The sequence below is a fragment of the Paracidobacterium acidisoli genome (genome assembly GCF_003428625.2).
Taxonomy (GTDB): Bacteria; Acidobacteriota; Terriglobia; order Terriglobales; family Acidobacteriaceae; genus Paracidobacterium; species Paracidobacterium acidisoli.
Genome location: NZ_QVQT02000003.1, coordinates 545,878 through 602,151, shown reverse-complemented (window position 1 = coordinate 602,151; position 56,274 = coordinate 545,878). Strand labels below are relative to the sequence as shown.

The window sequence follows — 56,274 nt, the reverse complement described above, 5'->3', positions numbered from 1 at the left end:
CGCAATGACCTCGATCTCCACCAGCGCATCCTTGGGCAGCCGGGCCACCTCGACCGTCGACCGCGCCGGCGCAACCGCGCCCTCCGGTGCCAGATACTGCCCGTACACCGCATTCATCGCCGCAAAATCGCCGATATTCTTCAGAAACACCAGCGTCTTCACCACCCGGCCCAGATTCGATCCCGCCGCCTCCAGAATGGCCTTCAGGTTTTCGAGCACCTGCACCGTCTGCTCGGTAATCCCGCCTGTAACCATCTGGCCGCTCGCCGGGTCCAGCGCCACCTGGCCCGAAGTATAGAGAAGATTGCCGATACGCACCGCCTGCGAGTATGGACCGATCGCCGCAGGAGCCTTCGACGTGGAAACTGCCGTCTTCTGACTTTCGCTCATGCCGTTGATTGTGCAGGGACAAGGCTCGCCGTGCAACCGCCTTCCGGCGCCCATCCGGCACGGCCTGGGATGTACAATGAATCCGTTCCGATGAAAACCGCCTCTTCTCTGATGTCTTCAGCAGCCGCCTTTCTCGCGACTGCGCTCTTCTGCTCCCTGAGTTCTCCGGCCCTCGCAGCGCAGAACAGCTCCGCGGCACAGCAGCAGCCTGCCGCCGCACAGGCCCCGGCTCCTCAGACACCGGCCTCGCAGACCCCGTCCGCCCCGGTGCCCGGCCAGCTGCCCGCAGAGAATGCGCAGCAGGCGCCGGCCGACGACAGCCAGCTGACGATCAAAGCGAACGTCAACGAAGTCGACCTCGTCTTCACCGTCACCGACCGCCACGGCCGCTTCATCAAAGATCTGAAGGAGAGCGACTTCGCGCTGCTCGATAACCAGCGCGCCCCGGCTCAGGTCTACAGCTTCACGCAGGAGACGAACCTGCCCCTGCGCATCGGCATCCTCATCGACACCAGCACCTCCATCCGCCAGCGCTTCCAGTTCGAGCAGCAGGCCGCCATCGCCTTTCTCCTCGGAGTCATGCACCCCGCCACCGACAAAGCCTTCGTCGAAGGCTTCGACGTGACGCCCGACTACCGCCAGGGATGGACCAGTAATCTCGATTCGCTGACCACCGGCATCAATGCGCTCACTCCCGGCGGCGGCACCGCGCTCTATGACGCCATCTACAGCGGCTGCCGCGACAAGCTCCTCGACGCCGCCCGCGGTCAGGAGCCGGTGCGCAAAGTCATGGTCATCGTCTCCGACGGCGACGACAATCAGAGCCACGCCTATCTCGACGATGCTGTCAAAGAGTGCCAGCGCGCCGAGACCATCATCTATGCCATCAGCACCAACGTCAGCCCCAGCCGCGATCGCGGCGACGACATCCTGACCAAAATGGCCGAGGCCACCGGCGGCCGCGCCTTCTTCCCGAAGAGCATCGAAGACATGCCGGTCAGCTTCCAGCAGATTCAGGACGAGCTTCGCAGCCAGTACGCGCTCGTCTACAAACCGGCCGACTTCAAAGCCGACGGCTCCTTCCGAAGTATTTATCTCTTCTGTCTCGACCGGAAATATCTCGTCCGGGCCACCAAGGGATACTTCACCGCCAAATCGCAGTAACGGATCGCAGATGTCGGTGGAAAATTGCTGTATTTACAAAGATTTCCTCTAGACTTTCGCACCTCGAGCGGCAGATACCTCAGTAGCTTCATCCACGATCGCTGCTCGAAAATCATTTTCAGTGAGAATCCGAATAGGCTGGCCTCGAAGAATGAGTTCTTCCACCTTACGATGTTTGGCACTTTTTTCGTGCCCTGCTAGCCTGCGAACATCTTGGTCTCCCACCACCAGAAGGGTCGTATGTTTTGTGACTCCTTCAGCTACTACGCAACCGGCGCGTGCGGCAATGGAAGCAGCTTCATGTCGTGTCATCATCGACAGGGTACCAGTAAGAACCAAGACCTCTCCAAATAAAAGCCCGTCCGGTCGAGGCTCGTATTGAGATAACGAACCAGGTAAGCGAACCGGCTGAGCAGATCGAATCAACCACTGATCAGCACTGATCCCGGATTTACTGATCGCACGTAAAAGGATTTCACCGGCGCAGCGCGCATCTTCGAGGGCATTATGCGCTGCGTACTCGATATCTAAATACGCCGCAACATTTCTGAGGCCATATCCTGAATGGGTGAAACAATCCCACGTGCGCCGAACCACACGTGCCGAATCTAACCACTTACACTCAATTGGACTAAGTTCTTGCTTCCCGCACGCTCGGCGCAATGCTATACGGTCAAATGGTGTATGACTCACGACGATATTGCCACATAGAAGTGACATGATTTGCGGGTAAATTTCACCCAAAGTGGGTGAAGAGCAAACTTTCTCTTCATCAATTCCATGAATCGAGACGTTAACCGGATCAAAATAGTCTTCCGGATTAACGAGTGATTCCCATGATGAATAATGCTGACCTTGGGAAAATGATGCTATACCAACTTGGCAAATACTCGACAGGTCAGCATTGGCTGTTTCCAAATCAAGAACTACAAAATCCATCATCATGCTTCAAAGCAACCCCAGATATTAGTAATCGTCCATCTAATGCCTGAATAGAGCGAATTCATATGCTTTTTAATTAAGGTAATTACAGTTGCGTCTCCAGCATCGTCAGCAGCTCCGCCTCGTCGATCACCTTCACGTTCAGCTCCTTCGCCTTGTCCAGCTTCGATCCCGCCTCTTCTCCCGCAACCACATAACTGGTCTTTTTGCTCACTGAGCCGGAGACCTTCCCACCCGCCGCCTCGATCTTCGCCTTCGCCTCTTCCCGCGAAAGATTCGGCAGCGTCCCCGTCAGCACGAACGTCATCCCTTCAAGCTGCGAGGTCTTCTTCCTCTTCTCCGCCGTAAAGGTCAGCCCTGCTTCGCGCAGCCTCTCGATCAGCTCGCGATTCTTCTCAATCGCAAAAAACTCGCGAATCGCCTCCGACACGCGAGGGCCAACATCGTTGATGCGTTCCAGTTCTTCCTGCGAGGCCGCCATGAGGGCATCCATAGAGCCGAACTCTTCTGCGAGCGCTTGTGCCGTCCGCTCGCCCACAAACCGAATCCCCAGCCCATACAGCACCCGGTTCAGCGGAGCCTTCTTCGATTTTTCAATCTCGATCCACAAGTCTTTCCGCTCCTTGGGGCCGACCAGCGCCTGCATACGTGTCTTCTTTTCGCCGGTCTTCTTATCGCGGGTCTTCACTTCGTGCTGTAATTCTGCGAGCCGACTATCGGTCAGCGCATACAGATCGGCGATGCTCTTCACCATCCCCCGCTCCAGCAGCTGTGTCACCACCGCCTCGCCCAGCCCGTCGATATTCATCACTCCGCGCGAGGCAAAGTGCAGCAGGCTCTCGCGCAGCCGCGCCGGACAATCGATATTCACGCAGCGGTAATCCGCTTCGCCCTCCGTCCGCACAATCTCGCTGCCGCACTCCGGACACGTCTCCGGAAACTCAAATTTCCGATCGCCCCTCGGGTGCTCTTTATCCTCGACTACCTCGACCACCTTCGGAATCACATCGCCGCCGCGCTCCACCTTCACGTAATCGCCGATCAGCAGCCCCAGCCTCTCGATCTCGTCCGCGTTATGCAGCGTGGCCCGGCTCACCGTCGTGCCGCCGATCACCACCGGCGTCAGCACCGCCACCGGCGTCAGCCTGCCCGTGCGCCCCACCTGCACGCGAATGTCCTCCACCCTGGTCGTGCCCGCCCGCGCCGTAAACTTGTACGCCACCGCCCATCGCGGAGCGCGCCCCGTGTACCCCAGCCGCCGCTGCATCTCCGCCGAGTTGACCTTGATCACCACCCCGTCGATCTCATAGCCCAGATCGCCGCGCTGCTTCTCTGCCTTATCGATAAACGCCAGCAGCTTCTCGACTGTTTTAATCGCCTCGCGGTGCGGATTCACGCGAAATCCCGCCGCCGTCAGCGCATCCAGAGCCTCGCCCTGCTCCTGCAGCAGATCGCCGCCCTCCTCGTTCAGCAGAAAGTACGCATAGAAATCCAGCCGCCGCGACGCCACGATATTCGGTTCCAGCGTGCGAATGGTTCCCGCCGCAAAGTTGCGCGGGTTGGCCGCCGGAGCCAGCCCCTGCGCCTCGCGCTCCTCATTCATCTTCATGAACGTCTTCAGCGGCATCACCACTTCGCCGCGCACCTCAAATGTGGGCGGCAGCTTCGCCGTGTGCAGCCGCTCCTTCGAGATCGAAAGCGGCACCGAGCGGATCGTCCGCACATTGCCCGTCACATCCTCGCCCGTCGTGCCGTCGCCGCGCGTCAGCCCGCGCATCAGGTGCGACGACTCGCCCGCGCCCGGACCGTAATGCAGCGCCATCGAAAGCCCGTCCATCTTATACTCGCAGACGTACTCCACCTCCGCGCCTTCCCCCGCCAGCGCATGCACGCGCCGGTCCCAGTCGCGCAGCTCTTCTTCGTTGGTGATGTTGTCCAGCGACAGCATGGGCCGCGAATGCGCCACCTTCGCGAAGCCTTCCTTCGGCTTGCCGCCCACGCGCTGCGTCGGCGAATCCTGCGTCACCAGCTTCGGATGCTCGTCCTCCAGCTTTTTCAGCGCCCGCATCAGATCGTCGAACTCCCCATCGGAGATCGACGGCTCATCCATCACGTAATACAGATATTCGTGATGGCGGATTTTTTCGCGCAGATTCTCCATCTGCGCCTCAATGGCAGCCTGACTCATGTCTGGGATTAAAACGGAGTACCCGTCTCACCGGCAAGTGGACAGGCAATCTCCGGCCATCGCCGCATCTCCCCTCCGCATCGGCGCCGATAACTGAGATCGTGCAGCGAGCCCGATCCTATTTTGCTGCCGCCGCGCGGCTCGTATAGAGATCCACGTTGGTCTTATCCACCAGCGCCGTGCCCGTATCCACAAAAACCGGATACCGCGAAAACGTATCGAGGCTCCATCCATGATTCAGCATCGGCGGCGGATCATGGTGAATCTCATCCAGCGCCTTCAGCCCGATATAGCCCATCGTCCACGGCTTCTGCGCGATCGTCGCATCGATCACGCCCGACTTCACCAGGCTCAGCGTATCCGGGTCCACGTCCATCGCCACCAGCTCGCGGTCCGTCGCATTAGAGCGATGCAGCACTTCCCCCACATCCTTGCCGCCCGCCGCTTCAAGACACACGAAGGCATCCACCTTCTGCGCTCCCGTCTTCGCCATATCCTGCTGCGCCTGATCGAAGGCCTTGGTGGAATCGCCCTGCGTATCGAAGACATCTACAATTTTGATATCCGGATGCGTCGCAAAGGCGTCCCTGTAACCTTTCAGCCGCTCTTCCAGGTTTGGCTGCCCTGCGATCGTAAAGAACACGACATTCCCCTTGCCGTTCAGCTTCTGCGCCACGCGCTGTCCGCCCAGCCGCCCTGCCTCCAGGTTATTCGTGCCGATAAAGTACAGCCGGTGGCTCGACGGCGCGTCCGAATCCATCGTGATCACCGGAATGCCCGCATCGAGCGCCGCGTCGATCTGCGCGCCCTGCGCCACCGCATCCGTCACCGAAATCAGAATGCCCGCCGGTTTGGCCTGAATGGCCGCCTTCAGCGCGTCCAGCTCCGCCTGCGAATCGAAGTTGTCCGGCCCCTTCACCTGCGCCGTCACTCCATACTGCGCGGCCGCCTTGTTAAACCCCTCCACCGCCGACTGCCAGTAGGGCAGGCTCATATGGTTTGAGATGAGGTAGTAAACCTCTGAGCGCGCGTGGCGCTGGCCGCCGCATCCGGAAAGCATCGCCAGCATCGCTACCGCCGGAATCAACAGAACTTCTTCAACTCTGCGCATATCCACCTCCTCAGGATCGGCATCGGTGAAGGCTTACCCTTGTCCCGTGTCGTTATCGCAGCAATCCCGGAGGGGCCGAAGGACGGTCAGAAGATCAGGCTGTTCTGACGTTGCCTGCGCCTCCGCAATAGCCCGCTTTTAAAAACCAAACAGTCTGCGCCCGAAAAGCCTCCCGTGGCAACCTCTTTGCACCCGGAGAGTACTGCCCAAACGCAAATCCGGACAGCCAGCGCACAGACTGACTGCCCGGAGAGAATTAGGGCAACAAAGAGAAAACAGAAACCCGAAGGAAAAATCGCCTTAGCTCAGCGCCTGCGCCACCGCCTGCCCGTTCGGCGATCCCAGCCCCGTGCAGGCATCCCATCCCGGCCCCGCCGAGAACGAGCCGTTATTTCCCTGCGTGATATCCCGGAAGGCGCTCGTCGCCGCATAAAGCGCCGGATTCACGAATCCCGCAGTCGCCTCGCCCTTCTGCACCCTCTGCTGATTGATCAGCGTGATCAGCGCCGCCCATAGTGGCGCCACCGCGCTTGTTCCGCCCACCACCTCCGACTGCCCGTCGAAGTAGACGTTGTATCCCGTCTCCGGAGAAGCGTCTCCGGCCACATCCGGCACGCCGCGTCCGCCTCCGCTCTGCGCCGGAGCCGGCACACCGGCGCTGGCCTGCCACGATGGCAGCGCGAAGTAATTGCTCACACCGCCGCCCGATGCCCCGCCGCCGCTCGACTGGTCATCCCACACCACCTCCGACTGAATGCTGCTGCCGCTTGCAATCAGCTCCGTTCCGCCGCAGCCCAGCACATGGGGGCTCGACGCCGGAAAATCGACATGGTTCGCGCCGTCGCTCTCTCCGTCGCTCGATCCGCTGTCGCCCGAGGCCACCGTGATCGTCACCCCCAGCGCCGCCGCCGACTGGCAGGCGCCGTCCAGCGCCTCGGCCGCCGACTGCGCCCATCCATCCTCAGGACCACCCCAGCTGATCGAGATCGCCTTCGGATTGTTCGTCGTGTCATGCACCGCCGTCGTGATGGCGTCCATAAATCCCTGGTCGGTATTCGTCGTAAAGTACACCGCGATGGTCGCACCCGGCGCAATCGCTCCCACCACTTCGATATCCAGCGCCACCTCGCCGTCGGCTCCATTCGGATCGCCCGGCGAATTCGTCCCTCCGTCCACCGAGACCGCCACCACATGCGGCGGCGTAATGCCTATGCCGCTGAAGTAGCTCTCCAGATCGCTCGTGCTGTACCCGCCGCCCAGCTCGATAATCCCCACCGCCTGTCCCGCGCCGTTTCCGCTCGCCGGAAATCCATACAGCGCCGCCACCTGCTGCGGATTGAAGCTTTGCGCCTGCCCCTTTGCCGCATCGCGCGGTCTCACTCCGTCTCGTTTGCGAAAGTGGGGCCTCGCAACCGGACGCGCATCCAGACCCAGCACCGCTTCCACCAGTCCTGCATGCGTCTCCGGCAGCGTCACCGTCCCTTCAAAGCCGTGGAAGCTCCGTCCTGTCCGCTCGTCCTCGTAATCGTGCAGCTCCACGCCGAAGGCCTGTTCCATCGCCCGTGCCGGCCCGCGCAGCACGATCGTCCGCCGCGCCAGGCTCGACGCCGACTCGTCCACCGTCAGTCCATGCTGGTGCGCAAACCGGCGCAGCGCATCGAAGCTCGCCGGATCGGCGGCATACTTCTCCGCAAACTCTTCATGGCTCACATGCCGTCCGCCCAGAGCCTTCAGGTCCAGCGGATTCTTCCGTTTCACGATCACCGACACGCTGATGATCTTCTGTCCGTCCGTGCGGCCACCCCTGCTGGCATGCCGGGGAGCCTTCCGTTCGCTGCGGGCCAAAGTAATGCGCTTCGGGAGCGGAGAGTGCATAACGTCACCTCGATCGGGTTAGAGACTGTTTCCGGATAGATGCAAAAACGGATGCGAAAACTGTTGTGCAAATCGCTCGGGAAAGGAAACGCGGTCAGGCTTTTTTCACGCAGGAGTACGGTCTCCCTGACTCATCGGCGATGAGATTACCAGAAACCGGACCTCCGCGCCGGAAGCCGCGGGATTCTGCGCCTGATGCCTCTCGCCCGGTGCAATTTCGATGCCCTGCCCGGCCCCGAGCACATGAACGCGCCCTTCGAGCTCCAACGCCAGCTCGCCCTCGAGCACATAGAAGAACTGCCGCGCATGCGTGTGAAAATGCCGCTGCTCGGACGATCCCGGCGGCATCCGCTCCTCGATCACGCTCAGCCCCTGCGTATGCGCCAGCCGCCAGCCGTCACATACCTCGCCCCAGGTATAGTGATTCGCCTCCGCCCTCTGCACCGGCTCGCTCATCTCTTCCTTTTATTTCTGAACATGAATCGCCGGATCAGCGATCCTGCAGATCGAACAGTCTCTTCAGGCGGGAGTGCCCCGAAGAAGAAAAAGGATTAACAATGGTGACTCCGCGCCACACGAACCCATCCTGCATATCTTCGGAAAGCAACAGGGAACAGCCCGCCTCCGCAGCGACGGAAAGAATCACCGCATCCCACAAACTGAACCGGTGATCGACCACCAGATCGGCGGCCGCCGGCAGCACCGTTGCGGAGGTCTCCGCGACAGAAAAAGCCTCACTCCAGTCAAGAATCTTTCCTCGTGCATCGGCTGGAGAGTGGCCGCCCTTGCGTATCAGAATCTGAAAGAGCTCACCCAGCACCTGCACGGGCAACACAAAAAAGGAAGATGGAAGACGATCAATCAGATCCCTTGCGGCTGATCTTTTAGCCGCATCCGAAACACCGTTGACGCCTTCAGCATAGGCCAGAATATTTGTATCCAGCGCCGCTTTCACTTGTCATCCTCATACAGCTCATCGCGCGTCCACTTGCCAACTTCCACAGAGGGCTCACTGCGAAGCCTGGCAAGAAGCAATTCACGGGCTTTCTCTCTTCCCCGCTCTTCCTCCACCGGCGAAATTCTGGCAATCGGTTTGCCGTGGCTGGTGACGACATAGCTATGCCCCTGCCGCACCTCCTGCAAAAGGCGGGAAAAGCTCCGGTTCGCATCCGCCGCGGATACCAGCTCCTCTTTCATCGCAACCCTCCACAAAAGTAGTGATATTCACTACTTTACACCCGGCAAGAAGATCATCTCCGGAAATACAGACTTTTGCGCCGAAGGCGCGGGTGCCTGGACGGCCAGTCCTATAAAGGAATATTCCCGTGCTTCTTTGGCGGGTTCTTGTCCCGCTTCCCGTCCAGCATCTCCAGCGCCGAGATCAGCCGCCGCCGTGTCTCATGCGGAGGAATCACCGCATCCACATACCCGCGCTCCGCCGCAATCCAGGGATTCGCAAACTGCTCGCGAAACTCGTGCACCTTGCCCGCCCGCGCTTCTGCCAGCACCCCGGCCCGGCGCTCTTCAGACAGCGGCCCTTCGCGCTCCTCCGCCTGCGGCACGACCTGCGATAACTCCCGCCCGTATACGATATTCACCGCGCCCTCCGGACCCATCACCGCAATCTCCGCCGTCGGCCATGCCAGGTTCAGGTCGGTGCGGATGTGCTTCGAGCTCATCACGCAGTACGCTCCGCCATACGCCTTGCGTGTAATCACCGTCAGCTTCGGCACCGTCGCCTCGGCAAAGGCATAGAGCAGCTTGGCCCCGTGGCGAATGATCCCGCCATACTCCTGCTGCGTGCCCGGCAGAAACCCCGGAACATCCTCCAGCGTAATCAGTGGAATGTTGAACGCATCGCAGAAGCGCACAAAGCGCGCGCCCTTCACGCTCGCGTCGATATCCAGCACCCCCGCCAGATACGCCGGCTGATTCGCCACAATCCCCACCGGCCGCCCGTTCATGCGCGAAAAGCCGATCACGATATTCCGCGCAAAGTGCTCGTGGACCTCGAAGAAGTACCCATCGTCCACGATGCGCTCGATCACCAGCTTGATGTCGTACGGCTGATTCGACTCAGGCGGCACCAGCGTATCCAGCTCGCGATCGGCGCGGCCTGCCGGGTCCGTGCACGCCTTCCGCGGCGGATCGTCGATGTTATTCGACGGCAGAAAGCTGAGCAGCTCGCGAATCATCGCCAGGCACTCCGCATCGTCGTGCGCCATAAAATGTGCCACGCCGGAGATTTCGTTGTGCGTCGTCGCCCCGCCCAGCTGCTCCTTCGTCACCTCTTCGTGCGTGACGGTTTTGATCACATCCGGCCCGGTCACGAACATGTATGAGGTCTTGTCCACCATCAGTGTGAAATCGGTGATCGCCGGCGAGTACACCGCTCCGCCCGCGCACGGCCCCAGAATCGCCGAGATCTGCGGCACCACGCCGCTGGCCAGCGTATTGCGCAGAAAGATGTCCGCATACCCGGCCAGCGAAACCACGCCCTCCTGAATCCGCGCCCCGCCCGAATCGTTCAGCCCGATCACCGGCGCGCCCACCCGCATCGCCGTATCCATCAGCTTCACGATCTTGGCCGCATTCGCCTCCGACAGCGATCCGCCAAAGACTGTAAAGTCCTGCGCAAAGACGAACACCGTCCGTCCGTCGATCCGCCCATAGCCGGTCACAAAGCCGTCGCCCGGCACCCGCATCCGCTCCATCCCGAAATCGGAGCAGCGATGCGTCACCAGGCGGTCTGTCTCTTCAAAGGAGTCTTCATCGAGCAGCAGCAGAATCCGCTCGCGCGCCGACAGCTTTCCCTCGCGATGCTGCCGCTCGCGGCGCTCTTCGCCTCCGCCCTCTTCGGCCAGACGATTGCGCCGCTCCAGTTCACTCATTCCGCCATTCGGCTCGCTCATCGAAGGGATTATAGAGGAGCACACCGCAGCGCACAGGCGCGGCAAAAACGCGCGGCGGCCTTCATCTCACAAAGGAAAGGGGAACAACAGCTCGCGCCCACGGCCGGACGGCAGGGGCCGGGCGGCAGGGTCAGAAGACTTCCTTATGAAACAGGTCGTCTTTCTCTTCGCAGGGTGAGCAGATACAGCCCACCGCACATCCGATCAGCATGGCCACGCCAATGGTGATCAGGACAGCAGGCAAATACTCACTCAGGTGCGAAAAGTGGGACAACACATCGTGCATCCTGAGGAACCACATATTCCGCTCCACTCCGTTAGAACCCTGAACCGGCGTTCAGGTTTTCTTCATTTCCTGAGCGTGTTCCAATAATCGCAAATTCCCAGGCGATTTTGAATCAAAATCCCCGTCCGCCCATCCAATCCACCTAAAATTCATCCGGAACCGCCCGCCAACCCGCCCGGAGAACCACGCCACTCTTATCGGTGATTTCAGGTGGCCGCATGAGAGACGGAAAATGCCCCGGCACAGTTTCGCATTGCCCCAAAGCGAACAAAAGGGGAAAATAGAGCCGTGGCTCCCGCCTCCAGCCGCGACACCTCACCCAAAGGCCCTCTGGTCCGCTGGCTCTTCCTCGACCTCAACTCCTACTTCGCCTCCGTCGAGCAGGAGCTGCGCCCCCATCTGCGCAACCGCCCCGTCGCCGTCGTTCCCGTCATGGCCGACACCACCTGCTGCATCGCCGCCAGCTACGAAGCCAAAGCCTTCGGCGTCCGCACCGGCACCCAGGTCGGCGAGGCCAAACGCCTCTGCCCCGGCATCGAGCTGGTCGAAGGCCGCCACGAGCTCTACGTCGAGTACCACAACAAAATCGTCGAAGCCGTCGAGCGCTGCATCCCCGTCTCCGCCGTCATGTCCATCGATGAGATGGCCTGCAGCCTCATCGGCCGCGAGCAGTCGCTCCTGCGCGCCCTCGAGCTAGGCCGCGAGGTGAAGCAATCCATCCGCAAATATGCCGGAGCCACCCTGCGCTGCTCCGTCGGCCTCGCCCCCAACCGCTACCTCGCCAAAATCGCCTCCGATATGGAGAAACCCGACGGCCTCGTCGCTCTCACGCCCGACATCCTCGAAGCTGCCCTCAGCGGCCTCGTCCCGCGCGATCTCCCCGGCATCGGCGCGCGCATGGAAAAGCGCCTGCACGACGCCGGCATCACCACCATGCCGCAGATCCTCGCCCTCAGCCGCGAGCAGATGAACACCACCTGGGGCGGCATCGGCGGCGAAAAGCTCTGGTACTGGCTGCGCGGCGAAGACTTTCACGACGCCGAGCTCGAGCACCAGAAGTCCGTCAGCCAGAGCCACGTCCTCTCGCCTGAGTTCCGCACGCCGGACGGCTGCTACGCCATCCTCCACAAGCTCCTGCACAAGGCCGCCATGCGCCTGCGCATGGAGCGCCTCTGGACGACGCATCTCTCGCTCTTTGTCCGCTATGTGGTCCCGAAAAATGAAGCGAAGCGGCTGCACACCTCGGGCATTCCGCAATTGAGCTGGTCGCAGAGCACCCCACTGCTCGAATGCCAGGACAATCAGACCCTCATCGAGGCGCTGACAAAGCTCTGGGAGCTGCGTCCCACCGGCCCGCAGTATCAGAAGCCCTTCCAGGCCGGTGTCTGGCTCGGCAACCTCGTCCCCGAGCACCTGCACACCCTCAGCCTCTTCTCCAGCCTCGAAGAAGAGGCCCGCCGCACCCGCCTCACGTCCATCATGGATGCGCTGAACCTGAAGCACGGCACCAACACCCTCTTCTCCGGAAGCATGCTGCTGGCCCGCGCCGCCGCGCCCACCCGCATCGCCTTCACCAGCATTCCCGATCTGTTCTAAGAATCTGTCCGGAACTCCATGCCGAAACGCGAACCACAGGTTCCGCGTTCTTTCTCCGTGTCCTCTGTGCTCTCTGTGGTAAATCCCCTCTGCAGTCCAATAAGCATGCAATATCCGGGCTTCAGCCCCTGCGTTTCTACCTGTGTCAATCAGCCGCGCAGCACATAGCGGAAGCGCATATCTTCCCCGTACCACATCAGATAGTTCGTGCCCCACGCATTGTTGAACAGGCAGGAGTGCACGCCGTCCGACAAATCCGGCTGCGCTTTCGAGAAGTTCAGCGGAGACTTCCCGCCCACCGCAATCAGCGGAGCATCGACCGTCTCGACCTCGAGCGATTGCCCTCCGCCCGTGTGCCGGAAGCCCGTCGACACCGCATGCAGATGCCGTCCCCCCGCCACCACCACATCGAACGGCGAGACCTGCTCGCCCGACTTGTCCATCGTCCATCCATGCGGATCGTCCACATTCGGATGAAAGGTCAGCCACAGCGCCTCCGGCATGCGCGTCGCGGGCTTCTCGAACCAGCTGAAGTCAAGGTGCACCACCGGCTCCGCGGCCGGCAACAACAGCTCCAGATACATCCTCTTCGGAAACGCCGACCGGCCCGATCGCTGCGCCTCGGCATCGTCGATCTCCAGCCGTGCCGTCACGCGATAGCCGTCCTTCCCTCTCTGCACCTCGAGCGCCCTGAGCGCTGGCGTCCACTCCCGGCTCTCCGCACCGAACCGCTCGATATTCGGCTTGCCGAAATCCTTCTTCGCCCAGTCCGCCGTGCTGATCACGTAATTCGAGAAGAACCGCGAATAATCCTGCTGCGAAAGCGTCTGATACGAAAACAGCGCCAATGGATGATCGGGTGAAGCCCATTCTTTGCCCGATTTTTTGTTCCGCAAACGGACAATCGCTCCGGTCTTCGCGTCGATCTTCAGCACAAAGTGCGCCGTCTCGATCTCCTTCTCTGCCGAAGCCGAAGCAGACGCCATCGGCGGCTCCTTCACTGCCAGCGCGCTGACCGCCGCCTCTGCCTCTCCGCGCAGCGGCTCCGGCAAAGCGGCAATGCCGTCGAACAGGTCTTTGCGCTTCTCCTCCCAGCTGAACTCCACCACCTTGTAATTCTTCGTGTCCAGCATCGGAGCCAGATCCTGCGGCGTGTAATGGTCGAAGTCGAGCCACGTCTTCGTATCCGTTCCCCACGTGTGCTCCGCCTCCAGCAGAACGTGCCGCAGCAGTTGAACATCGACCGCATCGCCGGTCCGGAAGTTCCCCTGCGCAATCCACTTCTGCCGCAGCCGCGCCACCTCGCGATACCGCGCCACCTTCAGCGGATCGCTCGCGATGCCGTGAATCCAGCTGTCGCCGATCTCCTCCGTCACCACCGGCAGCGCAGCGCGATGCGGCGCAACCGCATTCGCAAACTCCGTCAGCCCGCATGCCTCGATCCGCGCCTGCGGAAAGCGCCTGCCGAGATCCCCATAAATCTGCGCAATCTCCTGCGGCGTATGCGGTCCGCTGTTGTCGTTGCGCACCACCACCGCCAGCGCCACATCGGAATCCGGCACCCGCGTCACGCCGCCATAGCCGTGGTGATACATCACCACCAGCCCCGCCCCGCCCGGCGACTTCCACAAAAACAGCGGAGGCACCTCCGCCGGCGTGCTCGCATCGTTCACGCCGATATCGAGAAACGTCACTCCCTGCGCGGCCAGCGGCGCAATAATGCCCCTCGTATGTCCCGGCACATCGGTCATCTTCGCGCCCGTCGTCGTGTGCCCAAAGCGCCGGTCGAGCGATTGCGACAGCGCCACGCTGCCCTCAATCATCGACGCATCGATCAGCTCCGTCTGCCAGTTGAACGGCAGCGCATGCCAGGCAATATCTCCCGCCGCAATCGCCTTCTCCATGCGGCTGCGCTCCGCCGCCGAAGCCTGCTCCAGATACTCATAGAGCAGCCACGATCCCGTCGTCCACACATAGCGGTGCCCGCCGCTCTCGCGCTGCTCGCTCGCCACGCGAACAGCCAGCGGAAAATACTCCGTGAAGTAGCGGTTCACCACATTTTTCTGCGTGTCGATAAACCCCGCGTCGAAGTGGCACTTGAACATCACCAGCACCCGCTTCACCTGCGGGTCCGGGGCCGCAGCCGCCTCCTCCTGCGCCAGTAAAAACCTCTTCGACGGACTCCACGCCATCGCACCGCCCAGCACAATCGCCGACTTCACAAATTCACGACGCCGCATACGCACCTGACCCCGAACCGGAATGGAAACGTTGTCATTCTACCCGCAGCGAGCCCGTTCCAGGCGGCCCCGCGCATGCAGTGCTCCCAGCCAGCTCGATGAGAAGTGCCTCCCCATTACACTGACCACGTGAACCCCTCGTATCGCGGACGCATCGCGCCCACCCCCACCGGGCTCCTCCACCTCGGCCACGCGCGAACGTTCTTTACCGCATTCTGCCGCGCCCGCGACGCCGGGGGCACACTCATCCTGCGCAACGAAGACCTCGACCCGCAGCGCTGCCGTCCCGAATTCACTGACGCCATGTACGAGGACCTCCGCTGGCTCGGCATCTCCTGGCAGGAAGGCCCTGACATCCATACAGACATCGGCGGACCCTTCGCGCCCTACACCCAGAGCCGGCGCCGCGGCCACTATCTTCGCGCCTGGCGCGCGCTCCGCGACCAGGGCGTCATCTATCCCTGCACCTGCTCCCGCAAAGATCTCAGCCGCATCGCCCAGGCCCCGCACGAAGGCGCAGGCGAGAGCGACGAAGGTCCCATGTATCCTGGAAGCTGCCGCCCCGCCGCCGGAACCGTCGCAGACGCGGCCCAATATCCCGAGCCCGCCGGCGTCAACTGGCGCTTTCAGGTTCCGGATGGTGAAAGCATCGGCTTTGAAGATGCGCACTTCGGCCCGCAGCGCTTCCTCGCCGGACGCGACTTCGGCGACTTCCTCGTCTGGCGGCGCGATGACGTTCCCGCCTACCAGCTCGCCGTCGTCGTGGACGATGCTGCGATGCAGATCACCGAAGTCGTGCGCGGAGCCGACCTGCTCCTCTCCACCGTCCGTCAGATTCTGCTGTATCGCGCCCTCGGCCTCGAGCCGCCGCTCTGGTATCACTGCCCCCTGCTGCGCGATCAAAGCGGTCAGCGTCTGGCCAAGCGCCACGACGCGCTCTCGATCCGTTCCCTGCGGGAGCAGGGCAAATCACCCCAGGAGCTGCTGGCGGAAGCCCGCTAACTGTCCTTGCGGTAAAGCAGATCGCGGATCGCCCGGCGCCGGGCCTCGTTCACTTCGCTCTCCGCTTTGCGCTCATCGGCGCCCCGGCCGAGCTTCGTCTCCGTCTCGCTCTCGTCAGAGACGCTGCACTCCGGACAGCGATTCGCAAAACCTGGCTTATCCGGCCGCAGCTCGAATTCCTCCGAGCACGCCACACATACTTTGATCGGAAAAGGCATTTTTTTATGATAACCAGGCATGGAGCGCATACTGCGCCTCGCGCTTCCTGCCCGAACATTTTCCGGCTACCCTGCTTTTATGCCCCTGCTCGAGGCTTCCGGTCTTTCGAAAAGCTATGGACCCGCGCGCGTCGTCGACGGCGTCTCCTTTTCCATCGAGCGCGGAGAAACCCTCGGCCTCGTCGGCGAATCCGGCTCCGGCAAAAGCACCGTCGCCCGCATCGTGCTCGGCCTGCTCGAACCCACCTCCGGCAGCGTCGTCTTCGACGGACAGCCCATCACCGGCGTCTCGCAGCGCACCCTCCGCCCCGTTCGCCGCCGCATGCAGCCCGTCTTTCAGGACCCCTTCGCCGCGCTCAATCCGCGCATGCGCGTTGAGCAGATCATTGCCGAGCCGCTCATCATTCACCGCCGCGCTCACCACCGCCTCAGCCGCGCCGATCTGCGCAGCCGCTGCCACGATCTGCTCCGCTCCGTCGGCCTCGACGACTCCGCCCTGCGCCGCTTCCCGCACGAGTTCTCCGGCGGCCAGCGTCAGCGCATCAACATCGCCCGCGCCCTCGCTCTGCAGCCCGAGGTGCTGGTGCTCGACGAGCCCGTCTCCGCCCTCGACGTCAGTGTCGGCGCGCAGATCGTCAACCTGCTCCGCGACCTGCAGCGCGAATTCCGCCTGACCTATCTCTTCATCTCGCACTCCATGCCGCTCGTGCGCTATCTCGCCACAAACATCGCCGTCATGCAGCGCGGCCGCCTCGTCGAATACGGCAGCCGCGACCAGATCTGCGATCATCCCCGCCAGATTTATACACAAACCCTGCTCGCCGCCACGCCCGAGCTCCGCCTGTAGCCATCGACCCCGGCTCACGCAGGGGAGGCGTTTACAACCCTCCTCCCATAAAATCAAAATTGTGCACGTCCTGATCTCGCACTACCTCTTTCTCACGGCGATAGCCTTCCTCGGAGGTCTGGTGAACTCCATCGCCGGCGGCGGCGGCTTCCTCGTCTTTCCTTCGCTCATCAAGGCCGGCCTGCTGCCCATCGAGGCCAACGCCACCGGAACCGTCGCGCTCTGGCCCGGCCAGTTCACCTCCATCGCCGGTTATCGTGAGGAGCTGCAGAAAAACCTCGGCATCGTGATCCCCGGAGTCATCGTCGCCTTCATCGGCGGCGTCACCGGAGCGCTCACCCTCATTCACTTCAGCCAGGGCTCGTTTCTGCGCCTCGTGCCCTATCTGTTCCTCATGGGCTCGACCAGCTTCGCCGTCAGCGGACCGGTCTCCCGCCTCGTGCGCCGCCGCCTCGCGCAATCCTCAGGAGGAAAGCACCGCATCGCGCTGGTCCCTCTGCTGCTCATCCTGCTCTGCATCTGCTACTACATCGGCTACTTCGGCGCCGGAGCCGGCCTGCTCACCATGACCGCGCTTGCCTTCTGCGGCGTCGAGCGCATCGCCGAGATCAATTCGCTCAAAGTCGTTATCACCACCGTGGCCAACGGCGTCGCCGTCATCACCTTCATGGCCTACGGCGTCGTCGAGTGGCGCTACGCCTGGCTCATGATGATCGCCAGCGCCGCCGGCGGCTATACCGGAGCGAGAAACTCGCAGCGCATCAGCGACAGGGTGCTCCGCCCCGTCATCATCGTGCTCGGCCTCTGCATCGCCATCTATTTCTTCCTGCACCAGAGGGTCGGATGAGCACCGCCTCCGCGCTGATCAACACCGCCGGCTCGCTCGCCGCCTTCTGCACCACCGTCTCCTTCGTCCCGCAGCTCGTCCGCGTCTGGCGCCTCAAAAGCGCCCGCGATATCTCGCTGACCATGTTCCTGGTCTTCTCCCTCGGCGTCTTTCTCTGGCTGGTCTACGGACTCGCCATCCACTCCTGGCCGGTCACCGTCGCCAATGCGGTCACCCTTGCGCTTTCGCTCGCCATCCTCTTCCTCAAGCTGCGCTACGACCGCAGAGACCGCGCCGCACGCGGCGCCCCGACACTCTCCCGCTGAAACTGCATCACGACCGCTGGACCGCTGTCGGTATCGACCATCGCCTCTCCGGCAAAGCCGGCCCGCGCATACGCCCGTCTCGCGCGCTGGTTCTCTGCCGCCGGATCGATCGCCACAGCGGACGCGCCCTCCTCGATCAGCTTGCGCGCAAAGGCCCGCAGATACCGGCCGCCATGCCCCACTCCCAGCATCTCCGGCTCGCCGATAAACGTATCGATCACCAGCGAGCCCGGCGGCAGATGCATCAGGTGCGGCTGCGGCCAGCGCTCCGGATCGTACGCCTGCACATAGGCAAAATCGCGCCCGTCGCAGGCCACCGTCCACTGCCGCATCGCCGGCTCGTCCAGATCCTCCGACAGCAGGCCATATTCCGTCTCCGGATCGCCCCACCATGCTCTGGCCTCCGGCGTTCGCAGCCACCGCGCAATCATCGGCAGATCCGTACGTGCCAGAGCGCGAAAGGAATAGACCGCCTCGCCCCGGCTCTTCCCCGCGTCCATGCAGCCTCTCCAGCCTTGCGCTTCCATCATACGAAGTGCCCGCCGCGGTCTGCGCATCACCACCCGCCTCAAATCCAGGCGAAAATAGAAGAAGGATGAGTCACGAAGGCATACGCTTCATCAGCGAGGAACAGGCCCGCAAAGAGCAGGCGCTGCAGCGCGAGCTTCCCCGCGAAGCCACCGATCCCGCCAAAGTGCGGGTGCATAAAACCGAAGGCACCGGCATGGAGATCGAGTGGAAAGACGGCCACCGCAGCGCGTGGAGCTTCGCCTGGCTGCGCCTCGCCTGCCCCTGCGCCACCTGCCACGAGGAGCGCGAACAATCAGGCCGCCAGCCCGGCGAGCCCAAACCGCAGCCGCCGACGCTGCTGCCCATGTATCAGGCTCCGCCGCGCCCCGATGCAGTAAAGCCAGTCGGCCGCTATGCCATCAGCTTCGACTGGAACGACGGCCACACCAGCGGCATCTACTCCTGGGACTTCCTGCGCCGCCACTGCACCTGCGAGGAGTGCAGAAGCGGAATCAGCAGTCAGGAATAAAGCGGCCGGCATGAAAGCCACGTAATGATTTTGCTGATCGTTTTATCCCTGGACGTCTTATGCCTGACTGCTGGTTTTTAGCTGACTCGCTGACTCGCTGCTCCGCAAGCTCACTTCACCAGCTCATCCAGCCTCGCATCGTGCGCCGGAGCCTCTTCCCTTAGATTCCACGCGCGCTCGATGATCCCAACCGCCTCCGCCGCATCCTTTGCCACCAGAATCAGGCCGCGGTTTTCCGCTTTGATAAACCCCTCCGCAACCGCGCGATCGAAGAACGCCAGCAGCCCGTCGTAGTAGCCGCCGACATTCACGAAGACACACGGCTTCGCGTGAATACGAAGCTGCGCCCAGGTCAGAATCTCGATGAACTCATCGAGTGTGCCGTACCCTCCCGGCAGCGCGACAAAGGCATCGGCTCTCTCAGCCAGCAGCGCCTTGCGCTCGTGCATCGTGCGCACCACGTGCAGCTCCGTCAGGCCGGTGTGACCGATCTCGCGGTCCATGATCACGTCGGGAATCACGCCGACCACCTCGCCGCCGGTGCCCAGCGCCGCATCGGCCACCGCGCCCATCGCGCCCACGGTTGCGCCGCCGTAGACCAGGCCGTGACCCTGCCCGGCGATGAGGCGCCCCAGGCAGCGGGCAGTTTCAAGATATGCGGGCGAGGCTCCATCCGCTGACCCGCAGAAAACGCAGATCCACTTTTTACTTTTGAGCATATTCGAAATACCGGGATATCAAAGAAGCTTCATTCCTGCAGTTTTTGCGGTAGACTGATCGAAGGTCACGGTGTAGTCACATCCGGCCGCGCGGCCCAGTTGCGAGACAAGACAATCGGAAAATCCTGCCTTTGAATCTTCGTAGAGATACAAGGCTTTGCGCACCACGTCTGCTTGTTCAATGACAAGCTCCTGCACTCTCAAAAGAGAGTCGACAATCTGCACAAGAGCTCTGCGTTCGAGTTTGAATTTGCGGTTGAGCACCCAAACGACCTCGGCCAGAGTAATCAGCGAGACGTAGCCTCGCTGATCGCTGCTCAGGGAACCAATCAGCGCGTTGGCCTTTCCGTTCTGGGAGGGGTCGTCCTGCTGAAGATATCGCACCAGTACATTCGTATCGATGCCGATCATCCGCGTGACGCGCCCTCTTCAGCGATAATCTCGTTCATCTCGCGAACCGAAAGCGGGGTCTTGAGCTTTGGCAGAATGCCCTTCAGCGAACGAATGGAGAGAGTCGCCGGAATCATCTCAAAGTGCCCGGTTTTCTCGTTAAGAACAAACTCAAGCCTGTCCCCGGCCTTGAGGCCGAGTTGGTCGCGAACATCGGCAGGGATCGTAACTTGCCCCTTGGATGTAACTGTTGTTCTGCTCATCAAAGCTTCCTTACCTGAAATCATATTCCTTACTTTTTCGTAAGGCAAGACGTTTTGAAAAAACCGCTACACTGAAATGAGACTATCGAACCGGATACCCTTTGCGGCACTTACTCGACAAACTGAATCCCCAGCAGCGTGAAGCCGTCGAGGCCGTCGATGGGCCGGTGCTTATCCTCGCCGGCGCGGGCTCCGGCAAAACGCGCGTCATCACCCATCGCATCGCCTACCTGATCGAAGAGCGCGGCGTCTCGCCCGACTCCATCCTCGCCGTCACCTTCACCAACAAGGCCGCGAAGGAGATGGGCGAGCGCATCGACAAGCTCATGGGCCACTCCCCGCTCGCCAGGCCGCTGATCGCCACCTTTCACTCCTTCTGCGTCCGCATGCTGCGGCGCGATATCGAAGCGCTGAAGATCGGCAGTGAAGGCCTCACCCGGTCCTTCGCCATCTACGACGAAAACGATCAGCAGGCGGTCGTCAAAGCGGCCATGCGCCGCATGGGCCTCGACGACAAACAGCTCACGCCGCGCGTGGTGCTGTCGAAAATCTCCTGGGCCAAGAACCACATGATCGACCCGCAGGAGTACTACCTGCAGTCCTCCGACCCCGTCGGCGAAAAGATCGCCCACATCTTCGAGGCCTACCGAAAAGAGCTGCGCCAGAACAACGCCCTCGACTTCGACGACCTGCTGCTCGAAGCCGTCCGCCTGCTCAAATCCTCGAGCGAAGTCCGCGAGCGCTACAACCGCCGCTACCGCTACCTGCTTATCGACGAGTACCAGGACACCAACCGCCCGCAGTACGAGTTGATGAAGCTGCTCGCCGGGCCGGACAAAAATGTCTGCGTCGTCGGCGACGAGGATCAGAGCATCTACTCCTGGCGCGGCGCCGACATCCGCAACATCCTCGAGTTCGAGAAGGACTTCCCCGGCGTAAAGACCATCCGCCTCGAACAGAACTACCGCTCCACGCAGATCATCCTTGAAGCGGCCTCCGCCGTCGTCTCCCGCAACGCCCAGCGCAAGGGAAAGCGGCTCTGGACCTCCCGCGAGGGCGGTGCTCTGATCGGCTACTACGAAGCGCCCGACGGCGAAAACGAAGCGCTCTTCATCGCCGACAGCATTCAGAAGTACCTCCGCAAAGCAGGAGCCGAACAGGAGCAGCCAAAGGCCGCCGTCCTCTACCGCACCAACTCGCAGTCGCGGCTCATTGAAGAGGCCATGCGCCGCTACGGTATCGCCTACACCATGGTCGGCGGTTTCTCCTTCTACGAGCGCGCGGAGATCAGGGACCTGCTCAGCTACCTCAAGCTCGTCCAGAACCACGACGACTCCATCGCCCTGCAGCGCGTCGTCAACACACCCGCGCGCGGCATCGGCAAGACCACCGTTGAGACGCTCGAACGGATCGCGCTTACCACCGGCACCAGTACGTGGAATGCGATTGGGCAGGCGCTGAAAGAGAAGCTGCTGCCCGCCCGTGCCCTGGCCGCGCTCGATATCTTCCGCAAAGTCATTCAGGATGCGCATGCGATGCTCGCTCCCGGCTTTGCTGAAAAGCTGACAGGCGACGTCGCCTCCGACGCCGAGACGAATGACAGCGCGGATACCGGCTTCGACGTCGCCGCAGCAGATACACGGGATTCCGACACCAGCTTCGACTTCGGCGACTCTGCCCAGGGCAGCCTCGCGCTTTTCCATCCCGGCGATGACGAAACATCGCCCGCGGCGGAAGAACTCGACGCGACCTCCTTCAACCCCTTTGCCGACGAGCCTCAGGTCGCCCACGCGGCAGCTTCAAAAAAGGCCGGCATCACGTCGGTAAAGGCCATTACGCCGGCAAAGATCGAGGCGGCCGCAACCGCCGTCGAGGGCTTCCGCGCCCCCGGCGACCCCGCCACTCTGCCCGAGCTGATCAAATTCCTCATCGACCGCACCGGCTACATCCGCTCGCTCGAAGAAGAAAACACGCCCGAGGCCTTCTCGCGCATTGAAAATCTGAAGGAGCTCGCCAATGCCGCGCAGGACGCTCAGGAGCGCGGCGAAACCCTGGCCGAGTTCCTCGACCATGCCGCCCTGGTCAGCGATGCCGATCAGTACAATCCCGACGCGCGCGTCACGCTCATGACGCTGCACGCCGCCAAGGGCCTCGAATTCCCCATGGTCGTCCTCGCCGGCATGGAGGAGGGTCTCTTCCCTCACTCGCGTACGCTGACCGATCCCAATCAGATGGAAGAGGAGCGCCGCCTCTGCTACGTCGGCCTCACCCGCGCCATGGATACCCTCTTCGTCACCCGCGCGCGTTATCGCCGCCGCTACGGGAACGACATGCCCGAGGCCAGCATGCCCTCCCGCTTTCTCGAAGAGATTCCCTCGCAGCTCATCGAAGATCTCGGCGGATCGCAGCAGCGCCAGACCTCATGGGGCGCCTACGGCGGCCAGTCCCGCTTCGGACGCGGCGGCGACGACTTCGGCGGCCGCCACTACAGCTACGAGGACGAGGATCAGAGCTCGTCCTATTCGTCTCAACGCCCCCAGTCGTCACACTCCCAGTCCGGCGGCAGCGCCCGCCCGGCCCGCGGCGGTCCAGGATCGCTCGATAACATCGCTCAGTTCTTCGGCGGACGCGGCGCCTCCGCCGCAAAAAGCTCACGCCCCAAAATCGATATACCCGAGCCGGCCGGGGCCACCGGTTTTAAGAGCGGGCAGCGTGTCCGTCATCCCAAATACGGCGATGGCGTGGTCTTCCGGCGCGAAGGAGACGGGGAAGACGCGAAGGTTACGGTACAATTTTCAAAGTTCGGCGTAAAAAAGCTGGTGGAAAAATTCGCCCAGCTCGAACGGCTGTGAGAGCCGGCGCTCATAAGACGAAGGATAGAAATGGCAAACACAAAAACAATCGAAGACAAAGCAGAACGGAAAAAGGTAAAGCGCACGGCCCGTAAAAAAGCCGCGCCGAAGGCCGCCCGCACCACCGCGCGCGGCTCGAACAAGAAGAAGGTCAGGAAACTGGTGCGCGGGCAGGGCAAGCGGTAGACAGCCGCCATCGCAGCTCGCGTCCGGCTCCGTAAAATCGGTACTTTTGCGGAGCCGGAGCGACCGGTTACACTTCCCCCCAGCGAGCCGCGCTCGCAGGGGATGAAAGCTCCCCGTGATTCAGTGCTTTCAGAGGAGCCGGACCCTGCCGAAACAACTTCTCGCCTGTAAATCCATCGACAAGCTGATCAGCGACTCGGAGAACCCCGAGCACAGCCTGAGGAAGACCCTCGGGCCGGTTTCGCTTACAGCTCTCGGCATCGGCGCGGTCATCGGCTCAGGCATCTTCACCGTCATCGGCACCGCCATCGCCGGCGAAAAGTTCGACACCTCCTCCATCTTCAACACGCCCCTGCTCGATTACATAGTCCATCACACCGCGCTCGCCGGCCGTCCCGGAGCAGGCCCCGCGCTCGCGCTTTCGCTCGTGCTCGTCGCCATCGTCTGTGCCTTCACCGGCCTTTGCTACGCCGAGCTGGCCTCGATGATCCCCATCGCCGGTTCCGCATACACCTATACCTACGCAACGATGGGCGAGCTGATCGCGTGGATTATCGGCTGGGATCTGATCCTCGAATACGCCTTCTCCAACATGGCCGTCTGCGTCGGCTTTGCCGCGCATATCGTCGACTTCCTCGACTGGTTCGGCATCCATCCCTCCGCGCGCTGGATCTCGCCGGCCTATCTGCCCTCCGGCCTGCAGGACTTTCAGGGACACACGCTCTACACCCCCGGCTGGCATTTCGGCTTCAATCTGCCCGCGTTTCTCATCGTCATGCTGCTCACCATCGTGCTGGTGCGCGGCATCCGCGAATCGGCAGAGACCAACAACATCATGGTGCTGCTCAAGATCGCGGCCATCATCATCTTCATCGCCGTCGGCTCGCACTTCATCCATCCCGATAACTGGCACCCCTTCTATCCCAACGGATGGTCCGGCGTGCTCACCGGCGGCTCCATCATCTTCTTCACCTACATCGGCTTCGACTCCGTCTCCACCGCCGCCGAAGAGTGCCGTAATCCGCAGCGCGATGTCCCCATCGGCATCCTCGCCACGCTGGTCGTCTGCACCGTGCTCTACATCGGAGTCGCCGTCGTGCTCACCGGCCTCGTCAAATGGTCCACGCTCGTCGATGACGCCGCTCCGGTCGTCAATGCCCTGCGCAGAATCTCCGTCACCCAGGGCGGACACACCCTGCACTGGGTCCACCTGATCGTCCTCATCGGCGCTCTGCTCGGCATGATCTCCTCGATCCTCGTCTTCCAGATCGGCCAGGCGCGCGTCTGGTTCGCCATGTCGCGCGACCGCCTGCTGCCTTCGATCTTCTCCCGCGTTCACCCGCGCTTCCGCACCCCCGCCGTCTCCACCTGGGTCGCCGGATTCGTCGTGGGCCTGCCCGCCGGACTGCTCGACATCGGCACCTTTTCTGACCTGTCCAACATCGGCACGCTCTTCGCCTTCGTCCTCGTCTCCGCCGGCGTGCTCATCCTGCGCTATAAAGATCCCGGCCGCCATCGCGGCTTCCGCTGTCCCGGAGGACCCGTCCTGCCCGTGCTCAGCATCATCTTCTGCATCCTGCTGATGGCCGGACTGCCCATCATGACCTGGCTGCGCTTCTTTCTCTGGCTGGCCATCGGCCTTGTCATCTACTTCACCTACAGCCGCAAACGCAGCGAGTTCGCCGGACAGTGAACGTCGAAATCCTCCGCGAATGGCTGCTGACCCTGCCTCACGCTGAAGAAACGATGCAGTGGGGCGAAAACCTCGTCTTCTGGGTTGGAGACAAATCCATCGGCGGCAAAATGTTCGCCATCGCCAACCTGGCCCCCGAAAAAACGGTGCTCGGATTCGCCGCTGGCCCGGAGCATTTCGCCGAACTCGTCGAGATCGAAGGCGTCATCCCGGCGCCGTATCTGGCCCGCGCCCACTGGGTCGCCATTGAGCGCTGGGACGTCTTCCCCGTCCATGAGCTGAAGCAGCACCTGCAGTACGCGCGCGATCTGGTCTTCGCAAAGCTGCCCAAGAGAACGAAGGATGTTCTGGCCATGCCGCAGCACGAGCGCCGCCGCCTCATCGCCGCGCGAAAGAAGCTGTCAAAACAACGATAAAGCAGTCAGCGATAAGGCGGCCAGCTATAAACCGGCCAGCGAAGAAACGGTCAGCGAGAACATAGGGATAAAGCAGTCAGCGGTAAGGCGGTCAGCTAAAAACCGGCCAGCAGTGAAACGGTCAGCGAGAACATAAGCGAGACAGAGGCCCTGATGCTGTCTTTGACAGTCGTTCCACTTTCAGAGCTTTCCTTATGAGGCGCTACCTGCTTTGCCGCTGCTTACTTCCTGGCTGACCGCTTCTTCACTGACTGCTTCTTCACTGACTGCTTTACCGCTATCCGCTTTTTACTATCCGCTTCTTCGCTATCCGCTCTTTCGCTGGCCGCTCTTTGGCTGACCGGTTCTTAGCTAACCGGTTTTTAGCTGACCGCTTCTTAGCTGCTCTTCTACTTCTTCAGCTTGTTTCCCCAGTAATCGGCGTCGAAGGGGTTCGGAGGCAGGTCCACGTTATACGCCGCCTTAAAGACAAACCGCTGGTTGGTCATGTCGCCGTTGTGGAAGCGCGTGATGGTGAACGGCGTCGGAATCCCCTGAATCGTGTGGTAGTCGTCGTACTCCTCGAGCTCCGTGTTCTTGTCCTTGTACAGAGGATCGCGCCACTGAAAGCTGCGGCTCAGCGGCAGATGCGAATCGGCGTCCATCTTGATGGTGATCGAGTCGTTCGATGCTGAGATCAGCGTCACCTGATCTGCCAGGTGCCGCTCCGAAAGCCCCTGCCCCTCATAAATCAGCACCGTATTCGGATCTTTCAGCCACGCGCGAATCGCCACATCGATCGAGTGATCCCGCCGCCGCATATAGTCGTCGCACGGCTCCTTCAGCTGCGCCCGCTTTCCCCGGTAGGTATCTTCCCAGCACTGATCGCCGGTATAGATCTCCACCACGTTGCGCTTCTTCGTCAGCTCCAGACGTTCTTTGTCCGGGAAGACGCGAAATTCATACAGCTGCGTGATCGCGCCCGTCGGCTTGCCCTGATAAAAGCCCGACGTCCGCCCCTCAATGTAGGAGTTCTGCAGGTTCAGCCACAGCGGCCCGCCCAGCGCCGTCACCATCGCATCCAGCACCGCGCGCGCCTTCACCTGGTTGGCCTTCGCCGCGGCATCTTCCGGAACAGGCGGTGCACTCTGCGCGTGTACCGCGGCCGCGCAGACAAAGCTCAGAGCCATCGCAAGAGACAGAAGCGTTATTTTCCTCATCGTCAGCCGACCAGAACCGCTCCTCCATTTACATTGACGATCTCTCCGGTCATAAAGCCGGCAAGCGGCGTGCACAAAAACACAATCGGCCCGGCAATCTCCATAGGGTCGGCCACCCGCCCCAGCGGAATCGCCGCAAAAATCCGCTCCCGCATCGCCGGATTCCCCAGAGCCGGAGCCGACATCTCCGTCGCCACCCATCCCGGCGCAACGCAGTTCACGTAGATGCCGTGCGGCGCCAGCTCCGTCGCCAGCCCCTTCGTCATGCTGATCAGCGCGCCCTTGCTGGCCGCATAATCGGCGTGGAAGGCTTCGCCGCGCTGTCCCGCCGTCGAGCTGATCAGCACAATATGCCCGGCCGCATGCCCGGACGCAGCAGCACCCTGCCGCTTCATCTCTGCGACAGCCGCCTGCACCAGCCCGAAGACGCTGTCTAGGTTTACCGCCAGCGTCGTCTTCCACTGCGCCTCAGCCATCTCTGCAATCGGAGCATCCTTCGGTGGCCACACGCCATGATTCACCACCAGCGCGTCGATGCGGCCAAACGCATCCACCGTCTTCCCGACCAGCGCGCGACCCTCCGCCGGAGAAGACAGCTCCTGCTCGACCGCCACGCAGAACGCCCCGCCGCCGCACTCCGCAACCAGAGCCTCTGCCTGAGCCTTCGCCGAGCGGTAGTTGAAGACCACCCTGGCTCCCGCCTGGCGAAAGAGCCGCACCGTCGCCGCGCCGATCCCGCGCGACCCTCCGGTCACCAGAACCACTTTGTCTTCGAGCGCCAGCGGCAGGCTCATGCGGACTTCCCCTCCCTCGTTCAGGAACGCGCGGACGCGGCCGGCGCAGACAGCTCTGCCCTGCCGCCCCGCGAAAACCACTTAATCTTCCAGCTCTTTTCCGCCGACTGGAAGAGATACACCGCAAGAATATCCATCAGCGGCTCCAGCGGATGCCGGAAGCGCGCATGCACCGTCACCAGGTAGTAGGTCAGCGGCAGCAGCGCAAAGGCCCACGCAAACAGCCATGCTGCCGGCACACGCCGCCGCAGCGCCAGCAACAGTCCGAACAGCGCAGCCAGGCTGGTGAACTGGAAGTTGATGTTCCGTCCGTACTCGTTCAGAAACCCTTCATCGGCCGGGTGCGGCACGCTGAACCAGAAGTAGTAGACCCTCCGCAGCGACAGTCTCACAAAACGCATCGGATCGCCGAGGATGATCTTCTTCGCCATTTCGCCGCGCATCTTCGCATACGCAATCTCGCCCATCTGCTTGTACAGCCGGAACTGATCCGGCGCCTCAAACGGATGGTCATAGCCCATCAGCAGCCCGGTGGCTCCGTTACCATTGCCCAGATACAGCTCCACGCCGAAATTAGCGCGTATGGGAATGAACTTATGGAAGGCTAGCCAGTTGCGATACGCCCACGGCGCCAGGCACGCCGCAAAGACGCACGTGGCCAGCACCGCGCTGAAAAACTGACGCCTCCACGCCTGTCGCTTCGAGAATGGAGTTCCAAAAAGAACCCACAACCCGCACACCGGCAGAAACAGCAGCAGCGACGGATTGCTCAGCGCGATCAGTCCCCACAGCAGTCCGAACGCCGCCCAGCGCGGCGCGGTCGCAGTCTTTCCCGCATCTTCAGGCGGCCCGCCCACATTCCGCATGCGCAGCGCCAGCACCAGCACCCAGGCAAACAGCCAGGTGGTGAGCGTCATCTCCCACACCCACTTCACCGCATACTGCATCGCCGCCGGGTAAAGCGCCCACAGCCACGCCGACCACAGCGCAATCTTCCGGTTGAAGCACCGCGCGCCAATCTCCCAGATAAACGGCACCGTGAACGCCGAGAGCACGCAGTTGAAGGCCAGAATCACCCACGCGGCCAGATTTGTGTACACGCCGAAGAACCTGAAGTCCGCCGCCAGCGCCAGCGGATACAGCGGAGGCACCCACGCCGTCGGTCCACTATGACCGTGAAACGGATCGGCATAGCCATATCCCGTCACCAGAGCGCGCGCAATCCGGCCCATCTCATAACCGAAGGGAAAGTGCTGATCCCATGTGCGCAGGTGATAGGTGTGCGCAAAGGTCATGTAAGCAAGACGGACAAGCAGGGCGGCCCAGAAGGCGGCCCAGGGAGCGCGAAAAGATCGCCTGTCCTGCGGATCGTCAGGCTGGTTTGAGGTCACAATCCGATTCTATCCGGTGCCACCTCAGCCTCCGCTCCTCGCAAAGCTGCTAGACTTCCTCTTTCCACAATGAATGCCGATCTCGAAGCTCTCATCCCACTCCAGGAGGCCGACCAGCAGATTGCGCAGTTGCGTACGGCCATCGCCGCTCTGCCTGCCCACCTGGCCGCGCTTGAAGAAAAGCTGCGCTCTCAAAAGGCTGCGCTCGAAGCCGCCGAAAAATCGCTGAAGGACGAGGAAGCCCGCCGTCGCCGTCTCGAAAGCGATATCAAGGACCATCAGCAGAAGATCGCGAAGTTCCGCGATCAGCTCAGCGGCGTCAAAACCAACGAGCAGTTCCAGGCCCTCCAGCATGAAATCGGCTTCGCTCAGGCCGAGATCCGCAAAATCGAAGACGTCGAGATCGAAAGCATGGAGCGCTCCGAAGCCCTCGAAGCCCGCCGGCACGAGGCGCAGCTTGATCTCGCCGGACACACAAAGCTCGTCGAGCGCGAAAAGGAAGAGGCGCGGGGCGCGTCCCTGCAGCAGCAGCAGCAGATGGAGACCCTGACGCAGCAGCGCGAGCAGCTTCGCGCGCGTGTCGGCGAAGCCACGCTCGCCACCTATGACCGTGTCGCGCGGGGCCGCGGCACCGGCCTGGCGCGGGCCCAGGGCCAGCGCTGCACCGCCTGCCAGATGTTTCAGCGCCCGCAGATGTGGAATCAGATTCGCAACGGCGAGATGCTCATCTGCGAGAGCTGTGGCCGCATCCTCTGGTTCGATCCCGCCATGGAGCCGGCCGAGCCCGAGCCCATCGAGCCGGAGAAGCCGAAGCGCTCCCGCTCTTCCCGTAAAGAGGAGCTATGAAGCGGATCGCCATCGACATGGACGAAGTGCTCGCCGACACCCTCGCCGAGCACATCGCCCGCTATAACCGCGATCACAATGAGGCCGTCACCCTCGCCGATCTGAAAGGCAAGTGGCTGTGGGATATAGTCTCCGCCGACCGCCACGAGCGCCTCGAAGGCTACCTCCGCTCCGAGGACTTCTTCGAGGATCTGCCCGTCATCGAAGACAGCCAGCGCGTTCTCCGCACCCTCGGCGAACACTACGAGATCTTCATCGCGACCGCGGCCATGGAGTTTCCCAACTCCTTCGGCCCTAAGTATCGCTGGCTGCGCCGCCACTTTCCCTTCCTCGATCCCCATCGCTTCATCTTCTGCGGCGACAAGAGCATCCTCAGCGCCGACTACCTGATCGACGACCAGCCCCGCCAGCTCTGCCGCTTTCGCGGCGAAGGCATTCTCTTCTCTGCGCCGCACAACTTCGGCGTATCCGGCTACCGCCGCATCGACAACTGGCGTCAGGCCGAAGAGCTGTTCCTGAGCGAAATCGACAAATAGAAAACGCACCGGCGCATAGAACCGGTGCGTTGATCAGCAAAAAAGCGCGTGTCTACGGCAGCCGCGAGTGTGCCGGGCGCGGCTGCAGCGGCGGATGAAGCGCTGCTGCGGCGCTGGCGCCCGTTGCCGGCCCCGTCTGCACCGGCTCCTGCGGCAAAGCGGCCGGCCGGCTCAGCGGAGCGCCCAGAGGACGCAGATTCACCACCGGCTGCGGCGCATGCTGCTGGTGCATCGTAACGATCAGCGCCACCGCGGGAGCCTTGCCCTCGCAGCGGTAGGAGTGCGGCGTGCTGGCGTCAAAATAAACGCTGTCACCCGGCTCCAGCATGCTCTTCTTCTCCCCGTGCTGAATCTCCAGCTCGCCTTCCAGCAGGTAGAGAAATTCGTATCCCGGATGCACGTGCGGCCGTATCTCCTGCGCCTTCTTCTGGGGCAGAAACTCCGCATAGTAGGGATCGAGCGAGCGGTCCGGCACCATGTATCCCAGGCTCTCGAAGTAGTACGTGGGGTCGCTGACGCCCGTCTGGGGCAGGCGGACCCGCTCATTCTTCTTGTGAACGCGGAAGAGCGCGTGCGGCTCAGGCTCGAAAAACCAGGAGAGGTCCTTGCTGAAGACCATGGCGATGCGCGCCAGGTTCCGCAGCGTCGGCACCACCCGGCCGGTCTCGAGCTGGGAGAGAAAGCTCGCCGACAGGCCCGTATGCCGCCCCAGTTCCACCAGACCCATCGATCTCTTCAGGCGAAGACGCTTGATGCGCTCCCCGATCCGTTTTTCCGCAATAAACGCTTCGGCGCTTGCCGGATCAACCTGCAGACCGGAATCACTGTTCTTCGTTTCCATATCGAGCTCCCCCCGGTACCGCTGCCTTCCCGCCGATGCTGCTGGTTCTAAGATGGTTAAAACCGCGGAAAGTATTTCTCAGGCAGAATAACTTTTAGACCGCTAAAAATCTGTCACCGTTTGAAAGACTTTGGTCGCTGAATTGTAAGATTCTCGACACATGACTCCGCCATTCGACTTTCCCGGCCGAGTACTCCTCAGCGGTGCCTCCGGCGTCATCGGCTCTTCCTTCGTACGAGCCGCCCCCTCGCATCGGATTCATACCTTCCCTCTCGTCCGCCGTAAACCACTCAAAGAAAACGAGATCGAGTGGAACCCCCAAAGCTCCGATCCTGTTGCCGATCCCTCCCGCCTCGAAGCCATCGACGCCGTCCTCCATCTTTCCGGCGCTAATGTAGCCGCGCACCGGTGGACAAAGCAATACCGCGAAGAGATATTCCACAGCAGAGTGGATTCAACCAGGCACCTGGTCCGCCTGCTGCAAACCCTGAAAAACCCTCCCCGTCTGCTCCTCTGCGCCTCCGCTACCGGCCTCTACGGCAGCCGCGGCGAGGAAATCCTGAACGAAGACAGCGCGCCCGGCCACGGCTTTCTCGCCGAGACCTGCCAGGCCTGGGAGGCCGCTGCCCATGAGGCCCGGCAGGCCGGCATCCGTGTCGTGAGCCTCCGCTTCGGCATCGTCCTGGCGCATGACGGCGCCCTGGCCAAAATGCTTCCCGCATTCCGTCTCGGCCTCGGTGCCAGACTCGGCAACGGCCGCCAGTGGATGAGCTGGATCACCCTTACCGATCTGCTCAGCGCTCTCTTTCACATCCTGCGCGACGACTCGATCGCCGGTCCCGTCAACCTCACCGCCCCGCAGCCGGTCACCAATGCTGAATTCACCCGCGCCCTCGGCCGCGCCCTGCATCGGCCCGCCATTCTCGCCGCGCCGGCCTTCGCGCTGCGCCTCGCGCTCGGCGGCATGGCCGAAGAGGGTCTGCTCGCCTCGACGCGCGTCCTTCCCGCCCGACTTCTCCGCGCGGGATTCACCTTCGAGGCTCCCGATATCGCCACCGCCCTGGCAGACCTTCTCTGAACCCTCTCCGCTGCGCTCCCTCTGCTACGCTGAGTGTGGCATGCGCGTTTTCCTTCGAGTTGTGGCGTCGATCGCGGCCACAGCACCCATTCTCCTGGCTGGTTGCGGTCTGGCCGCCGCGCCGCAGCCCCCCAGTCTCAAGCTGCCCGAGCCGGTCACCAACCTCACCGCCGTCCGAACCGGAAGCAGCGTGGTCCTGCACTGGACCATGCCCCGCCGCACCACCGACCGCGTCACTCTCGTCGGCGGTCAGCGCGTGCACATCTGCCGCCGTGTTGAAACAGCCCCCTGCCAGAGCGCCGGCGACATCCTCGCCATGCCCGGCAAACCGGCGGAATTCACCGATACTTTGCCTGCGGATCTCACCACCGGCTCCCCGCGCCTGCTCAGCTATGTCCTTGAGCTGCGGAACCATGCCGGCAAAACCGCGGGCCCCTCCAATTCCGCCTTCCTGGCCGCGGGCCAGGCTCCGTCTTCTGTCGCCGGCCTTAGGGCCGAGGCACGCGTCGACGGCGTCGTCCTCCACTGGCAGAAGGCCGCCGTCACCGGCGGCACCGTTCTCAGAATCCACCGCATCCTGATCACTCCGCCGAAGGCGCCAAAGCCCTCCGAAGTCTCCGGAACGCCCCCGCCCGAGGAGCAGACCCTCGAAGTCGACCTGACCGCCGGCGATCCCGGCATCGCCCTCGATCGCGGAGCCGCCCTCGACCACCTCTGGCGATACACCGCCGAGCGCGTGCAGAAGCAGACCCTCGAAACGCATGCCGTCGAGACCTCCGGAGAGCCCGGCGGCCCCGTCACCCTCGATGCGAAGGACATCTTCCCGCCCGCCGTACCCCAGGGCCTCGTCGCCGTGGCCGACGAACAGGGCAAAGCCATCGACCTCTCCTGGGCGCCCGACACCGAGCCCGATCTCGCCGGATACGCCATCTATCGCCGCGAGCTCTCCGGCACTTCCCCCGCCTCACCCAGCCGACATCCCGTCGCCGCTCCCTCTTTTCACGACGCCGCCGTGCAGCCGGGCACCCGCTATGCCTGGTCCGTCAGCGCCCTCGACAAAGACGGAAACGAAAGCCCCCGCTCGCCCGAGGTGGAAGAAGAGCTTCCGTCACAGCCGCAGCCGTAAAAAAGTCGGGAGTGCCTCAGTTTGAAAGGCAGGGATTTCAGAGGATGCCGGAAAATCCTGTTTTGTATCAGGGTACGACTTCAGTCGTGCCGTAGAGAGCCGAAAACGGTCGGGCTTCAGCCCCTGAGGAATGACCCGGGCAAACTGAGACACTACACCGTAAAATCACACATGCCTGAATAACAGACCAGGATCGAACAAGCCATGAGATATTGCCGTTTTCAGACCGAGGCCGGATCGCAGTATGGCGCGGTCGCCGGACGCGATGGAGAGCTGTGGATCGAAAGCCTCCTGCCGCCCTTTGAAGAGGACCGCCGGACGACGCCATTCCCCGCGGCGTTCCATCCCCTGCCGCTCAGCGAGGCCCGGCTGCTCGCTCCCGTCCTTCCCTCAAAGCTCGTCTGCATCGGCCGCAACTACCGCGACCACGCCGCGGAGCTGGGCAACGAAGTTCCCAAAGAGCCGCTGCTCTTCCTCAAGCCGCCATCCTCCGTCATCGCGCCCGGCGAGGCCATCCGCATTCCGTCCCTCTCGAAGCGCGTCGACTTCGAGGGCGAGCTCGCCGTCGTCATCGGCAGACGGGCCAGCCGCATCGGCCCCGATGAAGACGTGCGCGGCTACATTCGCGGCTACACCATCGTCAACGACGTCACCGCGCGCGATCTGCAGAAATCCGACGGCCAGTGGTCGCGTGCCAAGGGCTTCGACACCTTCTGCCCTATGGGCCCGATCGTCACCGATGAAATCGATCCCGAAGCGGGAGTCGCCGTCGAAACCCTTCTGAACGGCGAGGTGAAGCAGCACGGCACCACCCTCGATCTCATCTTTCCCATCGCCGTCCTTCTGCGCCATATCACGGCAGCCATGACCCTGATGCCCGGCGATGTCATCCCCACCGGAACCCCCGCCGGCGTCGGCCCCATGCAGCCCGGCGACCGCGTAAAGGTGCGGATCGAGGGAATCGGGGCGCTCGAAAACCCCGTCATCTCTGCCTGAAAAACGCCGCGTCCCGTGATCGTCAGGAAGCGGCTGCTCCTGACGCGGACACATGTGGGGAGGGCTGCGTATACCGGGCGCGATCTTTCGTGCAGGCGCGAAGATACGCGCGCGCCAGGAACACCAGCTCATCGCGCAGCTTCTCGTAATCCTCTTCCGGCGATGCAGACTCGAGCAGCCTCCTGCTCACCCCGGCCATGGTCGCCTGCAGCATAGCGGCCACCATCTGCGGCTCTGATGTCAGCTCGTCCTTCGCCGTGGCAAGCATGGCAACGATCGCGCGATTGGCCTTCATTCCCATCTCACGCGAAATCCTTGCGCCATCCACGTCCGAGCTGACCGCATACAGCGCGACGCTGGTCTTCGGGTCTCGCATCTTCGCTTCCAGAAACCCCGTCACCAGCGCCGTCGCCATCGTCTCCAGCGAAGAGCCGGCCTGCTCGCGGCATACCGTCTCCATAGCCGACACAATCTCATCCATGTGCCGCTGCAGTGCCGCCCGCAGCAACGCGCTCTTGTTCGGGAAGTACTGGTACAGCGTGCCGACCGAGACTCCGGCCCGGGCGGCGACGCGCGTGGTCGTCAGCCGCTCCCTGCCCGCCTTCAGCAAAACCTGAATCGTTGCCTTCAGAACCGCCTCCACGCTCGCGGCGGAACGAGCCTGCACCGGCGATTTTCGCGGCTCCAGCGTGCTTTGCGATCGCTTCTGCAAATGCGAACTCCCAACCTGAAGCTTCCTTCATCTAATGGACTGATTGTAAGCTCCGGGTCACAGCGTATATACCGTCATCTTCAGAGGAGAACCATGTCAGAGCAATCCCATTCCGGAGGGACATTTTCCCTGCCCGGCACCTCCCTCACCGTAAACCGCATGGGTTACGGCGCCATGCAGCTCGCCGGGCAGGATGGCAGCAGGCGCGTCTGGGGCCCTCCGCGCGATATCCCCGGCGCCATAGCCGTTCTGCGCGAAGCCATCGCCTCCGGCGTGAACCACATCGACACCAGTGACTTCTACGGCCCGCACGTCACCAACCAGCTCATCCGGCAGGCGCTCCACCCCTATCCCGGCAATCTCGTTATCGTGACCAAGGTCGGCGCGCGCCGCGGCAGCGATGGCTCATGGCTCCACGCCCGCTCGCGCCAGGATGTAATCGACGCCGTGCATGACAACCTGCGCAACCTGGGCCTCGACGCGCTCCATGTCGTCAATCTCCGCCTGGGCGGCTTCGCCGAGCCCGACGACGAGCCCCTCGAAGAGCCGCTCACCGCGCTGGCCGAGCTGAAGCAGCAGGGACTGGTGCAGCACATCGGCCTCAGCACCGTCTCTCCGAAACAGCTCGCCGAAGCCCAGGCCATCACCGGGATCGTCTGCATCCAGAACTTCTATAACGTAGCCCAGCGCGGCGACGACGGATTCATCGACTCCCTGGCGGCCCAGGGCATCGCGTATGTGCCGTACTTCCCGCTGGGAGGCTTCTCGCCGCTGCAGTCGTCGAAGCTGGATGAAGTGGCCGCGTCACTCGGCGCTGCCCCCATGCAGGTCGCGCTTGCATGGCTCCTGCACCGGTCGCCGAATATCCTGCTCATCCCCGGCACATCGTCGGTCGCGCATCTCCGCGAGAACCTCAAAGCCGCGGCGCTCGAGCTGCCCGGCGAGGCCCTCGACGCGCTCGACAGCATCGGCGCTGCGGCCGTTGAACAGCCGCGATAAAAGAAGCAGTACGGGGAGGGCCGCTCAGGCTCTCCCTCTACCGACGGAGAATACCGGCGCAACCACTTTCCTCTCCTCGCAAAATCCTCAAAAGCAAAACCTTCAAAACAAGGATGCGCTCCCTTTCGCCCGCCCCGGGCATCCTAAGGAAAAGAGAAAGTGCTTTATCCTGAATCTGTTCAGGCGAATTTCACAGAGCGGCGCCGGATTTCCCCGGCAGCCCGCGCCGGACGGATGGATAATAAGAAGGACAGGGTCACGGATTGCTTCCGGAGATCGGACTCCGGGGACCACAAGGAGAAAAACGATGGCGAAGAGTTTGCTCGAACAGTTGCGCGAAATGACGACCGTGGTCGCGGACACCGGTGATATCGATGCGATCGAGAAGGTCCGGCCGCAGGATGCAACCACAAATCCCTCGCTGATCACCACGGCAGCGCAGATGCCGCAGTACAGCCAGATCGTCGATGACGTGCTGCTCGACGCGAAAAAGAAGCTCGGCGACGACGCGAAGGACACCGATGTCGCAAAGCTTGCCTTTGAGAATCTGGCCGTCGCCTTCGGGAAGAAGATTCTGGCCATCATCCCCGGCCGCGTCTCCACCGAGGTCGATGCCCGCCTGTCCTTTGACACCGAAGCCACGATGAAGCAGGCGCGGGCAATCATTAAGAAGTATGAGGATGCCGGCATCTCGCGCGAGCGCATTCTCATCAAGATCGCTTCCACCTGGCAGGGCATCCGCGCCGCCGAAAAGCTCGAGCAGGAAGGCATCCACTGCAACCTGACGCTGCTCTTCGGCCTGCATCAGGCCATCGCCTGCGCTGAAGCGAAGGTCACGCTCATCTCGCCCTTCGTCGGCCGCATCCTCGACTGGTACAAGAAGGACACCGGCAAGGACTACCAGGGCGCGGACGATCCCGGCGTGCAGTCCGTCACCCGCATCTACAACTACTTCAAAAAGTTCGGTCACAAGACGGTGGTCATGGGCGCCAGCTTCCGCAACACCGGCGAAATCATTGAGCTCGCCGGCTGCGATCTGCTGACCATCTCCCCGCACCTGCTCGGTGAGCTCGACTCCACCGAGGCCGACCTGCCCCGCAGGCTCGATCCCGAAAAGGCGAAGACGCTGGAGATCGAAAAGCTCACCATCGACGAAGAAACCTTCAACAAAATGCATGCCGCCGACCGCATGGCGCATGACAAGCTGAAGGAAGGCATCGAGGGCTTCAGCGCTGCTCTCGAAAACCTCGAGAAGCTGCTGGCAAAGCGCCTCTCAGAGCTCGAAGCGGGTTCTCCGAAGCCGGTCGGCGCACACTAAAGCTACCTCCCCACCCACGAAAAAAGAGGCAGCCGCTCGCGGTTGCCTCTTTTTATGCTTTTCGGATGCCCCATATCCGTGTTTTCGGACATGGGAATATCGCCTCAAACCTTGTCATTCCGAGCGAAGCCGAGGGATTTACTTTTCTCATCCCCGGCCGCTTCTATGCAGCAGACCCTAGCTGATCTCGAAGACGTTCTCCGCCTTCGCCGACTCCGCCTTCGCCAGCTCCGCCACCTGCCGGGCAATCGCATACAGCGGCGCCGCGCGTTCGGAGTCAGGCCCGGCCAGCGCAACCGGCAGTCCATGATCCCCGCCGTGGCGAATCTCCGGATCAAGCTCCACCGAGCCCAGAAAGGGAATGCTGAACTGCTTCGCCGTGCGCTCCGCTCCGCCCTTTGAGAAAATATCGATCTCCTGATGGCAGTGCGGGCAGGTGAAGTGGCTCATGTTCTCGACCATGCCCAGAACCTTCACATTCACCTGATGAAACATCTCCAGAGCCTTGCGCGCGTCCTGCAGCGACACGTCCGAGGGTGTCGACACCACCACCGCTCCGGTCAGCGGAACCGTCTGCACCAGCGAGATCACCACGTCGCCCGTACCCGGCGGCAGATCGATCAGCAGAAAGTCCAGCTCGCCCCACTCCACCTGCTGCAGAAACTGGCGGATGATCTGGTGCAGCATCGGCCCGCGCATCACCATCGGCTTGTCGCCCGGCGACAGAAAGCCCACCGAGATCACCTTCACGCCGTGAGCCACATTCGGCTCGATCTGGTTGCTGGCCAGCACGCGCGGCTGCTGGCTGCTGCCCAGCATCAGCGGCACATTCGGCCCGTAGATATCCGCGTCGATCAGCCCCACGCGATACCCCAGCTTCGCCAGCGATACCGCCAGATTCACGGCAATCGTGGTCTTTCCCACTCCGCCCTTGCCCGATCCGACCGCGACAATGTTCGCGACGCCCGGCAGTGCCGCCGGCCCCTGTGGTGCGTGTGCATGTCCGTGTGCCATACCCAGAATCCTTTACCTACCGGTTAAAAAATATCTTCCGCTGCACAGTGCAGCTCTCACTGTTCTGTACTCACTGTTCGGTGCTCACCGCGCGGTTCTCAGACACGCCCCGGCCTTACCGAACCCTGCACCGCGACCTCATTCGGCCTCGATGCGCGCTTCCTGCGCAGCTCCTCCTGGCGCAGCTCTCTCCTGCGTCCCGCATCGTCATAACGGCGCTGCTCTTCCTCGCTCTGCGGCTTCAGCTGCGGCACCGGAACCCGCCGTCCCTGCGAATCCACCGCCACAAACGTCAGGTACGCCGAGCCCACATGCCGATGCATCCCGGCGATCGTGTTCTCGACCCATACCTTCACGCCCACCTCCATCGAGGTGTGAAAGGCGCGGTTGAGCGACGACTTCAGAATCAGCAGATCGCCCACGTGTACCGGCGCGATAAAGTCGATGTGGTCCATCGACGCCGTCACCACATGCGTTCTCGCATGCCGGTACGCGGCCATCGCGCCCACAAGGTCGATGAAATGCATGAGACGCCCTCCCAGCAGATTGCCGAGGGTGTTCGTGTCGTTGGGCAGAATCAGCTCGGTCATCTCCGACTGCGACTCCGCCACGGAGCGCGTCGGAAGCGGGGGGCTGGAAAACTCCATGCCTGGGCTCACTTTCCTGATCTCTTCTTTTAGTGTGGTCGGTCGTCCACATTTTCGCAACCTCCACCCTCGGGTCGTGGGTCAGTTTGAATCGCTTTGTATCAGGGCGCGGCTTCAGCCGTGCCGTAAGAGGTTCGAATAAAGTGCGCTTCAGCCGCTGAGGTATGGTTTGTTCTCTCGGCATTTCAAACTGACCCGCGACCGGCCCTGGCTCGCCTGGTGATCCCGCGGTCTGCGCGCGCTATAGTCAGAAGATCCGCAATACATCGATGCCCGTCATCCGGCCCATCACCCTCGACGATGCAGCAGCTTACCGCGCCGTCCGGCTCGAGGCTCTGCAGGACTCGCCCAGCGCCTTCGGCAGCACCTGGACGCGCGAATCTCAGTTCACCGATGAGGAATGGCTGCAGCGCGCCCGCAACATGAGCGGTTCTCGCGGCATCGGCTATCTGAGCATGGACAACGGCGTTCCCTGCGGCATCGCCGGAGCCTTCTTCGACGAGCAGGACCCGCTGACGATGCACATCGTCTCCGTGTGGGTGGCGCCCGCATACCGCCGCACCGGAGTCGCGCGCGATCTTCTCGATGCCATTCTGCTCCAGGCCCGCGCCCGCGGCGTGCGGCATCTGCTGCTGATGGTCACCAGCAGCAATGCGGGCGCCCTCGCGTTTTACCAAAGCTGCGGCTTCACCTTCACTGGCCGCACCGAGCCTTATCCTAACGATCCGGCGCTCATCGAATACGAAATGTCCCGTCCCGTCACTGCGGGCTGAAGCCCCACCGGCCCGCGCCTGAGCGACAATATTCGTATGGACAAAGTTGCAATGCTCAGCGAGATCCTCGGGCAGGACCCGCAGAACGCCTTCGCCCGCTACGGGCTCGCCATGGAGTACGCCGGCCGCGGCGAGGTCGAGGCCTCCCTCCAGGAATTTGCCCGTCTGCTCGCCGGCCATCCCGATTACACCGCCGGATATTTCATGGCGGCGCAGACTCTGGCCAAAGCCGGCCGCAATCAGGAAGCGAAAGCCCGCCTCGCCGAAGGCATCGCCAGCGCGCGCCGCACCGGCAATCAGCACGCGCTCAGCGAAATGCAGGCCATGCTCGACGAGCTGGAGCTGCAGGGCTGAAGGCGCACGATGAATACCGCGTATCGTCCTGAAAAGACTCTGTCAGTACATCAAAACCACCTTGCCGCCGGCCTGTTCGGATCGGCTACCGAAGCGCATAATCACAAGACGCTGGCGAATCTCATGGCGAGACGATGAAGATCCCCCTGTTTCCTCTGGATGTCGTCCTGTTTCCCGGTGCCGCGCTGCCGCTGCACATCTTCGAGGAGCGGTACAAGGAGATGATCGGCGAGTGCCTCCGTCTGGAAACGGCCTTCGGCGTCGTGCGCGCGCAGCGCGAGGGGCTTGCCGTCACCGGCTGCGCGGCAAAAATCCTCCGCGTGCAGCGCCGTTATTCTGACGGACGCATGGACATCCTCTGCGAAGGGCAGGAGCGCTTCGAGATCGAAATGCTCGACAACGACCGCGCCTTTCTTCAGGCTGAAGTCGATTTCTTTGAAGACGATGGCGAGCCCTCCACCCGCTCCGCGCGCGAGGAGTGCGCCGCGCTGCACTTTGAAGCGCTTGAGCTGGCCGGTCTTGAAACATCCGTCATGCACCTCGATCTCAGCTCGCCCGTCGCCTTTCAGCTCGCGGCCTGTCTGCCCTCCGATCTCGGCTTTAAGCAGCAGCTGCTCAGCTGCCGCTCCGACGCCGACCGGACTGCAAAGCTGCGGGACTTCTATCACGCCGTGCTTCCCGGCCTCCGTACCGGGGCCCGCGCCGCAAAGGTCTCCGGCGGCAATGGACGCGTCATGTAATCTTCTTCCGCGCTGCAAAGGCTCTCCCGCTGTGCTGAAGCCGAAGAGCAGTCCGGATCATCAGATGTATCAAAGGGCGCTGGCCCTCAACTACACTTTCAGTAACGCATCTTCGGAATTTCTCTCAGGAGCACTCGATGGCCACTCGCCACCTGCCCCGGACGCTCGGTGAACTTCGCAGCAGCAACGACTTCGCAGAGACGCGCCTGCGCACGCGCACCATCAAGGACGAGATGCGGGAAAACCTCATCGAGCGGCTGAAATCGCGCGCGTCCATCTTCCCCGGCATCATCGGCTATGAAGACACGGTCGTGCCGCAGATCGTCAACGCCGTCCTCTCCCGGCAGAACTTTATTCTGCTCGGCCTGCGCGGCCAGGCAAAGAGCCGCATTCTGCGCGCGCTCACCGCTCTGCTCGACGAGCAGATCCCCTTCGTCGCCGGATGCGAGATTCGCGACAACCCCTATCTGCCGCTCTGCCGCCGCTGCCGCGACCTCATCGTCGAGCAGGGCGACGCAACCTCCATCGGCTGGCTCGGCCGCGAAGAGCGCTACATCGAAAAGCTGGCCACGCCCGACGTGACCGTGGCCGATCTCATCGGCGATCTCGACCCCATCAAGGCGGCCCGCGGCGGGCACGATCTCGCCAGCGAGCTGACCATCCACTACGGTCTTCTTCCCCGCGCCAATCGCGGCATCTTCGCCGTCAACGAGTTGCCCGACCTCGCCGGAAAGATCCAGGTTGCGCTCTTCAACATCATGCAGGAAGGCGACGTGCAGATTAAGGGCTACCCCGTTCGCCTCGAGCTCGATGTCGCGCTCGTCTTCAGCGCCAACCCCGAGGACTACACCGCCCGCGGCAAGATCGTAACCCCGCTCAAGGACCGCATCGGCTCCGAGATTCGCACGCACTATCCTGAGACCCTCGACGAAGGCATCGCCATCACCCGCCAGGAGGCATGGACCGAGCGCGGCCTCGGCCGACTCGACGTGCCGCAGTATCTGCGCGAAACCGTCGAGCAGATCGCCTTCACCGCGCGTGAGGACAAAAAGGTCGACAAGCGCAGCGGCGTCAGCCAGCGCCTGCCCATCTCCACCATGGAGCTCGTCCTCTCGAACGCCGAGCGCCGCGCGCTGCTGCACCGCGAATCGCTCGTCGCGCCGCGTATCGGCGACGTCTACACCGCGCTCCCTGGCATCACCGGCAAGCTCGAGCTCGAGTACGAAGGCGAGATGAAGGGCTCCGACTCCGTCGTGAAGGAGATCGTGCGCAACGCCATCGGCAAAATCTTCGACAAATACTTTGATGGCGTGAACACACAGCAGATCGAGCAGTGGTTCAACCTCGGCGGCTCGGTAAAAATCTCCGACGATCAGCCCGCCAAAGCCACGTTCAGCGAGCTGAAGCAGATTCAGGGGTTCTTCGACAAGCTCGCGCCGCTCGGAATCAAAACCTCCGACGCGCCGGAGAAGATCGTCGCCGCTTCCGAGTTTCTGCTCGAGGGCATGTGCGCGCATCGCCGCATCAGCCGCAACGAAGAGCGCGGCTTCGCAGCGCAGCGCCGGCAGCAGGAGCGCCAGGAGCACGCCGAGCCCGAGCGCGAATACGAGGAGTGGCAGTCGCGTCGCTCACGGCGCGGCGGCCTGAACTAATGGCTAAGGGCTAATGGCTGGTTCTTATGAAGCGCGTTCGCTATACCAAATTCAACGGTGATCTGAGCAGCGACATCAGCATGGAAGACCTGCTGCAGGCGCTCTCCGACTATCTGCTCGACTCCGGCTACCGCGACCCCTTCATGCAGTTTTCCGAACTCGATCACAATCTCGACGATCTCCGCGATGCCCTCGAACAGGCCCTCGAATCCGGCGAGCTCTTCGATCAGCGTCTGCAGGAAAAGATCGATGAAATGGCCGCCGATGGCCGCCTCGACGATCTGATCGAAAAGCTCGTCGATCGCATGGAGCAGGAAAACTATATCGCCACGCAGCGCTCGCAGGACCCCTCGCGCTCCGCGCGCACCTCCGGCCAGGCCGGCGAAGGACAGGAACAGGTCCGCTTCGAGGTCACCGACAAAAGCCTCGATTTTCTTGGCTATAAAACCCTGCGCGAGCTGCTCGGCTCGCTCGGCAAATCGAGCCTCGGCCGCCACGACACCCGTCACGAAGCCACCGGCGTCGAAGCCAGCGGCGGCTCGCGTCTCTACGAGTTCGGCGACACGCTCAACCTCGACGCCGCGGCAACGCTCTCCTCCGCCATCGCGCGTGAAGGCCTCACCCTCCCGCTCAACATCGAGTACAACGACCTGCAGGTGCATCAGTGCGACTATCAAAGCTCCTGCGCCACCGTCGTCATGCTCGACTGCTCGCACTCCATGATCCTCTACGGCGAAGACCGCTTCACGCCCGCCAAGCGCGTCGCCATGGCGCTCTCGCATCTCATCCGCACGCAGTACCCCGGCGACTCGCTCTCGCTCGTGCTCTTTCACGACTCCGCCGAGGAGATCCCCGTCTCGCAGCTTCCCCGCGTCAAAGTCGGACCGCACTACACCAACACCCGCGAAGGCCTTCGCGTCGCGCAGCGCATTCTCCGCCGCCAGCGCAAGGACATGAAGCAGATCGTCATGATCACCGACGGCAAGCCCTCCGCTCTCACGCTCAATGACGGCCGCATCTACAAAAACGCCTTCGGCCTCGACCCGCTGGTCGTCAGCGAAACCCTCGAAGAGGTCTCGCGCTGCCGCCGTCAGGACATCATGATCAACACCTTCATGCTGGCCTCCGACTATGGACTGGTGCAGTTCGTGCAGCGCGTCACCCAGATGTGCCGCGGCAAGGCTTACTTCACCACTCCGCAGACCCTCGGAGAGTATCTGCTCCTCGACTACATGCAGCGCCGCACCCGCACCATCCATTGATAGCCGTATCGCATAGAACGAACACGGATGGATGGATGAATAAACAGGTTGATGAAAAACTCAATTGTCATCCCGAGCGAAGTCGAGGGATCTGCTTTTCCTCCGCACTGGCCTGAAAGCTGCGCGGTGGTCGATACAGTCTGAAGCGCCTGCCGTTTCGCGCAGCCACGCAACGCAGTAGACTCTTCTACGATGCCGTCCGCTACCTCCGCCAGGCCGCCCGTCTTTCTTCTCGACTCCATGTCCTTCATCTTCCGCGCCTACCATGCCATGCAGCGGCAGCGGCCCATGTCCACGCGCAGCGGCGTGCCCACCGCGGCCACCTATGTCTTCGTGAACATGATCAACAAGCTGCGCCGCGACTTCTCCCCGGAGTACTTCGCCGCAGTCTTCGACGTCAGCACGCCTGTCTTCCGCGATGTCCGCGCAAAAGAGATCACGCTCCGCAAATACAATGTGAAGACGCAGGCCTTTGAAGAGGTCGAGTACGGCGGCTACAAAGCCAACCGTACCGAGATGCCCTCCGACCTCGTCCAGCAGCTTCCCTACATCCGCCGCGCGCTCGAGGCCTTCCGCATCCCCATCCTCCAGGCCGAGGGCTTTGAGGCCGACGACGTCATCGGCACGCTCGCCACGCAGGCCGCAAATGCCGGCCACCCGGTCTTCGTCGTCTCGAACGACAAGGACATGCTCCAGCTCGTCACCGACGAGGTGAAGGTGCTCAACCCCGTCAAAGACAACCTCGTCCTCGATCGCGCAAAGGTCGAAGAGACGCTGGGTGTCCCGCCCGAGCGCGTCATCGACGTCATGGCTCTGCGCGGCGACTCCATCGACAATATCCCCGGCGCTCCCGGCATCGGCGACAAAGGATCGGTCGAGCTCATTCAGCAGTACGGCAGCCTCGACGCGCTGCTCGAGCGCGCCGGCGAGGTCAAACGCAAGACGTATCGCGAGTCGCTCGAGAACAATCGCGACACCATCCTCGTCAGCAAAGAGCTCGTCACCATCCACCGCGAAGTCCCTCTCGCGCTCGACCTCGAGGCCATGCGCACGCAGCCGCCCGATACCGCCGCCTGCCGCGAGCTCTTCACCGAGCTCGAATTCACCACCCTGCTCAAAGAGCTCGCTCCCTCCGAAACCGCGCGCGAAATCGACTACATCCTCGATCCCACCAGCGAGGAGATCCTCGAGTTCGCTGTCGCAGCGCGCCGGCACGGCTTCTCTCTCGCCGTCGAGGCAGCCGGCCAGGCCGCCGAGCAGACCGGCGAGCCGGAATCCGAATCGCCGGAAGAAAAGGAGCCGGAGCAGCAGACCCTGTCGCTGCTCGATGCCGTCGAAGCCGCCGAACAGGCCTCGGCACAGGCCGCCCGCGAACCCATGCTCGGTCTCGCCTCCGGCAGCGGACCGGCTCTGCTCGCGCCGCTGCATCTCGTCCGTCCGCTTCTTGAAGATGCCGCGATCCCCAAACACGTCCACGATCTCAAAGGCGTTCTCCGCGCACTGGAGCAGCACGGCATCACGCTGCGCGGCGCCGGCGACGACGTGATGCTCTACTCCTGCCTCATCAATCCCACGCACACCTCGCATCGCCTCTCCGACGTCGCAGCCCGCTTCAGCCACCATCCGCTGCGCGAGACGGGCGCAAAGCAGCTGCCCGAGGCCGCGCACTCCATCGAAGGCCTCACGCCGGTTCTGCGCGCCGACATCGAAAAGATGGACGCGCTCCGCGCCTATGAAGAGATCGATCTCCCTCTCGTTCCCATCCTTCTCTCTATGGAAAAGGCCGGTGTGCGCATCGATCTCACCGTCCTCGGCAGCATGGCCGAGCGCCTCGGCAGCGAGATGCGCCGCGTCAGCGAGCATATATACGAGCGCTCCGGCCAGCGCTTCAACATCAACTCGCCAAAACAGCTCGGCGATGTGCTCTTCAACAAAATGAACCTGCCGAAGCCTCTGAAGTACGGCAAGGGCAAAGTCATCTCCACCGCGCAGGACGTGCTCGAAGAGCTCGCCGAACACAACGAGGTGCCGCGCCTCGTGCTCGAATTCCGCCAGCTCGCCAAGCTCAAATCCAACTATGTCGACACGCTTCCCCTGCTTGCCGACAAAGACGCGCGCGTGCACACGACCTTCAACCAGGTGGGCGCCGTCACCGGCCGCCTCTCGTCCACCAATCCCAACCTGCAGAACATCCCCATCAAGACCGAGCTGGGCCGCGAGATCCGCGCCGCCTTCATCGCCGCGCCCGGCCGCGTGCTGCTCTCCGCCGACTACTCGCAGATCGAGCTGCGCCTGCTCGCGCACTTCTCCGGAGACCCGCTGCTCGTTCATGCCTATCGCACCGGGCAGGACATCCACACCCTCACGGCATCAGAGGTCTTCGGCGTTCCCGCCGGCACCATGGATAAGGTGACGCGCAATCGCGCCAAGGCCGTGAACTTCGGCATCGTCTATGGCATCTCGCCCTTCGGCCTCGCCGCGCAGCTCGGCATCGAGCAGAACGAGGCGCGCCATTACATCGAGACCTATTTCTCGCGCTACCAGGGCGTGCGCGTCTACATCGACCGCGTCCTCGAAGAGACCCGCCGCGAGCAGAAGGTGCGCACTCTCTTTGGACGCACCCGTCCCATCCCCGACATTCAGAGCCGCAACGCCAACCTGCGCGGCTTCGCCGAGCGCACCGCCGTGAACACGCCGCTGCAGGGCACCGCCGCCGATCTCATCAAGCTCGCCATGATCCGCATCGACCGCATCCTCGCGCAGCGCAGACTCCAGGCCACCATGACCCTGCAGGTTCACGACGAGCTTGTCTTCGATGTTCCGGAAGATGAAATCGATGAGCTGCGCGCCATCGTGCAGCATGAGATGGAGCACGTCATCGAGCTCAGCGTTCCCCTCGTCGCCGACGTCGGCGTGGGACCGAACTGGCGCGATCTGGAATAGCGCGGCCGCCACGCAGGCCGCCAGGGTTATACGCCGATCGCTTCGCGAATCGCTCCCGCAATGCGGTTGGCATGGCGCCGCATCGCCTCTTCCGACTCCGCTTCGATCATCACCCGCGCCAGCGCCTCGGTGCCCGAATAGCGCACCACCACGCGGCCGTTGCCGTTCAGCTGCTCTTCCGCCTCATGAATCGAATCGGCCACCGGGCCAATCTCCTCGAGCGGCTTCTTCTCCCGCACGTGCACGTTGACAATCACCTGCGGAAAGACCTTCAGATCCCCGATCAGCTCATGCAGCGGTCTGCCCGCGCGCCGCACGATGTCCAGAATCACCAGCGCCGTCAGCAGCCCGTCACCCGTCGTCGCCAGGTGCGGAAAGAGAATATGCCCCGACTGCTCGCCGCCCAGCGACGCATTCTCCTGCTGCATCCGCTCCAGCACATACTTGTCACCCACCGGCGCGCGCAGCATGCGAACACCATCGCGTCGCAGCGCCGCCTCCAGGCCCATATTTGACATCGTCGTCGCCACCACAATCGAATTCCGCAGCAGCCCGCGCGCCTTCATATCGCGCGCCGCCAGCAGCATAATGGCATCGCCGTTCACCACATTGCCGCGGGCATCGGCAAAGAGCGCCCGGTCCGCGTCACCGTCGAAGGTCACGCCGATATCGGCGCCCAGCGCCTTCGTCTCCGCCGCCACCACCTTCGGATGCAGCGCGCCGCACTCGGCGTTGATGTTGCGCCCGTCCGGCGCCGTATGGGTCAGGTGAATGCGCCCGCCGAGCTGCGCAAACAGCTCCGGAGCAATCGCCGAAGCCGCTCCGTTCGCGCAGTCCAGAACCACCATCAATCCGTTCAGATCCAGCCCCGGCACCGCCTCGCGCAGAAACGCCTCATACTCGGCGCGATACTGCGGTGCCACCGCGGGCGCCGCCAGTGCCGCAGCATCCGGCGCGGCAATACTGCCCAGCCTGCGGAAGATCTCCTCTTCGATCCCCAGCTCCGTCTCGTCCGGCAGTTTGTAACCGTCGCCGCCAAAGACTTTGATCCCGTTGTCCTGCCAGGGATTGTGCGAAGCCGAGATCACCACGCCCGCCGAGAATCTGTGCCTCCTCGCCAGAAAAGCCACCGCCGGCGTCGTGATCACTCCGGCATTTTCAACCGCCGCTCCGCCTTCTTTCAGTCCCGCCGAGAGCACGGCTGCAATCCATGCGCTCGATTCGCGTGTATCCATGCCCAGCAGAACCCGGGGCCGATGCCCCTGCCCGTTCACATGGTGCGCCAGCGCCAGCCCGGTGGCGTATATCGTTTTTGGATCAAGGGGAAATTCACCCGCCGTGGCGCGGATGCCATCTGTACCGAAGAGTTTTCTCATAGTCCTTCTGTTGCTTCCTGCGCAGCCCTTACAGCTTCTCGTCCCTGTAAACACCGGTTATCCGGCTTTCGACTCGCCCCTCCGCAAGCCTCGTCCGGATCAGTTGTCCTTCCCCGACCTGAGACGCATCTCTGATCAGAGCACCCGCTTCATCAAACACCAGAGCATATCCGCGATTCAGAATCGACAGCGGCGACAGCGAGTGCAGATGCCGCTCCCGCATCTCCTGCCGGACACGGCATCCGGCCAGATAGCTTCGCTGTGCCCGCGTCAGCGCCGCTTCCAGCACCGTGAACCGCTCCTGAGCAAGACGCAGCCGGTGCGCCACATCCTGCCGCTCCAGCCTCGCCGTAACCACCTGCAGCCGGTCGGCCGCATCGCGGCCTGTCACCCGCCACGCCGTCTCCGCCCGCGCCGTCAGTTCGTCCACGCGCTGCTGGCGGCGATGCAGCGCATCCGCGGCCCGCCTCAGAATCCCCTCCACCGGCACCCGCATCAGCGCATCGCGCGCCTGCAGCAGCCGGTACCGGCACGCTCTCTGCAAACGGCTCGACAGATCGCCGACATGCTCTTCCACGCGATGCTGCGCCGCCGTAATCAGCTCCGCTGCCGCCGACGGAGTTGGCGCGCGCAGGTCCGCGACAAAATCGGCAATCGTGAAATCCGTCTCGTGCCCAACCGCGGAAACCACCGGCAGCTCCGAGGCGGCAATCGCCTCGGCCACCACTTCGCTGTTGAACGCCGCCAGGTCTTCCGCCGACCCGCCGCCGCGCGCGATCACCACCACGTCCACTTCTCGCGTCTTATTGAACCAGGCAATGCCCGCGGCAATCTCCGCCGCCGCGGCCTCGCCCTGCACCAGCGCCGGATACAGCAACACCTGCAGCGCCGCGTGCCGTCTGCCCGCGATATTCAGAAAGTCCCGAATCACCGCGCCCGTCGGCGAGGTCACCATGCCGACGCACCGCGGAAAGGCCGGCAGCGGCTTCTTCCGCTCCGCGTCGAACAGCCCGCGAGCCGCCAGCCGCGCCTTGAGCTGCTCGAAGGCCAGCTGCAGCGATCCGGCACCCACCGGCTCCAGCGTCTCGGCCACCAGCTGCATCTGCCCGCGCTGCTCGTAGACGGAAACCCTGCCCCGCAGCAGAACATGCAGCCCGTCCGCCGGGCGAAAGCGTAACAGCGACGCCTGCCGCCGGAAGAGCACTGCCGGAAGCTGCGCCTCGCCGTCCTTCAGCGTGAAATAAATGTGCCCCGACGGCGCCGGGCGCAGACCCGAGATCTCACCCTCCACCCAGATATCGCCGTATTCGCGCTCCATGCGCGCGCGCACTTCGCCCACCAGTTCGCCCACCTGCCAGATACGCCGGGCAGCGGCCACCGGTGCTTCGAACGACAGGCCCATCTGTGCGCCGGAATCTCCGGACTCACCTGATCCGGACGAATGCGATACAGAATGACGCGATACAGGGGTCACAAAGAGTGAGTGTACACCGGCCTGGCCTTCCCGCCGCCGCTCGCTGTCTCGGTAGTGGGGCAGCTAAATGGTTTTGTATCAGGGCACGGCTTCAGCCGTGCCGTAAAAGGTTCAGAATAAGCGCGGCTTCAGCCGCTGAGAGACCCACTCACCCGCTATCTCCTCAGCCGCGACAGAATGTAGAACACCAGCGACAGCACCACGCTCAGCAGAATGCACGTGCCCAGCGGGAAATAGACCGAAACATGCCGGCCGCGGTACGAAAGATCCCCCGGCAGCCTGCCGAAGGGGATGCCCATCCGGCCCAGCAGCACAATCGCCGCGCCCGCCGCCGCCAGCAGCAGGCCCAGTCCGATCAGCATCCGGCCCAGCCCGTTCATACTCCCGGCTCGTTCATACTTTCAGTGTAAGACCCTTGCCGCTCAGCCCGGCGGCATTGACGGCATCTGTCCTTTCCTGCTCTTCTGGCGAAGAGCGAACGCAGGAAAGTCCCCATGAGCATCCCAGGTCTGATTGCCGGAATTCTTCTCATCCTGTATGCGCTGCTCGACGCCTTTCAGACAGTGATTCTCCCGCGCCGGGCGACGGGACGCTTCCGGCTTACGCGCATCTTCTATATCGTCACGTGGATGCCGTGGTCGTGGCTCGTCAGCCGGGTGCGCGATACGCGCAAGCGCGAAACGCTCTTCAGCATCTATGGGCCGCTCTCTCTGGTGGCGCTGATCGTCATCTGGGCAGGCGCGCTGGTCTTCGGCTTCGGGCTCATCTTTCACGCGCTGGGTTCGCCCTTTGTCGATCCGCTGGGACAGAACGCCAACCCGGACAGTGCATGGCATACGGATTTCTACGTCAGCGGAACGACGATCTTCACCCTCGGTCTCGGCGACGTGGTCCCGCACACGATCGTGGTGCGCAGCCTGATCGTGCTCGAAGCAGGGATGGGCCTGGGCTTTGTCGCACTCGTGATCGGATACTTTCCCGTGCTGTACGGTGCCTTCTCACGGCGCGAGGTCGCCATCTCACTTCTCGACGCCCGCGCCGGCTCGCCGCCCACGGCCGCGGAGCTGCTGAAGCGGCACGCCTTTGAAGGCGGGAACAGCGCGCTGACGCTGCTGCTCGAAGAGTGGGAGCGCTGGTCCGCCGAGCTGATGGAGAGCCATATCTCCTACCCGCTGCTCTGCTACTTCCGCTCTCAGCACTCCAATCAGAGCTGGCTCGGCGGCCTCACCGCCGTGCTCGACACCTGCGCCCTGCTCATCGCCAGCGTGCAGGAGCATCCCGCTCGCCAGGCACAGCTCACCTTCGCCATGGCACGGCACGCGCTGGTGGATCTGTCGCAGATCTTCTCCCTGGCGCCGGTGCAGGAGCGGAATGACCGGCTGCCGGCGGCGGACTTTCAGCGCCTCCAGGACCGGCTGTGCGGATACGGCGTGCCCCTCTGCCGCGACGAAAAATCGCAGGCGCGCCTTGTGCAGATGCGTCAGCTTTATGAAGGCCACGCCGAGGCGCTGAGCCGCTTTCTGTGCATGCCGTTGCCGCCCTTCATCACCGACCATCCGCACAAGGACAACTGGCTCTCGGTCGCAAAGCTCCGCGCCGAAACCGAAGCCGTCGCAAATGGCCAGCCGCCCGCCGATGCCTCGGCCATTCTGCTGCACGACGACGATACGCACGTCTTTTGAACCGGGCCATCCGCTGCAGCATTTTCGATTCCGCAGGAGGAAGGCAACAAATCTCAACCCTTGTCATCCCGAGCGAAGCGCAACCGGGGTTCCCGGCGCGCGCGGTCTTCGTGTGCCTGGGTGGAGAAGCAAAGTCGAGGGATCTGCATTTTCTTCTCTTCGAAGAATCCCCACGTGCCCATCCTTTGTGCTGATTCTGGCGCGAAGGATGAGAAAGAAGCGATCCACACAAGCCTGTCCTGAGGGCGAAGCAAAAATGCCGGCTCACTCAACGATCTGCGCATCTCTGGCGGCAATCGCCGCGGCCAGCGCTTCGATACGCTCCGCCAGAGCGCTCAGCTCCGCAACGGATAACGCGGCCTCACCCGCCAGCCGCGCCTCGATCTCAGACGCCAGCTCGCTGCCGCGCGGTAAGCCGAAGACGCCCAGCACGCCGGCCAGCTTGTGCGCCGCGCCGTGCCCGCTGCGGCGCGCTTCCCCGTCGGACGGATGCGCCGCAAGGCGCCTCTGCGCCGCGCGAAGCGCCTCCATCCGCTCCTGAATCGTCGCCTGGCTGGCCTCCCACAGTGCCTGCAGCTTCGCTGCCAGCTGCGCCTTCACATCGGCCATCGCGCTCTAATCCTTCCAGCCCACGGCTTCGGCAATCTGCCCGGCCAGCGTCATCGGATCGAACGGCTTGAACAGCACCCCGGCCACGCCCAGATCCGAAAACCGCTTCTTGTCCGCCGCCTGCACCTTGGCCGTCAACAGCACCACCGGAATCCCCGCCGTCTCCGGATTCTTCTGCAGCTCCTGAAAGGTCGTCGGCCCGTCCATCCCCGGCATCATCACGTCCAGCAGAATGGCGTCCGGCCTTTCCACGGCGGCTCGGGCGATCCCGTTCGCGCCCGAGGTCGCCATCATCACGTCCCAGCCCGCCACCGTCTCCAGGCTCATTGCGGCAACCTGCCGGATATCTTCCTCGTCGTCGATGATCAGAATGCGGTGCGCCATGCTCTCCTCTGTTCTGTTTCAGGAATTGGGCAGAACCTCGTCCCGCATCTGTTTTTGGTTCTGCCGGCTGCGCAGCATCGTCAGCACCAGCGCCTCTACTTCCTGCGGCTGCACCCGCGCCTTGGTCAGAAACTCCGTCGGACCCAGACGAAGCTGCTGCTGCTCCTGGGCCGATACCTCGCGCGCCGAATACACCACCAGCGGAAGACTGCGCATCTCTTCGCGCTGACGCAGCCAGTCCACCACATGGAATCCATCGCCATCCGGCAGCGCAAGATCCAGCAGGATCAGATCCGGCCGCTGCCGCTCGCACAGCTCGATCGCGCTGCGCCGCGTCGGCGCATGATCCACCAGAATCCCGTCCCGCTCGAAGGTGGCGATCACCACCCGCGCCAGGTCCGGATCGTCCTCCACCACCAGCACCCGCGCCCGCTCGTCCCGGCAGCACAGCACGCGGCTCAGCTCCCCGAGCAGCCGCTCCTCATCCGCCGGCTTCTGCACCCATGCGGCTTCTGCCGTGCCGTTCTGCGCCCCCTCGCGCGACAGCAGGCTCAGCACGATCACCGGAATCTTCGCGGTCGCCTCCTCGCTCTTCAGCATGCGCAGCGTATCCCATGCCCGGGCTCCGGCCCGCGCCGGATCGATCAGAATCGCGCCCGGCAGAGATTCGCGCGCCATCTCCGCCGCCGGCTCGCCGTATTCGGCCTCCATCACCCGGTAGCCATGCCGCTGCAGGCTGGCAGAGAGAACCGCGCAGGCCTCCACGTCGTCCTCGCACAGCAGAATGGCCGTCTCCATCTCCGCCCGCTCATCCGCAGCCGTCACGCTCCCCGCGTCGTCGCCCGGCAGCGGCCGCGCATCGAGCCTCGAACGCTCCGGCAGAAAGACATAGAACGTCGCGCCCCGCTCCGGATTCTGCTCCGCCCAGATGCGCCCCCCGTGCTGTTCCATGATGGTGCGGCAGATCGCCAGCCCCAGCCCCGTGCCGCCCTTCTGCCGTGAATCCGACGCGTCCACCTGCTGAAACCGGTCGAAGATGCTCTCCAGCTTATCGGCGGGAATGCCGCGCCCCTCGTCGATCACTCCCAGCGTCACGCCGCCGTTCCCCGTGCGGACCACCACCCGCACCGACGAGCCGGCGCCTGAAAACTTCACCGCATTGCTCAGCAGATTCGTCAGCACCTGCAGCAGCCGGTCCGGATCGGCCTCCACCGGCGCCGGCACCGCCTGCAGCTCCACCTTCACCTGGGCCGTATCCGCCATCGGCTGAATCGCATCGATCGCCTGCTGCGCCATCTCATCCAGCGCAAACTGCCGGAAGGCCAGAGGCGCCCTGCCCGACTGCAGCCGCTCCAGGTCCAGAATGTCGTTGATCAGCCGCACCAGCCGGTCCGAGTTCGAGACCGCGATGCGCATCAGGTTCGCCGCCTTCGGCGCCACCTCGCCCAGCATGCCCGACGACAGCAGCCCCAGCGCCCCGCGGATCGAGGTCAGCGGCGTGCGCAGCTCATGGCTGACCGTCGAGATAAACTCGTCCTTCATCCGGTCCAGCGCATCCCGCTGGCTGATGTCGCGGAAGCTGAGCACGCTGCCCACCACCGCCTCGTTCTCCCGCACCGGAGTCAGAGAAAACTCCACCGGAAAGCTCTTCCCGTCGCTGCGGTAATAGCTATCCTGGCCCGATGCGCTCTCATGCTGCAGCAGCGCCCTGCGGCTCTGGCACTGCTCGCCGCACGACTCCACCCCGAAGACCCCGTGCAGCACCGAATGCGCCAGCCTGCCCGTCAGCTCCGCCGTCGATGCCTCCAGCATGTGCGACGCCGCCGGGTTCACGAAGTCGATCCGCCCGTCATGGCCGATGCTGAAGATACCATCGGCCACCGAGTTGAGAATCAGCTCCTTCTGGCTGTTCAGATCGCGGATCAGCGCCTCCTGCGCCGAGCGCGCCATAAACTGTCCGATCGAGGCGCACACCGTCTCCACCGTCGCCATCGTGTCCGCGTCTTCCCGCTCGCGCTGCCGGCTGAAAAACTCCACGATCGCCGTCACCCGGTTCCCCACCCGCACCGGCACCGCCCATCCGGTAATGAAGCCGTTCAGCCTCGCCGTCCGCCGCCGGGTAAAGGTCAGGTCCTCGCGCACATCCGGAACCCACCGCGATTTTCCCTGCGCCCACGCGCTGCCCGGCAGCTCCTGCCCGCGCGTAAAGACCGCTCCCTCCGTCTCCCGGCGGAAGTCCGCGCTCGAGCGCCCCGGCACCGCCCAGCTGCTGTGGAAACGGATCACGTGCTGCCCCTCGTCCACCACCCAGAAGGCCGCGAAGTCGAACGAAAGGCTGCAGCACAGCGACTCCAGCACTCTCTGCAGCCCCTCCTCGGTCGAGGTCGATTCGCCGATCACCTGGCTCACTTCAAGCTGCATCGCCAGCCGCCGCTCGCGGCGGTTCTGCGCCGTCACATCGCGGAAGGTGCATCGCACCGAGACCGGCGCGTCATCCGTCCGCCGGCAGCTCAGGCTCGCCTCCACCTCCACAATCCCGCCGTCCGCATTCTGCAGCCGCAGCGGCGCCCGCTCGATCCGCGCTCCATACAGCGCCCGGCGGAACAGCGCCGCCGCCTCGATCTGCACCTCGGGCGGAAAGGCCGACTCGAAGCTGATCAGCGTCTCGAACTGGCTCGCGTCCATGCCGAACAGCTCCTGCCACGCCGGATTGACGTACAGGTAGCGCCCCCGCGGGCTTAGCGTCGCAATCATCTCGCTCGAGCTCTCGAACAGATCGCGGTACCGCTCCTCGCTCTCGCGCAGCGCATGCTCGGCCCGCCGCGTCGCGCTGATGTCGATGGCGATCATCACCAGCCCGGTGACCACCCCCTCCGGCGTCCGCACCGCCGCCAGGTACACCATCGCCGGAAACGTGCTGCCGTCCCGCCGCCGGAACTGCATCTCGAAGCCGCGCACCCGGCTGGCCGGAAAGCCCGAGACATACTGGACGTAATTGCGCAGAATCGCCGGCGTATTATCGGCCGCCGGCACCGGCATCTTCACCCGCCCCGGCACCGTCAGCAGCTGCTCGCCCACCCGGTTCATCTCGCCCGGCGGAAACAGCTGCGCCGGGTCCAGCAGCCCCAGCACATCCTCGGCGCGGTAGTGCAGCATCCGCTCCGCCGAAGGATTGAAGACCACAATCCGGCCATAAAGATCGGCGGCGATGATCATCGGCCCGGCCGAATCGAGGATGCTGCGCTGCAGCTGCGCCGTCGGCATCAGCAGCCGCTCCGCCTGCGCCTGATACCGCGTCGTCCGGAAGCTGACAATGCAAAGGAGGATCAGCAGAATCTGCGCCAGGGCCCAGCAGACCGCCACCTCAAAGATCCAGGGCGTGCTCCGCTCCGCAGACCGGGCAAAATGCGCCAGCGCCCAGGCGCCTCCCGCCGTCAGCAGGAGCGCCGCTGCAAACACAGCGGTAAGTAAGCGCGCGTTACGTAAATAGTTCAAAGCTTCTGCCGGGGGAGACGCGAGAAACCATCGAATAGGTTACGAGCCAGCCACGTGTCTCGGATTACCTGGTAACTTGTATTTTCATCTGTCCAGGACGATTTTCGGTAAAAAATCTGCACATTATCCGGAGCATTCCGGACCGGAACGGAACCCGCTCGTTCTGCCTCGAACCTCGGCCGCAGCCTTGAGATCCGCTTCCGTGCAGGAAGCTGCCCTGATCCGCCCGTCACACACACAGCCGGAACACCGGCAGCGCAACCGCCGGATCTTTCCTTCACGCGAATCTGTCAGGAGCGCGCTGTCTTGCGCAGCGACAATCGGATACCGCGTTCAAAGGGAATCAGGTTGGAGCGGGAATGTATATCCTCGGCCGCGGCGCGTTCCCGGCGAGCCGAGATACGGCAAAGCGACCAGAACCAGATCAGAAAGAAGACATAAACAAGCGCAAACAGCTCGATAACCAGCAGCACGGCAGAACCCCGGAAATTTAACAGATATTCAAACTACATCCGGGGTTGGATGTTACGCCCAAATAACTGGATTTGACCA

The 56,274-nt window shown here is 63.0% G+C and carries 55 protein-coding genes (1 of these 55 only partly in view); 25 read left to right on the top strand and 30 right to left on the bottom strand.

Going from position 1 to position 56,274, the window contains the following annotated elements:
• A protein-coding gene (locus tag D0Y96_RS10195; protein WP_117299315.1) for a RidA family protein crosses the window boundary here: on the bottom strand, positions 1–390 show its 5' portion. The gene continues 9 nt to the left of window position 1, outside the view; 390 of the gene's 399 nt are visible here — the first part of the coding sequence; its start codon is at positions 388–390; its stop codon lies beyond the left edge, outside the window.
• Positions 391–501: 111 nt separating this feature from the next.
• Between D0Y96_RS10195 and D0Y96_RS10190 the strand changes: the two genes are divergently transcribed.
• Positions 502–1,554: a VWA domain-containing protein gene (locus D0Y96_RS10190; protein WP_117299809.1), complete on the top strand. Its 1,053-nt coding sequence runs from the start codon at positions 502–504 to the stop codon at positions 1,552–1,554.
• A 48-nt stretch (positions 1,555–1,602) separates the two neighbouring features.
• Here the strand turns inward: D0Y96_RS10190 and D0Y96_RS10185 are convergent, their stop codons facing one another.
• The 9 genes from D0Y96_RS10185 to D0Y96_RS10145 form a co-directional block, all read right to left on the bottom strand.
• Complete coding sequence (locus D0Y96_RS10185; RefSeq protein WP_199480229.1) at positions 1,603–2,499, bottom strand: exonuclease domain-containing protein; 897 nt, start codon at positions 2,497–2,499, stop codon at positions 1,603–1,605.
• A gap of 82 nt (positions 2,500–2,581) precedes the next feature.
• A complete protein-coding gene (ligA, locus tag D0Y96_RS10180) occupies positions 2,582–4,684 on the bottom strand; it encodes an NAD-dependent DNA ligase LigA (RefSeq protein ID WP_117299312.1) in 2,103 nt (700 codons plus the stop codon).
• A gap of 118 nt (positions 4,685–4,802) precedes the next feature.
• Positions 4,803–5,795 (bottom strand): substrate-binding domain-containing protein, encoded by a 993-nt coding sequence (locus D0Y96_RS10175; protein WP_117299310.1) that lies wholly within the window; start codon positions 5,793–5,795, stop codon positions 4,803–4,805.
• 300 nt (positions 5,796–6,095) lie between these two features.
• Positions 6,096–7,670 carry a S53 family peptidase gene (locus tag D0Y96_RS10170; RefSeq protein ID WP_117299308.1) on the bottom strand — a complete coding sequence of 525 codons (1,575 nt, stop codon included), beginning with the start codon at positions 7,668–7,670 and terminating at the stop codon, positions 6,096–6,098.
• 105 nt (positions 7,671–7,775) lie between these two features.
• A complete protein-coding gene (locus D0Y96_RS10165) occupies positions 7,776–8,126 on the bottom strand; it encodes a cupin domain-containing protein (RefSeq protein ID WP_117299306.1) in 351 nt (116 codons plus the stop codon).
• A 34-nt stretch (positions 8,127–8,160) separates the two neighbouring features.
• Entirely contained in the window at positions 8,161–8,625 is a 465-nt protein-coding gene (locus D0Y96_RS10160) for a PIN domain-containing protein (RefSeq protein WP_117299304.1), read from the bottom strand.
• Positions 8,622–8,867, bottom strand: coding sequence for a type II toxin-antitoxin system Phd/YefM family antitoxin (locus tag D0Y96_RS10155; RefSeq protein ID WP_117299302.1), 246 nt, complete (start codon positions 8,865–8,867; stop codon positions 8,622–8,624). Before D0Y96_RS10155 ends, D0Y96_RS10160 begins: the two co-directional genes overlap by 4 nt.
• Before the next feature lie 110 nt (positions 8,868–8,977).
• A complete protein-coding gene (locus D0Y96_RS10150) occupies positions 8,978–10,561 on the bottom strand; it encodes an acyl-CoA carboxylase subunit beta (protein WP_252263639.1) in 1,584 nt (527 codons plus the stop codon).
• A 151-nt stretch (positions 10,562–10,712) separates the two neighbouring features.
• Positions 10,713–10,883, bottom strand: coding sequence for a hypothetical protein (locus D0Y96_RS10145; RefSeq protein WP_215601617.1), 171 nt, complete (start codon positions 10,881–10,883; stop codon positions 10,713–10,715).
• Between the two features lie 273 nt (positions 10,884–11,156).
• On the opposite strand from D0Y96_RS10145, the gene D0Y96_RS10140 reads away from it, so the two are divergent.
• On the top strand, positions 11,157–12,464 hold the full coding sequence (locus D0Y96_RS10140) for a DNA polymerase Y family protein (protein WP_117299296.1): 1,308 nt from the start codon (positions 11,157–11,159) through the stop codon (positions 12,462–12,464).
• A 149-nt stretch (positions 12,465–12,613) separates the two neighbouring features.
• On the opposite strand, the gene D0Y96_RS10135 is transcribed toward D0Y96_RS10140, so the two are convergent.
• Positions 12,614–14,704: a DUF5054 domain-containing protein gene (locus D0Y96_RS10135; protein ID WP_117299294.1), complete on the bottom strand. Its 2,091-nt coding sequence runs from the start codon at positions 14,702–14,704 to the stop codon at positions 12,614–12,616.
• Positions 14,705–14,809: 105 nt separating this feature from the next.
• Here D0Y96_RS10135 and gluQRS point away from each other — a divergent pair, with 105 nt between their 5' ends.
• Entirely contained in the window at positions 14,810–15,706 is an 897-nt protein-coding gene (gluQRS, locus tag D0Y96_RS10130) for a tRNA glutamyl-Q(34) synthetase GluQRS (protein ID WP_350449031.1), read from the top strand.
• Here gluQRS and D0Y96_RS10125 read toward each other — a convergent pair.
• Positions 15,703–15,900, bottom strand: coding sequence for a hypothetical protein (locus D0Y96_RS10125; RefSeq protein ID WP_350449030.1), 198 nt, complete (start codon positions 15,898–15,900; stop codon positions 15,703–15,705). The two genes, gluQRS and D0Y96_RS10125, sit on opposite strands and share 4 nt — an antisense overlap.
• Positions 15,901–16,003: 103 nt before the next feature.
• Here D0Y96_RS10125 and D0Y96_RS10120 point away from each other — a divergent pair, with 103 nt between their 5' ends.
• The 3 genes from D0Y96_RS10120 to D0Y96_RS10110 all read left to right on the top strand — a co-directional run bounded on the left by D0Y96_RS10120 (position 16,004) and on the right by D0Y96_RS10110 (position 17,923).
• Positions 16,004–16,771: an ATP-binding cassette domain-containing protein gene (locus D0Y96_RS10120; protein ID WP_117299800.1), complete on the top strand. Its 768-nt coding sequence runs from the start codon at positions 16,004–16,006 to the stop codon at positions 16,769–16,771.
• Positions 16,772–16,832: 61 nt separating this feature from the next.
• Positions 16,833–17,618 (top strand): sulfite exporter TauE/SafE family protein, encoded by a 786-nt coding sequence (locus D0Y96_RS10115; RefSeq protein WP_117299290.1) that lies wholly within the window; start codon positions 16,833–16,835, stop codon positions 17,616–17,618.
• Positions 17,615–17,923: a SemiSWEET transporter gene (locus D0Y96_RS10110; RefSeq protein WP_117299288.1), complete on the top strand. Its 309-nt coding sequence runs from the start codon at positions 17,615–17,617 to the stop codon at positions 17,921–17,923. Before D0Y96_RS10115 ends, D0Y96_RS10110 begins: the two co-directional genes overlap by 4 nt.
• Here the strand turns inward: D0Y96_RS10110 and D0Y96_RS10105 are convergent.
• Positions 17,872–18,453: a GNAT family N-acetyltransferase gene (locus tag D0Y96_RS10105; protein WP_199480228.1), complete on the bottom strand. Its 582-nt coding sequence runs from the start codon at positions 18,451–18,453 to the stop codon at positions 17,872–17,874. The two genes, D0Y96_RS10110 and D0Y96_RS10105, sit on opposite strands and share 52 nt — an antisense overlap.
• Before the next feature lie 65 nt (positions 18,454–18,518).
• Between D0Y96_RS10105 and D0Y96_RS10100 the strand changes: the two genes are divergently transcribed.
• Positions 18,519–18,962 (top strand): gamma-butyrobetaine hydroxylase family protein, encoded by a 444-nt coding sequence (locus D0Y96_RS10100; protein WP_117299284.1) that lies wholly within the window; start codon positions 18,519–18,521, stop codon positions 18,960–18,962.
• Between the two features lie 110 nt (positions 18,963–19,072).
• On the opposite strand, the gene D0Y96_RS10095 is transcribed toward D0Y96_RS10100, so the two are convergent.
• The 3 genes from D0Y96_RS10095 to D0Y96_RS10085 are packed head-to-tail and all read right to left on the bottom strand — an operon-like array spanning position 19,073 to position 20,358.
• Positions 19,073–19,681, bottom strand: a complete 609-nt coding sequence (locus D0Y96_RS10095; protein WP_117299282.1) for an LOG family protein — start codon at positions 19,679–19,681, stop codon at positions 19,073–19,075.
• An 18-nt stretch (positions 19,682–19,699) separates the two neighbouring features.
• Positions 19,700–20,092: a type II toxin-antitoxin system VapC family toxin gene (locus D0Y96_RS10090; RefSeq protein ID WP_117299280.1), complete on the bottom strand. Its 393-nt coding sequence runs from the start codon at positions 20,090–20,092 to the stop codon at positions 19,700–19,702.
• A complete protein-coding gene (locus D0Y96_RS10085; RefSeq protein WP_199480227.1) occupies positions 20,089–20,358 on the bottom strand; it encodes an AbrB/MazE/SpoVT family DNA-binding domain-containing protein in 270 nt (89 codons plus the stop codon). Before D0Y96_RS10085 ends, D0Y96_RS10090 begins: the two co-directional genes overlap by 4 nt.
• A 77-nt stretch (positions 20,359–20,435) precedes the next feature.
• On the opposite strand from D0Y96_RS10085, the gene D0Y96_RS10080 reads away from it, so the two are divergent.
• The 4 genes from D0Y96_RS10080 (at position 20,436) to D0Y96_RS10065 (ending at position 25,481) form a co-directional block, all read left to right on the top strand.
• A complete protein-coding gene (locus D0Y96_RS10080) occupies positions 20,436–23,186 on the top strand; it encodes an ATP-dependent helicase (RefSeq protein WP_117299278.1) in 2,751 nt (916 codons plus the stop codon).
• A gap of 30 nt (positions 23,187–23,216) precedes the next feature.
• A complete protein-coding gene (locus D0Y96_RS10075; protein ID WP_199480226.1) occupies positions 23,217–23,372 on the top strand; it encodes a hypothetical protein in 156 nt (51 codons plus the stop codon).
• 115 nt (positions 23,373–23,487) lie between these two features.
• Positions 23,488–25,065 carry an amino acid permease gene (locus D0Y96_RS10070; RefSeq protein WP_350449029.1) on the top strand — a complete coding sequence of 526 codons (1,578 nt, stop codon included), beginning with the start codon at positions 23,488–23,490 and terminating at the stop codon, positions 25,063–25,065.
• Complete coding sequence (locus D0Y96_RS10065) at positions 25,062–25,481, top strand: MmcQ/YjbR family DNA-binding protein (protein WP_117299276.1); 420 nt, start codon at positions 25,062–25,064, stop codon at positions 25,479–25,481. The genes D0Y96_RS10070 and D0Y96_RS10065 overlap by 4 nt, the downstream gene beginning before the upstream one ends.
• 389 nt (positions 25,482–25,870) lie before the next feature.
• Here the strand turns inward: D0Y96_RS10065 and D0Y96_RS10060 are convergent, their stop codons facing one another.
• From D0Y96_RS10060 to D0Y96_RS10050, 3 genes are read right to left on the bottom strand one after another with little or no spacing between them, the layout of a single operon-like run.
• Positions 25,871–26,680 carry a hypothetical protein gene (locus D0Y96_RS10060; RefSeq protein WP_117299274.1) on the bottom strand — a complete coding sequence of 270 codons (810 nt, stop codon included), beginning with the start codon at positions 26,678–26,680 and terminating at the stop codon, positions 25,871–25,873.
• A 2-nt stretch (positions 26,681–26,682) separates the two neighbouring features.
• The gene (locus D0Y96_RS10055) at positions 26,683–27,474 is read right to left on the bottom strand and encodes an SDR family NAD(P)-dependent oxidoreductase (RefSeq protein ID WP_117299794.1); all 792 of its coding nucleotides are present in this window, start codon (positions 27,472–27,474) and stop codon (positions 26,683–26,685) included.
• A 20-nt stretch (positions 27,475–27,494) separates the two neighbouring features.
• The gene (locus D0Y96_RS10050) at positions 27,495–28,865 is read right to left on the bottom strand and encodes an ArnT family glycosyltransferase (RefSeq protein WP_350449028.1); all 1,371 of its coding nucleotides are present in this window, start codon (positions 28,863–28,865) and stop codon (positions 27,495–27,497) included.
• Between the two features lie 69 nt (positions 28,866–28,934).
• Here D0Y96_RS10050 and D0Y96_RS10045 point away from each other — a divergent pair, with 69 nt between their 5' ends.
• Both D0Y96_RS10045 and D0Y96_RS10040 read left to right on the top strand, forming a co-directional pair.
• A complete protein-coding gene (locus D0Y96_RS10045) occupies positions 28,935–29,711 on the top strand; it encodes a zinc ribbon domain-containing protein (RefSeq protein ID WP_117299272.1) in 777 nt (258 codons plus the stop codon).
• On the top strand, positions 29,708–30,247 hold the full coding sequence (locus tag D0Y96_RS10040) for a 5' nucleotidase, NT5C type (RefSeq protein ID WP_252263638.1): 540 nt from the start codon (positions 29,708–29,710) through the stop codon (positions 30,245–30,247). Before D0Y96_RS10045 ends, D0Y96_RS10040 begins: the two co-directional genes overlap by 4 nt.
• A 52-nt stretch (positions 30,248–30,299) precedes the next feature.
• On the opposite strand, the gene D0Y96_RS10035 is transcribed toward D0Y96_RS10040, so the two are convergent.
• Positions 30,300–31,088: a helix-turn-helix domain-containing protein gene (locus D0Y96_RS10035; protein WP_117299270.1), complete on the bottom strand. Its 789-nt coding sequence runs from the start codon at positions 31,086–31,088 to the stop codon at positions 30,300–30,302.
• Between the two features lie 160 nt (positions 31,089–31,248).
• Between D0Y96_RS10035 and D0Y96_RS10030 the strand changes: the two genes are divergently transcribed.
• From D0Y96_RS10030 to D0Y96_RS10020, 3 genes are all read left to right on the top strand, one after another.
• Positions 31,249–32,166, top strand: a complete 918-nt coding sequence (locus D0Y96_RS10030) for a TIGR01777 family oxidoreductase (protein WP_117299269.1) — start codon at positions 31,249–31,251, stop codon at positions 32,164–32,166.
• A gap of 40 nt (positions 32,167–32,206) precedes the next feature.
• On the top strand, positions 32,207–33,292 hold the full coding sequence (locus tag D0Y96_RS10025; RefSeq protein ID WP_147325001.1) for a fibronectin type III domain-containing protein: 1,086 nt from the start codon (positions 32,207–32,209) through the stop codon (positions 33,290–33,292).
• 204 nt (positions 33,293–33,496) lie between these two features.
• On the top strand, positions 33,497–34,288 hold the full coding sequence (locus D0Y96_RS10020; RefSeq protein ID WP_117299265.1) for a fumarylacetoacetate hydrolase family protein: 792 nt from the start codon (positions 33,497–33,499) through the stop codon (positions 34,286–34,288).
• A gap of 22 nt (positions 34,289–34,310) precedes the next feature.
• Here the strand turns inward: D0Y96_RS10020 and D0Y96_RS10015 are convergent, their stop codons facing one another.
• Positions 34,311–35,000 (bottom strand): TetR/AcrR family transcriptional regulator, encoded by a 690-nt coding sequence (locus D0Y96_RS10015; RefSeq protein ID WP_117299263.1) that lies wholly within the window; start codon positions 34,998–35,000, stop codon positions 34,311–34,313.
• A gap of 93 nt (positions 35,001–35,093) precedes the next feature.
• Here D0Y96_RS10015 and D0Y96_RS10010 point away from each other — a divergent pair, with 93 nt between their 5' ends.
• Positions 35,094–35,999 (top strand): aldo/keto reductase family oxidoreductase, encoded by a 906-nt coding sequence (locus D0Y96_RS10010; protein WP_117299261.1) that lies wholly within the window; start codon positions 35,094–35,096, stop codon positions 35,997–35,999.
• Between the two features lie 307 nt (positions 36,000–36,306).
• Positions 36,307–37,317, top strand: a complete 1,011-nt coding sequence (locus D0Y96_RS10005; RefSeq protein WP_117299259.1) for a transaldolase — start codon at positions 36,307–36,309, stop codon at positions 37,315–37,317.
• Positions 37,318–37,494: 177 nt separating this feature from the next.
• Here the strand turns inward: D0Y96_RS10005 and D0Y96_RS10000 are convergent, their stop codons facing one another.
• Together D0Y96_RS10000 and D0Y96_RS09995 are read right to left on the bottom strand one after the other, a co-directional pair.
• Positions 37,495–38,331: an Mrp/NBP35 family ATP-binding protein gene (locus D0Y96_RS10000; protein ID WP_117299257.1), complete on the bottom strand. Its 837-nt coding sequence runs from the start codon at positions 38,329–38,331 to the stop codon at positions 37,495–37,497.
• Between the two features lie 98 nt (positions 38,332–38,429).
• Positions 38,430–38,978, bottom strand: a complete 549-nt coding sequence (locus D0Y96_RS09995) for an acyl-CoA thioesterase (RefSeq protein ID WP_117299255.1) — start codon at positions 38,976–38,978, stop codon at positions 38,430–38,432.
• A gap of 269 nt (positions 38,979–39,247) precedes the next feature.
• On the opposite strand from D0Y96_RS09995, the gene D0Y96_RS09990 reads away from it, so the two are divergent.
• The 6 genes from D0Y96_RS09990 (at position 39,248) to polA (ending at position 46,702) form a co-directional block, all read left to right on the top strand.
• The gene (locus D0Y96_RS09990; RefSeq protein WP_117299253.1) at positions 39,248–39,751 is read left to right on the top strand and encodes a GNAT family N-acetyltransferase; all 504 of its coding nucleotides are present in this window, start codon (positions 39,248–39,250) and stop codon (positions 39,749–39,751) included.
• A 36-nt stretch (positions 39,752–39,787) separates the two neighbouring features.
• Positions 39,788–40,105 (top strand): tetratricopeptide repeat protein, encoded by a 318-nt coding sequence (locus D0Y96_RS09985; protein WP_117299251.1) that lies wholly within the window; start codon positions 39,788–39,790, stop codon positions 40,103–40,105.
• A gap of 134 nt (positions 40,106–40,239) precedes the next feature.
• Entirely contained in the window at positions 40,240–40,845 is a 606-nt protein-coding gene (locus D0Y96_RS09980) for an LON peptidase substrate-binding domain-containing protein (RefSeq protein WP_117299249.1), read from the top strand.
• A gap of 137 nt (positions 40,846–40,982) precedes the next feature.
• The gene (locus D0Y96_RS09975; RefSeq protein ID WP_117299247.1) at positions 40,983–42,497 is read left to right on the top strand and encodes a magnesium chelatase ATPase subunit I; all 1,515 of its coding nucleotides are present in this window, start codon (positions 40,983–40,985) and stop codon (positions 42,495–42,497) included.
• A 26-nt stretch (positions 42,498–42,523) separates the two neighbouring features.
• Complete coding sequence (locus D0Y96_RS09970) at positions 42,524–43,759, top strand: vWA domain-containing protein (protein WP_117299245.1); 1,236 nt, start codon at positions 42,524–42,526, stop codon at positions 43,757–43,759.
• Positions 43,760–43,951: 192 nt separating this feature from the next.
• Complete coding sequence (gene polA, locus D0Y96_RS09965; RefSeq protein WP_117299243.1) at positions 43,952–46,702, top strand: DNA polymerase I; 2,751 nt, start codon at positions 43,952–43,954, stop codon at positions 46,700–46,702.
• A gap of 26 nt (positions 46,703–46,728) precedes the next feature.
• Here the strand turns inward: polA and glmM are convergent, their stop codons facing one another.
• The 3 genes from glmM to D0Y96_RS09950 all read right to left on the bottom strand — a co-directional run bounded on the left by glmM (position 46,729) and on the right by D0Y96_RS09950 (position 49,932).
• Positions 46,729–48,078 (bottom strand): phosphoglucosamine mutase, encoded by a 1,350-nt coding sequence (glmM, locus tag D0Y96_RS09960; RefSeq protein WP_117299241.1) that lies wholly within the window; start codon positions 48,076–48,078, stop codon positions 46,729–46,731.
• A 28-nt stretch (positions 48,079–48,106) separates the two neighbouring features.
• Entirely contained in the window at positions 48,107–49,480 is a 1,374-nt protein-coding gene (gene xseA / locus D0Y96_RS09955) for an exodeoxyribonuclease VII large subunit (protein ID WP_117299239.1), read from the bottom strand.
• Positions 49,481–49,707: 227 nt separating this feature from the next.
• A complete protein-coding gene (locus D0Y96_RS09950) occupies positions 49,708–49,932 on the bottom strand; it encodes a DUF2905 domain-containing protein (RefSeq protein ID WP_117299237.1) in 225 nt (74 codons plus the stop codon).
• Positions 49,933–50,046: 114 nt separating this feature from the next.
• On the opposite strand from D0Y96_RS09950, the gene D0Y96_RS09945 reads away from it, so the two are divergent.
• Positions 50,047–51,234: a potassium channel family protein gene (locus tag D0Y96_RS09945; RefSeq protein WP_117299235.1), complete on the top strand. Its 1,188-nt coding sequence runs from the start codon at positions 50,047–50,049 to the stop codon at positions 51,232–51,234.
• 264 nt (positions 51,235–51,498) lie between these two features.
• Here the strand turns inward: D0Y96_RS09945 and D0Y96_RS09940 are convergent, their stop codons facing one another.
• From D0Y96_RS09940 to D0Y96_RS09925, 4 genes are all read right to left on the bottom strand, one after another.
• Positions 51,499–51,843 (bottom strand): Hpt domain-containing protein, encoded by a 345-nt coding sequence (locus tag D0Y96_RS09940; protein WP_117299233.1) that lies wholly within the window; start codon positions 51,841–51,843, stop codon positions 51,499–51,501.
• Positions 51,844–51,849: 6 nt separating this feature from the next.
• On the bottom strand, positions 51,850–52,227 hold the full coding sequence (locus D0Y96_RS09935; RefSeq protein WP_117299231.1) for a response regulator: 378 nt from the start codon (positions 52,225–52,227) through the stop codon (positions 51,850–51,852).
• An 18-nt stretch (positions 52,228–52,245) separates the two neighbouring features.
• Positions 52,246–55,722 (bottom strand): PAS domain S-box protein, encoded by a 3,477-nt coding sequence (locus D0Y96_RS09930; RefSeq protein ID WP_147324999.1) that lies wholly within the window; start codon positions 55,720–55,722, stop codon positions 52,246–52,248.
• A gap of 290 nt (positions 55,723–56,012) precedes the next feature.
• Positions 56,013–56,195 carry a hypothetical protein gene (locus tag D0Y96_RS09925; protein WP_117299227.1) on the bottom strand — a complete coding sequence of 61 codons (183 nt, stop codon included), beginning with the start codon at positions 56,193–56,195 and terminating at the stop codon, positions 56,013–56,015.
• Positions 56,196–56,274 lie beyond the last annotated feature (79 nt).

Coding starts and splice junctions, on each gene's coding strand:
- D0Y96_RS10190 (WP_117299809.1), top strand. CDS start 502: ATGTCTTCAGCAGCCGCCTTTCTCGCGACTGCGCTCTTCTGCTCCCTG.
- D0Y96_RS10185 (WP_199480229.1), bottom strand. CDS start 2,499: ATGATGATGGATTTTGTAGTTCTTGATTTGGAAACAGCCAATGCTGAC.
- ligA (WP_117299312.1), bottom strand. CDS start 4,684: ATGAGTCAGGCTGCCATTGAGGCGCAGATGGAGAATCTGCGCGAAAAA.
- D0Y96_RS10175 (WP_117299310.1), bottom strand. CDS start 5,795: ATGCGCAGAGTTGAAGAAGTTCTGTTGATTCCGGCGGTAGCGATGCTG.
- D0Y96_RS10170 (WP_117299308.1), bottom strand. CDS start 7,670: ATGCACTCTCCGCTCCCGAAGCGCATTACTTTGGCCCGCAGCGAACGG.
- D0Y96_RS10165 (WP_117299306.1), bottom strand. CDS start 8,126: ATGAGCGAGCCGGTGCAGAGGGCGGAGGCGAATCACTATACCTGGGGC.
- D0Y96_RS10155 (WP_117299302.1), bottom strand. CDS start 8,867: ATGAAAGAGGAGCTGGTATCCGCGGCGGATGCGAACCGGAGCTTTTCC.
- D0Y96_RS10150 (WP_252263639.1), bottom strand. CDS start 10,561: ATGAGTGAACTGGAGCGGCGCAATCGTCTGGCCGAAGAGGGCGGAGGC.
- D0Y96_RS10145 (WP_215601617.1), bottom strand. CDS start 10,883: ATGTGGTTCCTCAGGATGCACGATGTGTTGTCCCACTTTTCGCACCTG.
- D0Y96_RS10135 (WP_117299294.1), bottom strand. CDS start 14,704: ATGCGGCGTCGTGAATTTGTGAAGTCGGCGATTGTGCTGGGCGGTGCG.
- D0Y96_RS10120 (WP_117299800.1), top strand. CDS start 16,004: ATGCCCCTGCTCGAGGCTTCCGGTCTTTCGAAAAGCTATGGACCCGCG.
- D0Y96_RS10110 (WP_117299288.1), top strand. CDS start 17,615: ATGAGCACCGCCTCCGCGCTGATCAACACCGCCGGCTCGCTCGCCGCC.
- D0Y96_RS10105 (WP_199480228.1), bottom strand. CDS start 18,453: ATGATGGAAGCGCAAGGCTGGAGAGGCTGCATGGACGCGGGGAAGAGC.
- D0Y96_RS10100 (WP_117299284.1), top strand. CDS start 18,519: ATGAGTCACGAAGGCATACGCTTCATCAGCGAGGAACAGGCCCGCAAA.
- D0Y96_RS10095 (WP_117299282.1), bottom strand. CDS start 19,681: ATGCTCAAAAGTAAAAAGTGGATCTGCGTTTTCTGCGGGTCAGCGGAT.
- D0Y96_RS10090 (WP_117299280.1), bottom strand. CDS start 20,092: ATGATCGGCATCGATACGAATGTACTGGTGCGATATCTTCAGCAGGAC.
- D0Y96_RS10085 (WP_199480227.1), bottom strand. CDS start 20,358: ATGATTTCAGGTAAGGAAGCTTTGATGAGCAGAACAACAGTTACATCC.
- D0Y96_RS10075 (WP_199480226.1), top strand. CDS start 23,217: ATGGCAAACACAAAAACAATCGAAGACAAAGCAGAACGGAAAAAGGTA.
- D0Y96_RS10060 (WP_117299274.1), bottom strand. CDS start 26,680: ATGAGGAAAATAACGCTTCTGTCTCTTGCGATGGCTCTGAGCTTTGTC.
- D0Y96_RS10055 (WP_117299794.1), bottom strand. CDS start 27,474: ATGAGCCTGCCGCTGGCGCTCGAAGACAAAGTGGTTCTGGTGACCGGA.
- D0Y96_RS10045 (WP_117299272.1), top strand. CDS start 28,935: ATGAATGCCGATCTCGAAGCTCTCATCCCACTCCAGGAGGCCGACCAG.
- D0Y96_RS10040 (WP_252263638.1), top strand. CDS start 29,708: ATGAAGCGGATCGCCATCGACATGGACGAAGTGCTCGCCGACACCCTC.
- D0Y96_RS10035 (WP_117299270.1), bottom strand. CDS start 31,088: ATGGAAACGAAGAACAGTGATTCCGGTCTGCAGGTTGATCCGGCAAGC.
- D0Y96_RS10030 (WP_117299269.1), top strand. CDS start 31,249: ATGACTCCGCCATTCGACTTTCCCGGCCGAGTACTCCTCAGCGGTGCC.
- D0Y96_RS10025 (WP_147325001.1), top strand. CDS start 32,207: ATGCGCGTTTTCCTTCGAGTTGTGGCGTCGATCGCGGCCACAGCACCC.
- D0Y96_RS10020 (WP_117299265.1), top strand. CDS start 33,497: ATGAGATATTGCCGTTTTCAGACCGAGGCCGGATCGCAGTATGGCGCG.
- D0Y96_RS10010 (WP_117299261.1), top strand. CDS start 35,094: ATGTCAGAGCAATCCCATTCCGGAGGGACATTTTCCCTGCCCGGCACC.
- D0Y96_RS10005 (WP_117299259.1), top strand. CDS start 36,307: ATGGCGAAGAGTTTGCTCGAACAGTTGCGCGAAATGACGACCGTGGTC.
- D0Y96_RS10000 (WP_117299257.1), bottom strand. CDS start 38,331: ATGGCACACGGACATGCACACGCACCACAGGGGCCGGCGGCACTGCCG.
- D0Y96_RS09995 (WP_117299255.1), bottom strand. CDS start 38,978: ATGGAGTTTTCCAGCCCCCCGCTTCCGACGCGCTCCGTGGCGGAGTCG.
- D0Y96_RS09990 (WP_117299253.1), top strand. CDS start 39,248: ATGCCCGTCATCCGGCCCATCACCCTCGACGATGCAGCAGCTTACCGC.
- D0Y96_RS09985 (WP_117299251.1), top strand. CDS start 39,788: ATGGACAAAGTTGCAATGCTCAGCGAGATCCTCGGGCAGGACCCGCAG.
- D0Y96_RS09980 (WP_117299249.1), top strand. CDS start 40,240: ATGAAGATCCCCCTGTTTCCTCTGGATGTCGTCCTGTTTCCCGGTGCC.
- D0Y96_RS09975 (WP_117299247.1), top strand. CDS start 40,983: ATGGCCACTCGCCACCTGCCCCGGACGCTCGGTGAACTTCGCAGCAGC.
- D0Y96_RS09970 (WP_117299245.1), top strand. CDS start 42,524: ATGAAGCGCGTTCGCTATACCAAATTCAACGGTGATCTGAGCAGCGAC.
- polA (WP_117299243.1), top strand. CDS start 43,952: ATGCCGTCCGCTACCTCCGCCAGGCCGCCCGTCTTTCTTCTCGACTCC.
- glmM (WP_117299241.1), bottom strand. CDS start 48,078: ATGAGAAAACTCTTCGGTACAGATGGCATCCGCGCCACGGCGGGTGAA.
- xseA (WP_117299239.1), bottom strand. CDS start 49,480: ATGGGCCTGTCGTTCGAAGCACCGGTGGCCGCTGCCCGGCGTATCTGG.
- D0Y96_RS09950 (WP_117299237.1), bottom strand. CDS start 49,932: ATGAACGGGCTGGGCCGGATGCTGATCGGACTGGGCCTGCTGCTGGCG.
- D0Y96_RS09945 (WP_117299235.1), top strand. CDS start 50,047: ATGAGCATCCCAGGTCTGATTGCCGGAATTCTTCTCATCCTGTATGCG.
- D0Y96_RS09940 (WP_117299233.1), bottom strand. CDS start 51,843: ATGGCCGATGTGAAGGCGCAGCTGGCAGCGAAGCTGCAGGCACTGTGG.
- D0Y96_RS09935 (WP_117299231.1), bottom strand. CDS start 52,227: ATGGCGCACCGCATTCTGATCATCGACGACGAGGAAGATATCCGGCAG.